General features: G+C 67.8%; 56 protein-coding genes and 2 tRNA genes (2 of these 58 only partly in view). 31 read left to right on the forward strand and 27 right to left on the reverse strand.

Annotation, left to right across the window (positions count from 1 at the left end; translation table 11 throughout):
- The 3 genes from gltB to pyk form a co-directional block, all read left to right on the forward strand.
- Positions 1–2,417: the 3' portion of a glutamate synthase large subunit gene (gene gltB / locus AB4Y75_RS06655; RefSeq protein WP_441435056.1), read on the forward strand. 2,200 nt of this gene lie to the left of the window's left edge; the window shows 2,417 of its 4,617 coding nt (coding positions 2,201–4,617); its start codon lies beyond the left edge, outside the window; its stop codon occupies positions 2,415–2,417.
- On the forward strand, positions 2,410–3,867 hold the full coding sequence (locus tag AB4Y75_RS06660) for a glutamate synthase subunit beta (RefSeq protein WP_441435057.1): 1,458 nt from the start codon (positions 2,410–2,412) through the stop codon (positions 3,865–3,867). Before gltB ends, AB4Y75_RS06660 begins: the two co-directional genes overlap by 8 nt.
- A 71-nt stretch (positions 3,868–3,938) precedes the next feature.
- Positions 3,939–5,432, forward strand: coding sequence for a pyruvate kinase (pyk, locus tag AB4Y75_RS06665; RefSeq protein ID WP_441435058.1), 1,494 nt, complete (start codon positions 3,939–3,941; stop codon positions 5,430–5,432).
- A 282-nt stretch (positions 5,433–5,714) separates the two neighbouring features.
- Here pyk and AB4Y75_RS06670 read toward each other — a convergent pair whose 3' ends face one another.
- Positions 5,715–6,329 carry an ANTAR domain-containing response regulator gene (locus tag AB4Y75_RS06670; protein ID WP_441435059.1) on the reverse strand — a complete coding sequence of 205 codons (615 nt, stop codon included), beginning with the start codon at positions 6,327–6,329 and terminating at the stop codon, positions 5,715–5,717.
- Positions 6,330–6,486: 157 nt separating this feature from the next.
- Between AB4Y75_RS06670 and AB4Y75_RS06675 the strand changes: the two genes are divergently transcribed.
- Positions 6,487–6,568 (forward strand) — tRNA-Leu (locus AB4Y75_RS06675).
- A gap of 189 nt (positions 6,569–6,757) precedes the next feature.
- Here AB4Y75_RS06675 and AB4Y75_RS06680 read toward each other — a convergent pair.
- From AB4Y75_RS06680 to AB4Y75_RS06690, 3 genes are all read right to left on the reverse strand, one after another.
- On the reverse strand, positions 6,758–7,186 hold the full coding sequence (locus AB4Y75_RS06680) for a hypothetical protein (RefSeq protein ID WP_441435060.1): 429 nt from the start codon (positions 7,184–7,186) through the stop codon (positions 6,758–6,760).
- Positions 7,187–7,270: 84 nt separating this feature from the next.
- Positions 7,271–7,951, reverse strand: a complete 681-nt coding sequence (locus tag AB4Y75_RS06685; RefSeq protein WP_441435061.1) for a hypothetical protein — start codon at positions 7,949–7,951, stop codon at positions 7,271–7,273.
- 283 nt (positions 7,952–8,234) lie between these two features.
- Positions 8,235–8,756 carry an AAA family ATPase gene (locus AB4Y75_RS06690; RefSeq protein ID WP_441435062.1) on the reverse strand — a complete coding sequence of 174 codons (522 nt, stop codon included), beginning with the start codon at positions 8,754–8,756 and terminating at the stop codon, positions 8,235–8,237.
- A 179-nt stretch (positions 8,757–8,935) separates the two neighbouring features.
- Here AB4Y75_RS06690 and AB4Y75_RS06695 point away from each other — a divergent pair, with 179 nt between their 5' ends.
- A complete protein-coding gene (locus tag AB4Y75_RS06695; RefSeq protein WP_441435063.1) occupies positions 8,936–10,201 on the forward strand; it encodes a lipase family protein in 1,266 nt (421 codons plus the stop codon).
- A gap of 24 nt (positions 10,202–10,225) precedes the next feature.
- Here AB4Y75_RS06695 and AB4Y75_RS06700 read toward each other — a convergent pair whose 3' ends face one another.
- From AB4Y75_RS06700 to AB4Y75_RS06730, 7 genes are read right to left on the reverse strand one after another with little or no spacing between them, the layout of a single operon-like run.
- Positions 10,226–10,450 carry a hypothetical protein gene (locus AB4Y75_RS06700; RefSeq protein WP_441435064.1) on the reverse strand — a complete coding sequence of 75 codons (225 nt, stop codon included), beginning with the start codon at positions 10,448–10,450 and terminating at the stop codon, positions 10,226–10,228.
- Positions 10,451–10,480: 30 nt separating this feature from the next.
- Positions 10,481–11,386: a prenyltransferase gene (locus AB4Y75_RS06705; protein WP_441435065.1), complete on the reverse strand. Its 906-nt coding sequence runs from the start codon at positions 11,384–11,386 to the stop codon at positions 10,481–10,483.
- Entirely contained in the window at positions 11,370–11,720 is a 351-nt protein-coding gene (locus AB4Y75_RS06710) for a lycopene cyclase domain-containing protein (RefSeq protein WP_441435066.1), read from the reverse strand. The genes AB4Y75_RS06705 and AB4Y75_RS06710 overlap by 17 nt, the downstream gene beginning before the upstream one ends.
- A complete protein-coding gene (locus tag AB4Y75_RS06715; protein WP_441435067.1) occupies positions 11,717–12,043 on the reverse strand; it encodes a lycopene cyclase domain-containing protein in 327 nt (108 codons plus the stop codon). The genes AB4Y75_RS06710 and AB4Y75_RS06715 overlap by 4 nt, the downstream gene beginning before the upstream one ends.
- Positions 12,040–13,671: a phytoene desaturase family protein gene (crtI, locus tag AB4Y75_RS06720; protein ID WP_441435068.1), complete on the reverse strand. Its 1,632-nt coding sequence runs from the start codon at positions 13,669–13,671 to the stop codon at positions 12,040–12,042. Before crtI ends, AB4Y75_RS06715 begins: the two co-directional genes overlap by 4 nt.
- Positions 13,668–14,603 (reverse strand): phytoene/squalene synthase family protein, encoded by a 936-nt coding sequence (locus AB4Y75_RS06725; RefSeq protein WP_441435069.1) that lies wholly within the window; start codon positions 14,601–14,603, stop codon positions 13,668–13,670. The genes crtI and AB4Y75_RS06725 overlap by 4 nt, the downstream gene beginning before the upstream one ends.
- A gap of 11 nt (positions 14,604–14,614) precedes the next feature.
- Positions 14,615–15,742: a polyprenyl synthetase family protein gene (locus AB4Y75_RS06730; RefSeq protein WP_441435070.1), complete on the reverse strand. Its 1,128-nt coding sequence runs from the start codon at positions 15,740–15,742 to the stop codon at positions 14,615–14,617.
- 121 nt (positions 15,743–15,863) lie between these two features.
- On the opposite strand from AB4Y75_RS06730, the gene AB4Y75_RS06735 reads away from it, so the two are divergent.
- The 3 genes from AB4Y75_RS06735 to idi are packed head-to-tail and all read left to right on the forward strand — an operon-like array spanning position 15,864 to position 17,579.
- Positions 15,864–16,652: a tryptophan-rich sensory protein gene (locus AB4Y75_RS06735; protein ID WP_441435071.1), complete on the forward strand. Its 789-nt coding sequence runs from the start codon at positions 15,864–15,866 to the stop codon at positions 16,650–16,652.
- 4 nt (positions 16,653–16,656) lie between these two features.
- A complete protein-coding gene (locus AB4Y75_RS06740) occupies positions 16,657–17,043 on the forward strand; it encodes a hypothetical protein (protein WP_441435072.1) in 387 nt (128 codons plus the stop codon).
- Positions 17,040–17,579, forward strand: coding sequence for an isopentenyl-diphosphate Delta-isomerase (gene idi / locus AB4Y75_RS06745; RefSeq protein ID WP_441435073.1), 540 nt, complete (start codon positions 17,040–17,042; stop codon positions 17,577–17,579). Before AB4Y75_RS06740 ends, idi begins: the two co-directional genes overlap by 4 nt.
- Before the next feature lie 100 nt (positions 17,580–17,679).
- On the opposite strand, the gene AB4Y75_RS06750 is transcribed toward idi, so the two are convergent.
- The 6 genes from AB4Y75_RS06750 to AB4Y75_RS06775 form a co-directional block, all read right to left on the reverse strand.
- On the reverse strand, positions 17,680–18,447 hold the full coding sequence (locus tag AB4Y75_RS06750) for an ABC transporter permease (protein ID WP_441435074.1): 768 nt from the start codon (positions 18,445–18,447) through the stop codon (positions 17,680–17,682).
- The gene (locus AB4Y75_RS06755; protein ID WP_441435075.1) at positions 18,444–19,229 is read right to left on the reverse strand and encodes an ABC transporter ATP-binding protein; all 786 of its coding nucleotides are present in this window, start codon (positions 19,227–19,229) and stop codon (positions 18,444–18,446) included. The genes AB4Y75_RS06750 and AB4Y75_RS06755 overlap by 4 nt, the downstream gene beginning before the upstream one ends.
- Positions 19,226–19,597: a DUF1048 domain-containing protein gene (locus AB4Y75_RS06760; protein WP_441435076.1), complete on the reverse strand. Its 372-nt coding sequence runs from the start codon at positions 19,595–19,597 to the stop codon at positions 19,226–19,228. Before AB4Y75_RS06760 ends, AB4Y75_RS06755 begins: the two co-directional genes overlap by 4 nt.
- 2 nt (positions 19,598–19,599) lie before the next feature.
- Positions 19,600–19,938: a PadR family transcriptional regulator gene (locus AB4Y75_RS06765; protein WP_441435077.1), complete on the reverse strand. Its 339-nt coding sequence runs from the start codon at positions 19,936–19,938 to the stop codon at positions 19,600–19,602.
- 213 nt (positions 19,939–20,151) lie between these two features.
- The gene (locus AB4Y75_RS06770) at positions 20,152–20,871 is read right to left on the reverse strand and encodes a hypothetical protein (RefSeq protein WP_441435078.1); all 720 of its coding nucleotides are present in this window, start codon (positions 20,869–20,871) and stop codon (positions 20,152–20,154) included.
- Positions 20,872–21,081: 210 nt separating this feature from the next.
- Positions 21,082–22,377 (reverse strand): HelD family protein, encoded by a 1,296-nt coding sequence (locus AB4Y75_RS06775; RefSeq protein ID WP_441435079.1) that lies wholly within the window; start codon positions 22,375–22,377, stop codon positions 21,082–21,084.
- Between the two features lie 295 nt (positions 22,378–22,672).
- Between AB4Y75_RS06775 and AB4Y75_RS06780 the strand changes: the two genes are divergently transcribed.
- Complete coding sequence (locus AB4Y75_RS06780; RefSeq protein WP_441435080.1) at positions 22,673–24,382, forward strand: hypothetical protein; 1,710 nt, start codon at positions 22,673–22,675, stop codon at positions 24,380–24,382.
- A gap of 46 nt (positions 24,383–24,428) precedes the next feature.
- On the opposite strand, the gene AB4Y75_RS06785 is transcribed toward AB4Y75_RS06780, so the two are convergent.
- Positions 24,429–24,929, reverse strand: a complete 501-nt coding sequence (locus tag AB4Y75_RS06785) for an SRPBCC family protein (protein ID WP_441435081.1) — start codon at positions 24,927–24,929, stop codon at positions 24,429–24,431.
- Positions 24,930–25,001: 72 nt separating this feature from the next.
- Positions 25,002–25,085, reverse strand: a tRNA-Leu gene (locus tag AB4Y75_RS06790).
- Positions 25,086–25,298: 213 nt separating this feature from the next.
- Here AB4Y75_RS06790 and AB4Y75_RS06795 point away from each other — a divergent pair.
- Entirely contained in the window at positions 25,299–26,633 is a 1,335-nt protein-coding gene (locus tag AB4Y75_RS06795; protein WP_441435082.1) for a M20/M25/M40 family metallo-hydrolase, read from the forward strand.
- Positions 26,634–26,726: 93 nt separating this feature from the next.
- On the opposite strand, the gene AB4Y75_RS06800 is transcribed toward AB4Y75_RS06795, so the two are convergent.
- Positions 26,727–26,960 carry a DUF5703 family protein gene (locus AB4Y75_RS06800; RefSeq protein WP_441435083.1) on the reverse strand — a complete coding sequence of 78 codons (234 nt, stop codon included), beginning with the start codon at positions 26,958–26,960 and terminating at the stop codon, positions 26,727–26,729.
- 112 nt (positions 26,961–27,072) lie between these two features.
- Here AB4Y75_RS06800 and AB4Y75_RS06805 point away from each other — a divergent pair, with 112 nt between their 5' ends.
- Complete coding sequence (locus tag AB4Y75_RS06805) at positions 27,073–27,906, forward strand: undecaprenyl-diphosphate phosphatase (RefSeq protein WP_441435084.1); 834 nt, start codon at positions 27,073–27,075, stop codon at positions 27,904–27,906.
- Between the two features lie 17 nt (positions 27,907–27,923).
- The gene (mshC, locus tag AB4Y75_RS06810; RefSeq protein WP_441435085.1) at positions 27,924–29,201 is read left to right on the forward strand and encodes a cysteine--1-D-myo-inosityl 2-amino-2-deoxy-alpha-D-glucopyranoside ligase; all 1,278 of its coding nucleotides are present in this window, start codon (positions 27,924–27,926) and stop codon (positions 29,199–29,201) included.
- Positions 29,202–29,313: 112 nt separating this feature from the next.
- Here the strand turns inward: mshC and AB4Y75_RS06815 are convergent, their stop codons facing one another.
- The gene (locus tag AB4Y75_RS06815; protein WP_441435086.1) at positions 29,314–30,225 is read right to left on the reverse strand and encodes a PAC2 family protein; all 912 of its coding nucleotides are present in this window, start codon (positions 30,223–30,225) and stop codon (positions 29,314–29,316) included.
- 87 nt (positions 30,226–30,312) lie between these two features.
- Between AB4Y75_RS06815 and AB4Y75_RS06820 the strand changes: the two genes are divergently transcribed.
- The 18 genes from AB4Y75_RS06820 to AB4Y75_RS06905 all read left to right on the forward strand — a co-directional run bounded on the left by AB4Y75_RS06820 (position 30,313) and on the right by AB4Y75_RS06905 (position 51,209).
- Positions 30,313–31,077 carry an HAD family hydrolase gene (locus AB4Y75_RS06820; RefSeq protein WP_441435087.1) on the forward strand — a complete coding sequence of 255 codons (765 nt, stop codon included), beginning with the start codon at positions 30,313–30,315 and terminating at the stop codon, positions 31,075–31,077.
- Positions 31,074–32,213, forward strand: a complete 1,140-nt coding sequence (locus AB4Y75_RS06825; protein ID WP_441435088.1) for a site-2 protease family protein — start codon at positions 31,074–31,076, stop codon at positions 32,211–32,213. Before AB4Y75_RS06820 ends, AB4Y75_RS06825 begins: the two co-directional genes overlap by 4 nt.
- Positions 32,214–32,290: 77 nt before the next feature.
- Positions 32,291–33,334, forward strand: a complete 1,044-nt coding sequence (locus tag AB4Y75_RS06830; RefSeq protein WP_441435089.1) for a tRNA (adenine-N1)-methyltransferase — start codon at positions 32,291–32,293, stop codon at positions 33,332–33,334.
- Between the two features lie 115 nt (positions 33,335–33,449).
- A complete protein-coding gene (arc, locus tag AB4Y75_RS06835) occupies positions 33,450–35,207 on the forward strand; it encodes a proteasome ATPase (protein WP_441435090.1) in 1,758 nt (585 codons plus the stop codon).
- A gap of 47 nt (positions 35,208–35,254) precedes the next feature.
- A complete protein-coding gene (dop, locus tag AB4Y75_RS06840) occupies positions 35,255–36,877 on the forward strand; it encodes a depupylase/deamidase Dop (protein ID WP_441435273.1) in 1,623 nt (540 codons plus the stop codon).
- Positions 36,878–36,944: 67 nt separating this feature from the next.
- Positions 36,945–37,148 (forward strand): ubiquitin-like protein Pup, encoded by a 204-nt coding sequence (locus AB4Y75_RS06845; protein ID WP_441435091.1) that lies wholly within the window; start codon positions 36,945–36,947, stop codon positions 37,146–37,148.
- A gap of 3 nt (positions 37,149–37,151) precedes the next feature.
- The gene (gene prcB, locus AB4Y75_RS06850; protein WP_441435092.1) at positions 37,152–37,961 is read left to right on the forward strand and encodes a proteasome subunit beta; all 810 of its coding nucleotides are present in this window, start codon (positions 37,152–37,154) and stop codon (positions 37,959–37,961) included.
- 1 nt (position 37,962) lies between these two features.
- The gene (gene prcA / locus AB4Y75_RS06855) at positions 37,963–38,751 is read left to right on the forward strand and encodes a proteasome subunit alpha (protein ID WP_441435093.1); all 789 of its coding nucleotides are present in this window, start codon (positions 37,963–37,965) and stop codon (positions 38,749–38,751) included.
- A gap of 111 nt (positions 38,752–38,862) precedes the next feature.
- Positions 38,863–40,227, forward strand: coding sequence for a Pup--protein ligase (gene pafA / locus AB4Y75_RS06860; protein ID WP_441435094.1), 1,365 nt, complete (start codon positions 38,863–38,865; stop codon positions 40,225–40,227).
- Between the two features lie 153 nt (positions 40,228–40,380).
- Positions 40,381–41,289 (forward strand): FKBP-type peptidyl-prolyl cis-trans isomerase, encoded by a 909-nt coding sequence (locus AB4Y75_RS06865; RefSeq protein ID WP_441435095.1) that lies wholly within the window; start codon positions 40,381–40,383, stop codon positions 41,287–41,289.
- A 38-nt stretch (positions 41,290–41,327) separates the two neighbouring features.
- Positions 41,328–41,723, forward strand: coding sequence for an FKBP-type peptidyl-prolyl cis-trans isomerase (locus AB4Y75_RS06870; RefSeq protein ID WP_441435096.1), 396 nt, complete (start codon positions 41,328–41,330; stop codon positions 41,721–41,723).
- Between the two features lie 96 nt (positions 41,724–41,819).
- The gene (locus AB4Y75_RS06875) at positions 41,820–43,823 is read left to right on the forward strand and encodes a helix-turn-helix transcriptional regulator (RefSeq protein WP_441435097.1); all 2,004 of its coding nucleotides are present in this window, start codon (positions 41,820–41,822) and stop codon (positions 43,821–43,823) included.
- Positions 43,823–44,176 carry a hypothetical protein gene (locus AB4Y75_RS06880; protein WP_441435098.1) on the forward strand — a complete coding sequence of 118 codons (354 nt, stop codon included), beginning with the start codon at positions 43,823–43,825 and terminating at the stop codon, positions 44,174–44,176. The genes AB4Y75_RS06875 and AB4Y75_RS06880 overlap by 1 nt, the downstream gene beginning before the upstream one ends.
- Positions 44,177–44,196: 20 nt before the next feature.
- Positions 44,197–44,460: a Sec-independent protein translocase subunit TatA gene (gene tatA, locus AB4Y75_RS06885; RefSeq protein ID WP_441435099.1), complete on the forward strand. Its 264-nt coding sequence runs from the start codon at positions 44,197–44,199 to the stop codon at positions 44,458–44,460.
- Between the two features lie 48 nt (positions 44,461–44,508).
- Complete coding sequence (tatC, locus tag AB4Y75_RS06890; protein WP_441435274.1) at positions 44,509–45,303, forward strand: twin-arginine translocase subunit TatC; 795 nt, start codon at positions 44,509–44,511, stop codon at positions 45,301–45,303.
- A 121-nt stretch (positions 45,304–45,424) separates the two neighbouring features.
- On the forward strand, positions 45,425–48,256 hold the full coding sequence (locus AB4Y75_RS06895; protein ID WP_441435100.1) for a DEAD/DEAH box helicase: 2,832 nt from the start codon (positions 45,425–45,427) through the stop codon (positions 48,254–48,256).
- A gap of 37 nt (positions 48,257–48,293) precedes the next feature.
- Positions 48,294–49,940, forward strand: a complete 1,647-nt coding sequence (locus AB4Y75_RS06900) for an amidohydrolase (RefSeq protein ID WP_441435101.1) — start codon at positions 48,294–48,296, stop codon at positions 49,938–49,940.
- Between the two features lie 534 nt (positions 49,941–50,474).
- Complete coding sequence (locus AB4Y75_RS06905) at positions 50,475–51,209, forward strand: polyprenol monophosphomannose synthase (protein ID WP_441435102.1); 735 nt, start codon at positions 50,475–50,477, stop codon at positions 51,207–51,209.
- A gap of 96 nt (positions 51,210–51,305) precedes the next feature.
- Here AB4Y75_RS06905 and AB4Y75_RS06910 read toward each other — a convergent pair whose 3' ends face one another.
- The 5 genes from AB4Y75_RS06910 to AB4Y75_RS06930 all read right to left on the reverse strand — a co-directional run bounded on the left by AB4Y75_RS06910 (position 51,306) and on the right by AB4Y75_RS06930 (position 55,024).
- Positions 51,306–51,650 carry an RNA polymerase-binding protein RbpA gene (locus AB4Y75_RS06910; protein ID WP_066212477.1) on the reverse strand — a complete coding sequence of 115 codons (345 nt, stop codon included), beginning with the start codon at positions 51,648–51,650 and terminating at the stop codon, positions 51,306–51,308.
- A 240-nt stretch (positions 51,651–51,890) separates the two neighbouring features.
- The gene (locus tag AB4Y75_RS06915) at positions 51,891–52,820 is read right to left on the reverse strand and encodes an SPFH domain-containing protein (RefSeq protein ID WP_441435103.1); all 930 of its coding nucleotides are present in this window, start codon (positions 52,818–52,820) and stop codon (positions 51,891–51,893) included.
- A 54-nt stretch (positions 52,821–52,874) separates the two neighbouring features.
- Positions 52,875–53,336 (reverse strand): NfeD family protein, encoded by a 462-nt coding sequence (locus AB4Y75_RS06920; RefSeq protein WP_441435104.1) that lies wholly within the window; start codon positions 53,334–53,336, stop codon positions 52,875–52,877.
- A 159-nt stretch (positions 53,337–53,495) separates the two neighbouring features.
- Positions 53,496–54,377 carry a putative RNA methyltransferase gene (locus tag AB4Y75_RS06925; protein WP_441435105.1) on the reverse strand — a complete coding sequence of 294 codons (882 nt, stop codon included), beginning with the start codon at positions 54,375–54,377 and terminating at the stop codon, positions 53,496–53,498.
- Positions 54,378–54,379: 2 nt separating this feature from the next.
- Positions 54,380–55,024 carry a peptide deformylase gene (locus AB4Y75_RS06930; protein WP_441435106.1) on the reverse strand — a complete coding sequence of 215 codons (645 nt, stop codon included), beginning with the start codon at positions 55,022–55,024 and terminating at the stop codon, positions 54,380–54,382.
- Between the two features lie 70 nt (positions 55,025–55,094).
- Here AB4Y75_RS06930 and AB4Y75_RS06935 point away from each other — a divergent pair, with 70 nt between their 5' ends.
- A complete protein-coding gene (locus AB4Y75_RS06935; RefSeq protein WP_441435107.1) occupies positions 55,095–55,493 on the forward strand; it encodes a nuclear transport factor 2 family protein in 399 nt (132 codons plus the stop codon).
- A 42-nt stretch (positions 55,494–55,535) separates the two neighbouring features.
- Here AB4Y75_RS06935 and AB4Y75_RS06940 read toward each other — a convergent pair whose 3' ends face one another.
- On the reverse strand, positions 55,536–55,723 hold the final stretch of the coding sequence (locus AB4Y75_RS06940) for a LysR family transcriptional regulator (RefSeq protein ID WP_441435108.1). It continues 718 nt past the right edge of the window; the window shows 188 of its 906 coding nt (coding positions 719–906); its start codon lies off the right edge, out of view; its stop codon occupies positions 55,536–55,538.

Below are 55,723 nucleotides of genomic sequence, written 5' to 3' on the forward strand. Positions count from 1 at the left end.
TCAAGGGCCTCGGCAAGGGCGTCCTGAAGATCATGTCCAAGATGGGCATCTCCACCGTGGCCTCGTACTGCGGCGCCCAGACCTTCGAGGCCCTGGGGCTTTCGCAGGACCTGGTGGATGAATTCTTCTCCGGCACCCACTCGCAGCTGGGCGGCGTGGGCCTGGACGTGATCGCCCAGGAAGTCCTCACCCGGCACCGCTTCGCGTACCCGGAAGAGGGCATCGAGCTCCCGCACAGCCCGCTCAACGGTGGCGGCGAGTACCAGTGGCGCCGTGACGGCGAACCCCACCTGTTCAACCCGGAGACGGTCTTCCGCCTGCAGCACGCCACGCGTGAGCGCCGCTACGACATCTTCAAGGAGTACACGCGCGGCATCGATGACCAGTCGGGCAAGCTCATGACGCTCCGCGGCCTCCTCAAGTTCAAGGAGGGCCTGCGGCCGTCCGTGCCCCTCGAGGAGGTCGAATCGGTCTCCTCGATCGTGAAGCGCTTCTCCACGGGCGCCATGAGCTATGGCTCCATCTCCAAGGAGGCGCACGAGACGCTCGCGATCGCCATGAACCGGCTGGGCGCCAAGTCCAACACCGGTGAGGGCGGCGAGGACGTCGACCGTCTGCTGGATCCGGAGCGCCGCTCCGCCATCAAGCAGATCGCCTCCGGCCGCTTCGGCGTCACCAGCCTGTACCTCAGCAACGCCGATGACATCCAGATCAAGATGGCTCAGGGCGCCAAGCCGGGCGAGGGCGGACAGCTCATGGCCCAGAAGGTGTACCCGTGGGTGGCCCGCACGCGTCACTCGACGCCCGGTGTGGGACTCATCTCCCCGCCACCGCACCACGACATCTACTCGATCGAGGACCTGGCGCAGCTGATCTACGACGCCAAGCGCTCGAACCCGTCCGCCCGCGTCCACGTGAAGCTGGTCTCCGAGGTCGGTATCGGCACCGTGGCGTCCGGCGTGACCAAGGCGAAGGCCGACGTCGTGCTGGTGTCCGGGCACGACGGCGGCACCGGCGCCTCGCCGCTCAACTCGCTCAAGCACGCGGGTGTGCCCTGGGAGCTCGGCCTGGCCGAGACCCAGCAGACCCTCATGCTGAACAACCTGCGTGACCGTGTGGTGGTCCAGGTGGACGGCCAGCTCAAGACCGGGCGTGACGTGGTCATCGCGGCGCTCCTGGGCGCCGAGGAATACGGCTTCGCCACGGCTCCTCTCGTGGTCTCCGGCTGCATCATGATGCGCGTCTGCCACCTGGACACCTGTCCGGTGGGCGTCGCGACTCAGAACCCGGAGCTGCGGTCCCGCTTCACGGGCAAGCCGGAGTTCGTGGTGAACTTCTTCGAGTTCCTGGCCGAGGAGGTGCGCGAGATCCTCGCCGAGCTCGGTTTCCGGACGCTCGACGAGGCGATCGGGCACTCCGAGTACCTGGACAAGGAGGCCGCCATCACGCATTGGAAGGCTTCCGGACTGGACCTCGATCCGATCCTGAACGGTCTGGACTTCGACGAGGACGCCCCGCTGCGCAACACCACGGGTCAGAATCACGAGCTGGACCAGCACTTCGACCAGCAGCTCATCCGCCTCTCGGCCGATGCCCTGGAGCGCCGCGAGCCCGTCAAGATCACGCTCGGCGTGGTCAACACGGACCGCTCGGTCGGCACCATGCTGGGTCACGTCGTCACCAAGACGTTCGGTGTGGACACGCTGGCTCCGGACACGATCGACATCACCCTCACGGGCACCGCCGGTCAGTCGCTGGGCGCCTTCCTGCCGGCCGGCATCACGCTGCGGCTCGACGGCGACTCGAACGACTACGTCGGCAAGGGCCTCTCCGGTGGACGCATCATCGTCCGTCCGGACCGCCAGAACGTGTTCCCGGCGGAGCGGAACGTGATCGCGGGCAACGTGATCGGCTACGGCGCCACGAGCGGCGAGATCTACTTGCGCGGGCAGGTCGGCGAACGCTTCCTGGTCCGCAACTCGGGCGCCACCGCGGTGGTCGAGGGCATCGGCGATCACGGCTGCGAGTACATGACCGGTGGTCAGACGCTGATCCTCGGCCGCACCGGCCGCAACTTCGGCGCCGGCATGTCCGGCGGAACGGCCTACGTGCTGGACCTCCGCCCGGAGAAGGTCAACAAGGACGCGCTGGAGAACGGCGAACTCAAGCTCCTGGAGCTGGACGCCGAGGACCGTGACATCGTGCACGGCCTGCTCAAGCGCCACGCGGAGGAGACCGGATCCCAGCTGGCCGCACGCCTGCTGGAGAACTTTGACGACACGGCCGCACGGGTGACGAAGGTCCTGCCCCGCGACTACGCGGCCGTACTGCAGACTCGACTGGACGCCCTCGAAGAGGGTCTCGACCCGGATGGCGAAGAGGTCTGGTCCCGTATTTTGGAGGTAACCGGTGGCTGATCCCCGTGGCTTTTTGAAGGTCCGCGAACGCGAGACCCAGCCTCGCCGCCCCGTTCCGGTCCGCATCATGGACTGGAAGGAAGTGTATGAGGCCCAGGAGAAGGGTGTCCTGAAGAGCCAGGCCGGCCGCTGCATGGACTGCGGCGTGCCGTTCTGTCACCAGGGCTGCCCGCTGGGCAACCTGATCCCGGAGTGGAATGACCTCGTGTGGCGGGACCGTGGCCAGGAGGCCATCGAGCGCCTGCACGCCACCAACAACTTCCCGGAGTTCACCGGCAGGCTGTGCCCGGCTCCGTGTGAGTCGTCCTGTGTGCTGGGCATCAACCAGCCCGCGGTGACCATCAAGCAGGTGGAGGTCTCCATCATCGATCAGGCGTTCGAGGAGGGCTGGGTCACGCCCCTGCCGCCCACCCGCCTGACCGGCAAGACGGTGGCCGTGGTCGGGTCCGGCCCGGCGGGCCTGGCCGTCGCTCAGCAGCTCACCCGTGTGGGCCACACCGTGGCCGTCTACGAGCGGGACGACAAGATCGGCGGTCTGCTCCGCTACGGCATCCCGGACTTCAAGATGGAGAAGGAGCACCTGGACCGCCGTCTGGAGCAGATGAAGGCCGAGGGCACCCGGTTCCGTCCGGGCGTCAACGTGGGTGTCGACGTCACGTGGGAGCAGCTGCGCCGTCGCTACGACGCCGTCGTCGTGACCACCGGCGCCACCGTGCCCCGCGATCTTCCGATCCCGGGCCGCGAGCTGTCCGGCGTCCACTACGCCATGGACTACCTGGTGCCCTCCAACCGCGTGGTGGCGGGGGAGCAGCCGGAGAACCACATCGACGCCCGCGGCAAGCACGTGGTCATCCTCGGTGGTGGCGACACCGGCGCCGACTGCATCGGCACCGCCCACCGCCAGCAGGCCGCATCGGTGACCACGCTGGCGATCGGCAAGCAGCCGCCGGCGGAGCGTCCGTCTCACCAGCCGTGGCCGCTGTTCCCCACCTTGTTCGAGGTGGCCAGTGCTCATGAAGAGGGCGGTGAGCGCACCTACCTGGCGTCCACCGTCGAGTTCGTGGGCGAGGATGGCCGCCTCACCGGCATCAAGGTCGCGGAGACCGAATTCGTGGACGGCAAGCGCCTGCCCAAGGCCGGCACCGAACGGATCATCCCGGCCGACCTGGTCTTCCTCGCTCTCGGATTCACCGGCGCCGAGCCGGCCGGGATCACCGAGCAGATCAAGGCGGAGTTCGACGGCCGCGGCAATGTCAGCCGCGACGCCGAGTACATGACCAACACGGAAGGCGTCTTCGTTGCCGGCGACGCCGGCCGTGGTCAGTCACTGATCGTGTGGGCCATCGCCGAGGGCCGTGCGTGCGCGGCCGCGGTGGACCGCTTCCTCACCGGGAGCACCATCCTCCCGGCCCCGGTGGCACCCACCGATCGAGCCATCTCGCTGCTTTAGGCCCAAAGGCCTGCACGAGATTTTCAGCAGAAGTCAACCTTCCGTAAAAAGCGATGAACTAGGTTAGGTATATGAGACGCGCAAAGATTGTGGCCACTTTCGGCCCCGCCCTGGGCACCTATGAGAAGGCCCTCGAGGTCATCCAGGCGGGCATGAACGTGGCCCGCCTGAACATGAGCCACGGCGATCACTCCATGCACGATGTGAACTACGAGAACATCCGCAAGGCTTCGTCGATGCTCGGGGTGGCCGTGGGCATCATGGCCGACCTTCAGGGTCCCAAGATCCGCCTGGGCAAGTTCGTCAACGACGAGAAGCACTACCTGGAGGTGGGGGACCAGTTCACCATCACCACGGAGAACGTGCCCGGCACCAAGGAGATCTGCTCCACCACGCTCAAGAGCCTCACCGAGGACGTGCGTCCGGGTGACACCCTCCTGATCGACGACGGCAAGGTCGCCCTGCGCGCCGTGAGCGTCGACGAGGTCAAGGTGGTCGCCGAGGTGACCGTGCCCGGCTTCGTGTCCAACAACAAGGGCATCAACCTGCCCGGCGTCGCCGTCAACGTTCCCGCGCTGAGCGAGAAGGATGAGACGGATCTCCGCTGGGCGCTGCAGCGCGGCGTCGACATGATCGCTCTGTCCTTCGTGCGTGACGCCACGGACATCACCCGCGTGCACGAGATCATGGATGAGGAAGGCCGGAAGATCCCGGTCATCGCCAAGATCGAGAAGCCGCAGGCCGTCGATCAGCTGCACGACATCGTGGACGCGTTCGACGCGATCATGGTCGCCCGTGGCGACCTCGGTGTCGAGCTGCCGCTCGAAGAGGTGCCGGTCGTCCAGAAGAAGGCCATCGCCGAAGCCCGCCGCTGGGCCAAGCCGGTCATCGTCGCCACCCAGGTGCTCGAGTCCATGATCGAGAACCCGCGCCCCACCCGTGCCGAGGCCTCCGACTGCGCCAACGCCGTGCTGGATGGCGCCGACGCCGTCATGCTCTCCGGTGAGACGAGCGTGGGCAAGTACGCGATCGAGACGGTCAAGACCATGGCCCGGATCATCGAGTACACGGAGGAGAAGGCGCTGGACCTGGTTCCCGCCCTCGGCTCCAAGCCGAAGACCCGTGGTGGCGCCATCACGCTGGCCGCCGTGGAGATCGCCGACCAGCTCGACGCCAAGTACATCTGCACCTTCACCCAGTCCGGTGACTCGGCACGCCGCCTGTCCCGCCTGCGCCCGAAGAAGCCGATCTTCGCGTTCACCCCGGTGGACCAGGTCCGCAACTTCCTGGCCCTCACCTGGGGCATCCAGCCCATCCAGGTGCCCATGGTGAACCACACGGACGCCATGACGGCCCAGGTGGACACCTTCCTGACCGATCTGGAACTGGTCCAGGACGACGACCTCGTGGTCATCGCCGCCGGTTCGCCTCCCGGACAGGCCGGCTCCACCAACTCGATCAAGGTCCACAAGGTGGGCGACCTGGCCGACACGGGCCGTGCCGGTCAGGAGGGCCGTCGGGAGCCCATCGGCCCCTGGCCCGCCAAGAAGAAGAAAAAGAAGTAGCGTCTCGCTGAGTTCCCCGAGGGGGCGGTCCGGAAGGGCCGCCCCCTCGGGCGTTCCCGGGTCCGTGCGCCGAGTACGCTATCGAGAGCCCGAGTACGCGACGACTGGTAGCGGAATCGGCCCCTCGACAGCGTACTCAGCAAGGGGAGAGCAGCGCACGGGGGAGAACGGCACGCGGGGGAGAACGGCGAAGTGTGGAGACGACGAATCGCCGCTGCGCGTCGGCGGCGCACCCGGTGGGGGTGCGCCGCCGCCGTCGTCGTCGGTCGGCTGAGCGGGAGCTCAGTTCACCTGGTTGATGATGGTCTCCGCGACCTCGCGCATGCTGAGGCGGCGGTCCATGGAGGTCTTCTGGATCCAGCGGAAGGCCTCGGGCTCGGAGAGGCCCATCTTGGTGGTGAGGAGGCTCTTGGCGCGCTCCACGAGCTTGCGGGTGGCGAACTGCTCCTTGAGGTCCCCCACCTCCTTCTCGAGGGCCTTGATCTCCTCATGGCGGGACAGGGCGATCTCGATCGCCGGGATCAGGTCGGCCGGGGTGAAGGGCTTGACCACGTACGCCATGGCGCCCGCCTCGCGGGCACGCTCCACGAGTTCCTTCTGGCTGAAGGCGGTCAGGAGCACCACGGGGGCGATCCGGGCCTTCGCGATCTGCTCGGCGGCGCTGATGCCGTCCATGACGGGCATCTTGACGTCCATGATGACCAGATCCGGCTTGTGCTCTTCGGCGAGCTCGACGGCGCGCTGGCCGTTGTCGGCTTCGGCGACGACGTCGTAGCCTTCACCGCGGAGGATCTCGATGATGTCGAGGCGGATGAGGGTCTCATCCTCGGCGACGACGATGCGCTTGGCCGGGCCGGTGGTGATTTCAGTGGTGTCCTGGGCAGGGGATTCGCTCACAGGGTCTCCTTTAACGAGGGGAACGGGGACAACAGTGTCAGGTCTATGGCGCCGTTGCCAGTGGCCCTGATGGGCAATTTGACGCTCTTAGCCTATCGCCATGTAGAGTTATCACGCGTATGCGGCCCGCGTGATGTTGCGGACCGCTTCGGTGCTCGCCCGAGTGGCGGAATTGGCAGACGCGCCGCACTCAAAATGCGGTATCGAAAGGTGTGTGGGTTCGAGTCCCACCTCGGGCACCGAATATGCCGTATGCGAACCCTGGACAACGTCCATGGGCCTGCGGCGAGCGATACATGATGAACGATAAGAGCCTCGTCCTCCGGGACGGGGCTCTTACTCGTCACTGGAATGTTGTGTCCGGCGACGCCGAGATCCCGGCCGCGCGATGGGCGCGTGGCCGGGTTCTCAACGGCGAACTCCCTGAATCAGCACCGTCCGATGATGGAGGTGACATTCGGTCCGGTGTAGACGTAGCGATCGGTGACCCAGCGGGATCCACCGGCGGTGTACACCTTCAACCAGATGTTGTCGCCGTCAACCCACTCGCCGTAGGTCCAGCAGTCGAATTCGTAGACCTGACCTGCGCGGAGGGTGTAGCTGGCGTAAGAGTATCCACTGCCGGGGCCCGTCCTGACGTTCAGGGTGGTGTCGGTGTAGACCTGCGCGCATTTCGATGCCCGGTCGCTATAGGAGACCGCTCCGCCATAGCCGTTATGGGGGAACGAAGAGCACAGCTTGATGGTGCTGGAGAGTTTGGGGACTGCCGCCTGGGCGGGTGCAGCTGCCGCGGCAGCTGTGAGTGCAGCGCCCAGCATGATCGCTGCGGCCGACTTCTTCCAGAGGGTTTTCATCATGGAATCTCCTTGATCGGTGAGTGTTATGCGAATGATGGAAAGCTGTTGCCGGATGGTGCTGAGGAACTGGATGTTCAGGCCGTCCTACTGGACTTTCCCGATCCGGGTGGCGAAGTCGGCCCAGGTCGCGTCGGCCTGACTCTCCATGAATTCCCGCATCCAGTTCTCGACAGATGCCCAGTTGAGAGCCGGACCGGTGGCATGGACATTGAGGAAGGTCCGGGAGGCGCCGGATCGGATGCGGAAGTTCATCACGGCCCCCTTCATGACACCTTCAGTGCCGATGAAGGAGACGCCGTTCGTGCGGACTTGGATGACCTTGAAGTGTCCGGGTGCGGGCGCATCCGAATGCAGGGCGACGGGGTCGGACATGGTCGATTTGGGCGAACCGAGGTGGAAGGTGGATCCGCACGTGAGATTGTTCATCGCCCGGTTCAGGTTGTTGTTCACGCGGAGCTGATACGTCGTCCCATTGGTGTTGGTCACCGTCTGGTAGGTGACGTGGGAATAGTTATGCAGAGGAAAGACCGAACCGAGCTGGGTCTTCGTCTTGGCCCAGATATTGTCTCCGACCTTCAGGCCATAGGGGTCATTCTGGAGAAGTCGGCTCCACCCTGCGCTGGAGACCGGGATGTTCTTCTCCATGTTGTAGCCGTAGCCTGAGCCCCCATTCTGGTAGGAACCACACAGCGTCGTTCCCTCGTACTTGTCGGCGTCCGGCGTAGTCCCGGCGTGAGCTGACGAGATCGGTCCGACTGCCAGCATCCCTACGGAGACCGCAATGGCCGCGAGAGATCTTCTTTTGAACATTCTTCCCCCAAGATGTCATGCTGCGACTGGTCGCAGTCGAATCGGCGTCACAACGATCAGCACCGTTTGGGCTGGCCATGGGCGGTCAAGCTGCCTCGGACGACGCGTCCAGACTATCCGGGAGTGAAGCGCACCGGTAGGTTTAATCCATGAATTGTTTTAACCTGGCGGGGTGAAAAAGAAAGTGCCGCCCCGGCGAAAGGCCCGCTTGCGGGGCTGGTGAGGCGGCCTGGTGACGCTATCCGGCCGCCTCGACGACCCGCCGCGCTGCCTCAGCCGGGGTGAGGTGAGTGGTGTCGATCATCTCCGCAACACCCGGGAGCCACGTGCTCGCGGCCAGGGCGTAGGGCTCCAGATGCTTCAGCCTGAACGGTGAATCGGGTCCGAGGATCGTGTCCCCGTCGATGCGTTCCCGGAGTGTTTCCGGGTCCGCGTGAAGGACGACTTGCCGCACCGGGATGCCATGCCCGGCCAGGCCGGTGCTGATCTCGCGCCAGTATTCCTCGACCAGCACGGTCATCGGGATGATCAGGGTTCCACCGGTGTAATCGAGCACCTGACGGGCCGTCTCCACCACGAGAGTTCTCCACGGCGGCCAGTGCTGGAAGTTATCGGTCTCCGGCAACCCGGGGGAGAGGTCCATGAGCGTCTCGCCGACCTTCTCGGCGTCGAACACCCGCGAGCCGGGAATGAGCCGCTGCACCAGCGGCGCCGTCGTCGTTTTGCCGGACCCGTGGGTGCCATTGATCCATACGATCATGAGACCCCATGCTAGCGGGCCGGAGCTGGGCGCTCCGCGAGCGCGTCAGTGAGGCCTCGTCAACGGCAAGTGAAATTTCGGTCTCACTCTTGACCGACAAGTTACCGCCCAGTAGGTTTCAAGTTATCACCGCGCCTTAACCCGGTTCACGGATTCGTGGGCCAGACATTCACGGAACAATGACGTCCCGAAAGGCCACCATGACATCGCTGACCCGCCGCGTCACCACAGCGGCCGCCGTCTCTCTGCTGACCATCCTGTCGCTACTGCCGGGCGCGCCGGCTCAGGCAGCACCTCTGACCGATCTTGGCGACGCGACCCGGCCGGCGTTCTACCAAGCGCCGACTCAACTGCCGGCCCAGAACGGAGCCGTGATCAAGGCCGAACCGGCGCCCTTCCATCTTGATCCTCTCAATCTGCGCGGGACCCTCATCTCGTCTCAGCGGATCATGTACAAGACCACCAACCGAACCGGGACTCCGGTGGGCGTCACCGGCACGGTGATCACCCCCAAGACCGCATGGTCCGGTCCCGGCAAGCGACCGCTGATCTCCTTCGCCGTCGGCACGCAGGGTCTTGCGGACCAGTGCGCGCCCTCTCGTCTTCTCGCCTTCGCGGCGGAGTACGAAGAGGTGTTCGTCGGCACGCTGCTGAGCCGGGGTTACGCTGTGGCGATCACGGACTATGAGGGCCTGGGCACCGCGGGGATCCACACCTACATGGACCGTGTCTCCCAGGCGCGCGCGGTACTGGACATGGCCCGGGCGGCCATCGCTCTTCCCGGCACCGGCCTGAGCGCGCAGTCTCCGATCGGCGTCGACGGGTATTCGCAAGGGGGAGGGGCGGCTGCTGCCGCAGCGGAAATCGCCCCGTCCTATGCGCCGGAACTCCAGATCAAGGGAGTGTCCGCCGGGGCCGTCCCGGCGGATCTCACGGCGGTCGGAACCTCGCTGGACGGCGGCCTGTATGCGGAGTTCATGCTCTTCGCCCTGGACGGGCTGTTCAGTTCGTACGGCGTCGACCCGGCGGCCTTCCTCAACGCTGCCGGACAGGCGAAAGCAGTCCAGGTCTCCGACCACTGTGTCTGGAACCTGCCACAGAACAGCTACGTGAAGATGTCCAACCTGTCCTCGACGGGGCAGTCCTTCACGCAGCTCGCTCAGCAGGCGCCCATCTCGACCATGCTGGCGGACCAGCTGATCGGCCGCGCGCGTCCCGGGGCACCTGTGCTCATCACGCACTCGGTCGCGGATGATGTGATCCCGTACCGCGTGGGCAAGGGGCTGGCTCAGCGCTGGTGCGCCGGTGGGGCAACCGTGAACTTCGTTCCCACCCCGGTGCCGACCCATGTCGGCGGTGCGGCACCGCACTTCGCGGCGACGCTGGCGTTCTTCGAGGCCCGGTTCCGAGGACTGCCGGCGACGAACAACTGCTGGACGCTCTGACGACCTGAAGCGGTCCGCCCCGGGTCAGGAAGCATCCGGGGCGGACCGCCGTCGGGCGATCTCGTCCTGGGCGGCGACTCTCATCTGCCGGAAAAGCCGTCGTGCTTTAGGCGCCCGGCCAGGACCCGGCGCGTCGGCCTCATCTTCTTTCCCGTCCGCCCACTTCCGCATGACCTCCAGTCGCGCCTCGTCGGCCGACCTCAGATCGCGTTCGAAGTCAGGCAGGGATTTCCACCAGAGTGTTGCCATGGACAGAGTTTACGGCGGGCACGCCGTCCCTCAGATCCCCAGGCTGAGCCCGATCATCGTGAGCGTCACCGCGAATCCGGTCAGGTAATTGAGCCACAGGAACCGTCGCCAGCCGGGCCGGGTCCGTCCCGATGTCTCGTCGCGCACGCCCAGGTAGGGGGCGACATTGAGCAGGTACGGGATCACGAGCAGTCCGGTCCAGCGGGCAGGGCCTCCGGTCATCAGCAGCACGAGACCCGCGGCGGCATAACAGATCACCACGAACGCGAGGGTCACACGGCTGCCCAGCAGAGTCCCGATCGAATCGATCCTCGCCTCGCGATCCGGGAGGATGTCCTGGATCGCTCCGAAGGCGTGGCTCGCCATGCCCCACAGGAAGAAGGCTGCGAGCACGCTCACGCCGACAGCGGCGTCGTCGGGCGTCACGACGGCCGAGCCGCCCGGCGCCCACCCCGCGAGCACCAGACCGTACAGCGCGGGGGAGACGAAGTGCGTGCTGGACGTGATCGAATCCAGGACCGGGCGCTCTTTGAAGCGCAGGCCGGGAACGCTGTACGCCGCGACGGCGAACAGGGAGAGAGCGAGCACCAGCCAGCTCGCCGGACCACCCCCGAGGACCAGGGCGATGACGAACGGCACGCAAGAGCCCCACGCCAGCCACAGCACAGCCCGGTGCAGCGAAGGATCCAGCACCGCCCCCTCCACGCCGCCCTTCCGGGGGTTGCGGAGATCTGATTCGTAGTCGAAGACGTCGTTCGTGCCGTACATCGCCGCGTTGTACGGGATGAGGAAGAACAGCGTCCCGACCACGAACCTCCAGTCCACCGTCCCGGCGGTCAGGACGTACGCTGCGGCGAAGGGGAAGGCGGTGTTCGGCCAGGAGATCGGGCGCGAGGCCACGAAGACCTTCCGCAGCAGATCAGCGGTCAGTGTCATGGTTTCGCCGCCTTTCGCGCCCACGGAGCAGCATCCAGAGGGCCGGGAGCATCAGGGACGCCGCCACCGGATAGGCGAAATCCTCCAGAGGAACCCTGCCGAGGAACACGCCACTCAGGCTGTCCGGGTCGTAGGAGAACAGGCCGACGGCGATCATCACGTTGTCGAACACCGCGGTGAGCACCAGGAGCCCGACGGCGGCCAGCAGCACTGCGGCCCAGCTCACCCGGGCCTCGGGGTGCCGTCCCTCGCGCCGCCGGGCGACGATCGTCACGCCCGCGGTCACGGCGCAGCAGACGCCCAGGAACACGGCGTCCAGGGTCAGGTAGCTCATGACCCCTCCCTCTTCCGCCGACGTTCGAGGATCCGTTCGGCCATGGCGAACAGCACGAGCGCCGTGTAGCAGAGGAAGGCGAGGAAGACCGGCTCCTCCAGGGGAAGCTCCGGTGCCAGCAGGATCCCGGTCATGTGCGACGAATCGCCGTGCCGGAAGATGCCCAGCTGGATCGCCGCCAGGTCCCAGACGAGGAAGAACGCGGTGCCCAGCAGCACCACCAGCGTGGCCGACCTCGGGGCGCGCCACAGGACCAGATGCCACCGCCGGTCGAGCACTGCCATGCCGGCGGCGCTCGCAAGCAGCGCGATCAGATAGCTCACGTAGCCTCCAGGGGAGTGACCTGCTCCGGCGCCGGCGAGGCCGGGCCGGCGCTCCGTTCGCCGCGCACCCGCTTGAGCACGAGTTCCGCGCTGATCAGGCACATCGGCAATCCGATCCCCGGCCGCACTGAAGCACCCGCATAGTGCAGGCCCTGGACCTTCCGGCTGACATTGCCAGGCCGGAAGAACGCACTCTGCCGCAGGGTGTGGGCGAGGCCGAGCGCTCCGCCGCGCCAGGCATTGAAATCCGCCTCGAAATCCGCCGGGCCCATGGTGCGGCGCACCACGATCCTGGACGCCAGATCGGGAACGTCCGCCCAGTCCGCGATCTGCGCCACGGCATGATCCACAGCGGCTTCGACCGCTGCGGCGCCCCCGCCGTCCACACCGCCCCGGCCCCATTCCGGCCGCGCGGGAGACGGGATGAGCACGAACAGGCTCTCATCCCCCGTGGGTGCGACTCCGGGATCACTCGCGCTGGTCTTGCTGACGTAGATGGAGGTGGTCTCCGGCAGATCGTCCGGGCGCGCCCGCGAACGCCGAGATCCGGTCTGGCTGATCCAGTCGAAGTCCGTGCTCCAGTCCCTGCTGAAGAACAGATTGTGGTGGCTCAGCTCCGGCAGCCCGCCCCGGACCCCGAGGCAGGCGATGACCGCGCCCGGTCCCGGATCGCGCCGCCGCCACGTCCGTTCCGGGTGGGTGCGGAGGGACTCGGGCAGGAGCGCATTCTCCAGATGGTGCAGATCGGCCGCCCCCACCACGAGGTCCGCCTCGTGACGGTGGGTGGCGCCGCCGTCGTCGGTCCATTCGATGCCTGCGACCGCGGCCCCGCCCGGACCGTGCGAGGTGAGGATGCGTTTCACCCGGGCCGAGGTGACGATCCGGGCCCCCTCCGAAACGGTCAGCCGGGCCATCGCGTCGATGAACGCCGCGAAGCCGCCCTGCGGATAGAGCACGCCCTGCTCCAGATCCAGGTGGCTCATGAGCTGGTACAGCGCTGGGGCCTTGTACGGCGTGGTGCCCAGGAACACGGCCGGGTACCCGAGGATCTGCTGCTGCCGGTGGTCGCGGAATCTCCGTGCGGTGACGCGGGCGAGGCTCTGGCCGAGCGCAGCCAATAGTCGCCGGACCCGACGGAGGATCTCTGGGTGCGTCAGGAACCGGGCCGAGGAGAAGTCGTCGTACAGGAAGTACCGCATCGCTGTGTCGTGCAGGTCCGCGGCCTCACGGAGGTAGCTCGTCAGGTTCGCCCCGCTGCCGGGATCGAGTTCATCGAACAGCGCCGCAGCGTGCGCCGAGCCGACCGGGACGTCCCGTGGAACCGCATCACCCTCGAAGAACGTCCGGTATCCAGGGTCCAGCCGGGTCAGCGTCAGTTCACGCTCCGCCGAGGTGCCCATCAGCTGGAACCAATGATCGATGACCTCCGGCATGAGATACCAGGAGGGACCGGTGTCGAAACTGAATCCGCCCCGGGTCCAACGGCCTGCACGACCGCCGACGCCGGGCTGCTGCTCGAACACCGTCACCTCGTGGCCGTCCCGGGCGAGCAGCCCGGCCGTCGCCAGTCCGGACGCCCCCGCTCCGATCACCGCGATCCGCCGGCGCTCACCTCCCACGGCGCTCATGCCGCGAGACCTCGTCCGGCAGCCCGCGCCGGGCCCAGCCCGAGAAGGACCGCACCCGCCAGTCGGGCCTTCTCCCGCCCCGGCACCCGGACGCGGTGCCGGGCCACCACCTCGGCAGGAGTGGCGGCCAGCCGGTCCGTCAACGCGTCGAACAGGGCATAGGCCAGCTCCACGGCCTTGCGGCACGACGCCGGCAATCGCCTCACGCCGGGCAGCGCGGCACGCAGATCGGCCCGGATCCCCTCGACCAGCACACGCTTCCGTTCCTCGCTGAGCCTGCCGTCCGGGACGCCGGGGAAGTACCCTCGGCCGAGCTCCTCGGTGTCCTCGGCGAGATCGCGCAGGAAATTGACCTTCTGGAACGCCGCTCCCAACCGGCGGGCCGGCTCGGCGAGTTCAGTCCATGTGACCCCGGCGGGCTGGTCAGCCTCGGCGCTGAGGAACACCCGCAGGCACATGAGCCCGACCACCTCGGCCGAGCCGTGGATGTACGTCTCCACGGAGTCGGCCGTGTGGGGCGCGGCGCTGCAGTCCCGGCGCATCGAGGCGAAGAATGGCTTCACCAGTCCTGCCTCGATCCCGGTCGCCCGGGCCGTCACCGCGAAGGCGTGCACCACGGGGTTGGCGCTGTATCCCCGGTCCAGCGCGGACAAGGTCTCACGTTCCAGGCCGTCGAGGCATGCGAGCACCTCATCCTCGCTGAACCCCGCGTGGGCCGCCGCACCATCCACCACTTCATCGGCGAGCCGCACCAGGGCGTAGACGTCGGCGATGCGCTGCCGGACCGGTTGCGGTAAAAGCCTGCACGCCAGGGAGAACGACGTCGAATAGCGGCGGATGATGACGACGGAACCTGCGCTCGCGGCCGAGGAGTAGCGCTCCAGGGGGCTGGGCGCCGGACCTCCGTGGCGTGATCCGGATCTGGACTTCACGGACAGGAGCATCAGTTCTCCCGGTGCAGGACGTGGTTGCAGATGCGGGTCAGGTCGGTCCGCAGCTGCGGGGGCAGCCCGGCGTCCGCAGCGTCCTGGAGCGCCTCGGTGACGAGTTCATGGGCCAGGGCCAGGGCCGAGTCATCCGCGCCTGCCTGGTGCAGCGCGGTCTTGAGTGCTTCGACGTCGTCGTCCGTGTAGGGGACGGTGTGCAGCTGAGAGGAGACCCGGGGGTCGCGCCGGCCGATCGCGGTCAGGGTGGTCATCTTGCCGCCTCGCAGGTCCGAAGTCACCGACTTGCCCGTCTGACCGGGGTCGCCGAAGGTCCCCAGCACGTCATCGATGACCTGGTACGCGATGCCGATCTTCTCCCCGAGCAGTTCGAGTGCAGCAGCCTCCGCGGGTGGCGCGCCCGCCAGCAGCGCCCCGGCGGCGAGTGGCGCGGCGAAGGAGTAGACCGCCGTCTTCTGGCGTTCCATTTCGAGGACGTCGCCCAGGGAGATGCCGGCCTCCCCGGGGATCAGGATGTCCTCCAGCTCTCCGCTGGCGGCATCGGCCACCGCCCGGTCCAGCAGTTCCTCGATCCGACGGCGCACGGATTCGGGGCACCGCAGCCCGCGGACCGTGCGGAAGGCCGCCGCCAGCAGCATGTCTCCGGCGACGATGGCCACGGAGCGGCCCAGCTGCCGGGCCTCATCCTCGGGCGCTCCGCGCTCGATGGCACTCCTGCCGTAGATTCCCGCGATGTTGGACCGGCCCCGACGGGTGAGGTCCCCGTCGATCACGTCGTCATGGATCATGAGGGCCGCGTGGAGGAGTTCGAAGGCCGCGCCGAGAACGGCGCACTCCTCGTCGTTCGTCCCACCGAACGCCGCGTGGCTGGTCCAGACGAGCTGGGGCCGCAGGCGCTTGCCGCCTTCGAAGGAGTCGGCGATGTGACGCCACAGCCCACGCGTCTGCGGGGAGTTGGTGGAGTCGATCGAACCGGTGATGATGTCCACGATCATCTCGTCCACCAGCCGGGATGTCTGAGGCCATCCCGCGTCGGCGCCGGCAGCCCGGGCCGAAGACCGGGAGGGGCTGTTCGCTGGGAGGTGATGCTCCGGCGCTTTCCACGCCACGTTGGTCGCACTGCTCATGTCCGCTCCTTGACTCAGCCGGCGAGATTGCCTCGCTCCTAGAACATCTTGCTTCTTGTATATCTCGATGATCTACAAATATGGTTGTCTAGGAACGCTCGATTGTCCAGAGGAGGGCATCATGTCGATGGCAATGCAGTCCCCGCGCTCGGGTGCCGGCGCCGCCGTGGCCACGTTCGCGGCGGCGCTCCTCGCGTTGGTCCTCGCGGCCGGAGGGTCCGGGGCGTTCGGGCTGACTCCGGTCGCCTCCGCCGCCGGAGGATACCTCTCCAGCACTGCGACGCCGCTGGCTCCTGCCAACGCCGCGTTCGGCATCTGGAGCGTGATCTATCTGGGACTGCTGGCCTACGCGGTCTGGCAGCTCGGACCCCGTGCCCGCGCCGACTCCCTGCAGCGTCGGATCAGGCCGTGGGCCGCCGCGTCCATGCTGCTCAACGCCGCCTGGCTCTGGGCGGCGCAGCTCGGCAGCCTGCCGGCCACGCTCGTGGTCATGCTTCTCCTGCTCGCCGTGCTGTGCCGCCTTCTCGTTCTCGCCGGCGGTGTCACGCCCGGCCTGAGCATGGAGTGGGTGCTGAGTGCCGGAGTCTTCGGGCTGTATCTCGGCTGGATCTGCGTCGCCACGGTGGCGAACGTGGCAGCGGTCCTCGCCTGGGCCGGCATCGTCTGGCCCGAACTCCCGGCGTCCGTGGTGGTGCTCACCGTGGTGGTGGCGATCGGGCTGGCGCTGGCCCGCCGCGGTGCATGGACGCCGCTCGTGTCGATGGTCTGGGGGATCGTCTGGATCGCCGTCGCGAGATGGCAGGGGCCGCGGTACTCCGCCGGGGTGGCCCTCGTGGCGCTCATCGCCGCCCTCGTGGTGATGCTGGGGGCCACGCTTCCCCTCTCCCGGCGCCGGACGGCCGGGGGATAGCACGATGCTGACGGAGACCAGGGAATGGCGCTGCGCTTCCAGCGCCCACGACGTGTGGCGTGCTGTCGAGGCTTACGGCTCGTCCGGCATCGCCGCTCCGGCAGGCAGGCGTGGAGCGTTCTGGTGCATCGAAGCCAGGGACGAGGGAAGGTCCCTCCTTCTGCGCGCCGGGAACCTGCGGCAGGGGCGCCTCTGGCTGGAACTGTCCGTGGCCGGATCCGCCCACGAGAGCGTCTGCCGCCAGCGGGTGATCTTCCTCCCACGCGGCGGCCCTGCGGCCCGGTTCCACTGGGCTCGGCTGCTGCCGTTCCGCCGGAGCGTGCACCGCGGCATCGGTGAGCGTCTGTGCCGGACCCGCACCCACGGTGTTCTCCACGAGAGGCTTTCATGAACGACTCAGGCTACGACACTTCCCTCGTCCAACTGGTCTCAGACCAGGGGGAGCCCTTGGGAGTGGCTCCCAAGGCGACGGTCCATACCACGACGACGCCCCTCCACCTGGCCTTCTCCTGTCACCTTGTCGATGAGCGGGGGAGGGTCCTGCTGACCAGGCGGAGCCTGTCCAAGGCGGCGTGGCCGGGAGTCTGGACCAACTCCTTCTGTGGCCATCCGGCGCCGGGCGAGCCGATGGAGGCGGCCGTGAGACGCCGCGGCCGGGAGGAACTGGGGATCGACATCACGGAGCTGCGCTGTGTGCTGCCGGATTTCAGGTATCGCGCGGTGGACTCCAGTGGCGTGGTGGAGCAGGAGATCTGTCCGGTCTTCTTCGCCCGGGCGGCGGGGGACCCCACCCCGTCGGCGGACGAGGTCGACTCCTGGGCCTGGGCGTTTCCGGAACAGGTGGACCACGCCATCACCGCCGTGCCGTTCGTCTTCAGCCCGTGGCTGGTCCTGCAGCACGCGGAGCTTGGCCGTGGACTCTGGTGACCCCGGGCCCCCGGGCCCGCGCGCGATCCGCTGCGAGCGCGGCGAAACGCCCCGACCGGGAGGGATTCCCGGGCGGAGCGTTCCGCATCACTCGTGACGGTCAACTGATCTTCTTCCGGTAGGCGGCGATCGCGAACACGTACCCGACGATCAGGATGCCGACGCACCAGGCGAGAGCCACCCAGATCTCGCCGCCCACCGGCTGCCCGGCGAACAGGGCCTGGATGGTGTTCACGATCGAGGTGACCGGCTGATTCTCGGCGAACCAGCGCACCGGACCGGGCATGGTCGCCGTGGGCACGAAGGCGGAGCTGATGAACGGCAGGAAGATGAGCGGGTAGGAGAACGCGCTGGCGCCGTCGGTCGTCTTCGCGCTGAGGCCGGCGATGACGGCGAGCCAGGTGAGCGCGAGGGTGAAGAGCAGCAGGATGCCGATGACCCCGAGCCAGGCCAGCACGCTCGCCCCGGTGCGGAATCCCATCAGGAACCCGACGCCGAAGATGATGACCAGGGTGATGCCGTTCGCGACCATCGACGTGAGGACGTGAGCCCACAGGACACTGGACCGGGCGATCGGCATCGAGTGGAATCGTTCGAAGATTCCGCTCTGGAGGTCGGTGAACAGCCGGAACGCGGTGTAGGCGATGCCCGAGGCGATGGCGATCAGCAGGATGCCGGGCAGCAGGTAGTTGACGTAGTTCTCCGTCCCCGTGCTCTGCTTGAGCGCGCCGCCGAAGACGTAGACGAAGAGCAGCATCAGGGCGATCGGCGTGACCGCGGTGGTGATGATGGTGTCCGCGCTGCGGAAGATGTGCCGCAGGGAGCGGCCGGTGAGTGTCGCGGTGTCTGCGAGCGCGTGGGTGCTCATGACGCTTCCTCCTTCTGGGCTGTGCGTGACTGCTGGGGGCCGATGAGCCGGAGGAAGATCTCCTCGAGCGTCGGCTGCTTCTCGACGTATTCGACCGTGGCCGCCGGCAGGAGCCGCTTGAGCTCCGCGAGGGTGCCGTTGGCGATGATGCGGCCTTCGTGCAGGATGGCGATGCGGTCGGCCAGCTGTTCCGCTTCGTCGAGATACTGTGTGGTCAGCAGGACCGTGGTGCCGGTGGCCGCGAGCCCCTTCACCACCTCCCAGACTTCGAGGCGCGCCTCGGGGTCGAGCCCGGTGGTCGGCTCGTCCAGGTAGATCACCTCGGGCTGGCCCACCAGGCTCATGGCGATGTCGAGGCGTCGCCGCATTCCTCCCGAGTAGCCGCCCGCCTTTCGGCCACCGGCTTCGGTGAGGCGGAAGGCGGCCAGCAGTTCGTCGGCGACGGCGCCGGGATCCGGCACGTGGCGGAGCTTGGCGACCAGCACCAGGTTCTCCCACCCGGTGAGGATCTCGTCCACGGCGGCGAACTGTCCGGTGAGACTGATGACTTCCCTGACGCTCAGAGGTTCGCGGGCGACGTCGTGCCCCAGGACGGTGGCGGTGCCGCCGTCGGCCTGAAGCAGGGTCGAGAGGATCCGGATCATGGTGGTCTTGCCGGCGCCGTTGGATCCGAGGAGTGCGAAGATGCTGCCACGTGCCACCTCGAAGTCGACGCCCCGGAGGACCGGAAGGTCCTTGTACGATTTCTCGATCCCCGTGACGGTGATGGCCGGCGCGCTCATGGCTGGTCCTCCCGGCTCTTCGCATCGTCCACGGCCTTGATGAGGCGTGCCCGTTCCTTGTCGATCCACTGCGCGCCACCGTAGGACTGGGCGTAGTTCTCGGCGAACTCCACGGGATCATCACCGACGATCGAGCTGATGGGGGTGCCGTCCAGCGCGGCCCGCTCCCAGAGATCGGCGAGGTCCAGGAACATCTGGACCAGGGTGTCTCCGTCCGTGATCCCGCCGTAGTACATGGAGTACCGGTGCTGGGCGTTCGCCACCTCCCGGTATGGCTCGGGGAGTGCGTCCAGACGGGCCTTCGCCTGCTTGTACTGCTTCTTCTGTTCGAGCGATCCGGTGAGCGCTTCGATCCATTTTGCGGCCATGATCAGTTCTCCTTGTTTCCGGTCTTGTTCAGCTGTTCGATGTGCTGTGCGAGGAAGGTCCAGGTCTTCCAGAACTCCTCGAGCTCCTGCGAGCCGTGAGCGTTGAGGGTGTACACCTTGCGGGGCGGTCCCTTCTCGCTCGGCACCTTCTGGACGTCCACGAGCTTCTTCTGCTCGAGCCGGACCAGCAGGGCGTAAATGGTGCCTTCCGCGATGTCTGCGAAGCCCCGGTCCCGCAGCCGTGCGGTGATGTCATATCCGTAGGCCGGCTGCTCGGCCAGGAGTGCGAGGACGATGCCCTCCAGAGTGCCCTTGAGCATCTCGGTCATCTGCTTGCCCATCGGTTCCTCCTTTCACTACTCAGTAATGCTTGGTACCACTAGAAAGTATCACTGACTACCGGTACCTAGCAAGACTGAATAGCAAAGAATTTTCCGGCGTCACCGCGCCGCCCCGGCGGAAGAGCCGGGCGAGTGCCGCCGGGTGCGGCGTCCGGCACGGAAAGAAACGGCTGATCATGGCCCTCGACGGCGGGGGCAGCAGGGTGTCGCGTGTCAGCGGCTGAGGATCACCAGCTCCCGGGTCGCCCTGGTCATGGCCACGTAGCGGTCCACCGCACCTTCAACGCCGGGCCCGAAGCCGTCGGGATCCAGGAGCACCACCAGATCGAACTCCAGGCCCTTCGCCTCCGCGGCCGTCAGGCGGCTCACTCGGGGATCGGCCGGCGCGGCGCTGCTGGACTCCAGGAGGACGGGCCCGATGACGCACGCGATGCCCTCGGGGTTCGACGTCAGCCAGTCCCTCAGCACGGTGTCCAGCTCATCCGGGGTGCCGCGACGGACCGGAAGGCCGCTGCTGCGGACCGAGGTGGGGACGTTGGCATCCGGCAGCGCCGAACGGATCGCGGGGGCGGCCTCCGCCATGACCTCTTCCGGCGTCCGGTAGTTGATGCCGAGGGTGGCCACGCGCGCGTCGGGAATGCCGATCCTCTGGAGCCGTTCGGTCCAGCTCTCCTGGAATCCGTGCCGTGCCTGGACGCGGTCCCCGACGATCGTGAGGCTCCCGGACGGGCACCGCGCCAGGATCATCCGCCATTCGGCGTCGCTGAGCTCCTGGGCCTCGTCCACGATCACATGCCCGAACGGCCCCGCAAGAGCATCCGGAGACGGCGCGGCGAGGATGCCTTCGTCGCCCAGGCTCTCCTGAAGATCCGCGCCTTTCAGCATCGACATCACCAGCATCTCCGAGTCGTCGGACGCGATCAGGTCCTCCACGACCCGATCCATCAATGCCCGTTCCGAGGCCTGCTCCGCGCGTTGCCTGCGAGCGCGCCGGGCCGCATCCGGGTCGCCCAGCCGGAGCCGTGCCGCGTCGAGCAGGGGAAGGTCCTCCGTGGTCCATGCCCGGGGGTCGGTGCGCTGCAGGAGACGGACCTGTTCCGGGGTGAGCCAGGGTGCGCAGAAGGAGAGGTACGCGGGAACGCGCTAGAGATCGCTCACCAGCACCGCGGGGTCCATCAGAGGCCATGCGCGGTTGAACGCGGCCGTGAGTTCGGCGTTCCGCGCCAGAGCCGAGCGGAGGGCGGGAGGATCCACCTCGCCGTCGTCGGCGGAGGAGACCAGGAGGGCGAGCAGCTCGTCCCAGACCTCGCCGCGCGCCTCGTTGTGAGGCGTGCCCGAGGCGGGCGCGGCGAAGGCCTCCGCCCAGTCCTCGGGACGCACCAGGACATCCAGATACGGGGTCTCCACCAGCAGCTCGCGGGTCGGCGGCTCCTCGTAGAACCGGACGGCTTTCTCGATCGCCCGCACCATGTCAGCCGTGGATTTGAGCCGGGCCGTCTCCGGATCGCGTTCGGTGCGGGCTGAGGCGCCTTCCGGCACCAGATCCCGGACGGTGCACGCCTGCACGCCTTCCTCTCCCAGGCCCGGCAGCACATCCGCCACATAGGAGAGATAGTGGCGGTGCGGTCCGACCAGCAGAACGCCGCCTCGGCCGCGGCTCAGACGGGGATCCGCATACAGGAGGTAGGCCGCCCGGTGCAGTGCCACCACGGTCTTCCCGGTGCCGGGTCCGCCGTCGACCACGAGCGCACCCCGTGAGGAGGCGCGGATGATCGCGTCCTGATCAGCCTGGATGGTGCCGAGGACGTCGCGCATGCGCGGAGTGCGGCTGTGCCCGAGGCTCGCGATGAAAGCGGACAGATCGCCGAGCGACGCACTGCCCTGCACCCCCTCGGCGGCGAAGGCCTCATCCCAGTAGTCGGTCACGTGGCCTCCGCTCCAGCGGTAACGACGACGGCTCACCAGCCCTTGCGGATGCGCGTGCGTCGCGCTGGAGAACGGTTCCGCGGCGGGGGCGCGCCAGTCGACCAGGAGGCGGTCGCCGTCGGCGTCCGTGAGGCCCAGCCGCCCGATGTAGACCGGCTCGGGAGTGCCCTCGGCGATGAACCGGCCCAGGCACAGATCCAGCCCGTACCGTTCGAGGGCGCGCAGGCGTCCGGTGAGCCGCCGGATCTCGGCGTCCCGGTCCACGGCCTGCTGTCCCGAGCGGCCTGGGGCGCGACGTGCGGCATCGAGCCGCGCGGTCAGCTCGGCACGGGTGCGGTCCAGATTCTCGGCGATCGCCGCGAAGTGCCGTTCATCCCCGGCGATCAGGGTGGGATCGGCCTTGGCGGCGAGGCGTTCCGGTAGCCGGAAGACGCCGGCGGCAGGGGACGATCCGGAGGTGAAGGGGGTGGCGTCGTCGGGCTCGGGGTGGACGGACGGGGTGCTGGCTGCCACGGAGGCGTCTCCTCGTGTCGTGTCGGTGAACCCCCTACTGTGCAGCAATCCGGGGGGCCTTGCCGCAAGCCCCCTGGTGCGCTATAGATTGAGAATGAGGGGAAGTGTCTCGTCCCCTCCACCCGAGCGGCGTCCCCTTCGATCCGGCGCGTCGCCTGCGCCCTTTCCTGCTCGCCCTTTCCTTCTCCGCCGTCCGGACGGAAGATGAGTCATGTGGAGTCGACGGAAGCGGCCATGCGATCCACCTGAGCCCCCGGTCGCCGGGCCACCCGGGGTGGAGGCTCCGGATCATGTGGTGCTGTTCGTGCATGGCATGGGCCGCGCACTCAAGGGAGGCACGCTTCAGGAGTGGGCGCAGCCGCTCATGCTCAGCCTGCATGACCTCGCCCTGGAGTGCGACGGCGCCGAAGACCATCCGCCGCTCATCATCACTCAGGCCACCGCGGTCGGCGACGCGCCGGAAGCCCGGGTGAAGGTGCTCAAGGGGTGCTCCGCTGCGGGCCACGCGGAGTATCTGAACGTCCTGATGACCGAGGCGTCCTGGGGGAAGGATTTCGAACCGGCGACCGTGGGCGCCACGTTCTGGTGGGCCGTCAGTCAGGCCTGGACCGTGTACAAGCGCTGCCTGCGGCTCGTGTGGTGGACCTTCCGCCCGGCCGCCCACGAGCGGATCCTGCCCGCCAGGATGCTCAACTGGTTACTGCTGATTCCGTTCATCGCGGCGGTGGCGGTCGGTGGCGCGCTCCTCATCGCGGGGATCCTGGCGCTGGGACTGGTCCTGATGATCCTGGCGAAGGTCCCGGTCCTGGGACGTTTCGTCAGCCGGCTCCTCGCCCTGTTCGCGGATTTCCTCGGAGACCCCCAGGTCTGGAAGCGCAAGCAGATGCAGGCCGCTGCGATGCGCCAGCGGATCAGGGAGACGCTGGCCCCCTGGAACGGCGACGCCGGGGTGCCCATCACGGTCGTGGCCCATAGCCAGGGTGCCGCGATCGTCGGTCAAGTGCTCTTCCAGCGAAGCGATCATCCGGTCAGGGCCACCAATTTCGTCAGTGTGGGCAGCGGCATCGATCTTCTCGGCTATGCGGAGTGGGGCGGCACCGACGGCAGTGACCCGGTCCAGGACTGGCTCGACGTGCCCTGCCGGCCGAGGTGGATCAATGTCTGGGGCAAGATGGACTTCGTGCCGGCCGGTCCCATCTCACGTGCCATGGACGGCCGCTCGGCCATCTTCCGCAAGATCTTCGACCGGGCGAGTGCCGGTGACGGTGGATCGGGTCCGGAGGAACATCCTGTCTACAACCGATCGGCACTGGTCTACGACCATGTGGTCTACTCTCGCAACCGCATCGAACTCATCGATCCGCTGGCCCGGCTCCTTCTGACCACCCCGCCGCAGGCGCCGGTGTGGCCGGCGGCGGGGGAGCCGGTCCCGCCCGTGCTCACGGGTCTGCCCGATGACCCGCGGCTCCGGCCGCACCGCGTCATGGTGAAGAGCCTCGGAGTCACCCGCCTGGCGTCACTCGTCGCGGCGTTGCTGTGCGCTCCCACGGTGATGTCCTGGCTGGCCTCCCGGACCACGGTGAGGAACGCGGCCCGGTGCGAGGCCGACCCCGTCTCCTGGCTGACCTGGCTCTGCGGTGGAGCGCCGTACGACTGGGCGGACTCCGAGGACTGGGCCGTGCTGTCCTTGTCCGCGTTCGCCTTGGCCGCGGTGCTGATCTGGGTGCTCAACGGCATGATCTGGAACAGTCTCCACGGACTGCTTGAGCGGCGCCGGAAGAAGTCGCGGACCCGCTCCAGCGATCCGGACAAGAAGCTGCCGCCCAACCCCTGGTGGCAACTGGGACTTTACCTGCTCAGTGCGCTGGTCCTGACCTTCGGGCTGCCCTGGCTCATGATCGGACAGGACCTGACCGGCGGGAACGTGTTACTGGTGGCGCCTGTGCTGCTGTATCCGTTCGCCTTCCTGCGGACCGGCATCACGGCGCTCGCCGCGAGAGTGTGAGCCGAAGGGCAGGGGACCTTAGCCGGGCGACGGCTGTTCCGGGGACTCAGCCCTCGTCGAGCGCCTTCGCCAGACCCTGCTCGCCCTTTCGCATGGTGTGGGCGTGAGCGGCGACGAAGACCGGCGCGGCCACAGGGGCCAGGAGGTTCATCCAGCGACGGGTCGGGCGGACCGTCCACCGGATGTCCATCGTGGTGGGACCCTCGGGACCTTCGGGGGTGAGCACGATCCCGCCTCGCCCCTCCAGATCCCCACCGGCGTCGAAGGCGAGTTCCCGCGGCGGAACCGAGAGCGTGGGGTGGATGCTGACGGTGAGCGAGTAACCGAGCGGGGTATGGAACCTCAGGAAGGCGGTGATCCCCGTCAGCCCATCGGCACCCGGAGCGTCGGACGGGCCGGTCCTGACGAGGGGAGCGGCCACGGTGCAGCCGGGCCACCACACCGGTTCGCCCGGACGGAGGTCCAGGTCGGTGAGAACGTCCCAGACCTTCCCGGCCGGCGCGGGCAGATGCCAGGTGGACCGGAGGTCGAAGAGACGCGGCGTCATGGGGCCATTCTGGCAGGGGACGCCCGGAAAACACTGAAGGCTCCCGGTCTGGGACCGGGAGCCTTCGCTTTGTGCGCGGAGGGGGACTTGAACCCCCACGCCCTATTCGGGCACTAGCACCTCAAGCTAGCGCGTCTGCCATTCCGCCACCCGCGCATCTGGGTGATCCGGCCGTCTGGACCGCGTTTCCGCTGTTCAGGCCGCCGGGGCAACGAGAAATACTCTACACGCATTTCCCTGAAACGCGAAATCCGGGCTGAGCTGGGACTTCGTCAGGTTTCGGGGCGTTAACGGTCGAACGCCCACCTCAGGAGGGGCGGCACTAGGCTGGGAGAGATCAGTTCGGCAGCGGCGCGGAAAGGCGAAACGATGAGCACCCAGGAATCCGTCACCCCCTCCCAGGGGACGTCTCCGGCCGAAGCGGAAGTGGTGGACATCTGCCGCGAACTCATCCGCTTCGACACCACCAACTTCGGGGACAACAACGGTCCCGGAGAACGGAAGGCCGCGGAGTACGTGGCCGGCCTCATGGCCGAAGTGGGTCTGGAGCCGGAGATCTTCGAATCCGCGCCCGGCAGAGCGAGTGTCGTGACGCGGATGGAGGGCCAGGACCCCAGCGCGAGTGCCCTGGTGGTGCACGGCCACCTCGACGTCGTGCCGGCACTGCGCGAGCAGTGGAGCGTCGATCCCTTTGCGGCCGAGGTCAAGGACGGCATGATCTGGGGCCGCGGCGCCGTGGACATGAAGGACATGGACGCCATGATCCTGGCGACCCTGCGGGACTTCGCACGGCGCGGCATCAAGCCGAAGCGGGATCTGGTGTTCGCCTTCTTCGCGGACGAGGAGGCCGGCGGTGACTACGGGGCACGCTATGCGGTGAGCAAGCGTCCCGAACTCTTCGACGGCGCCACGGAGGCCATTTCGGAGGTGGGCGGTTTCTCGTCCACCATCGGCGGCAAGCGCGCCTACCTTCTGCAGACCGCGGAGAAGGGCCTCTCCTGGCTCCGGCTCGTGGCGCACGGCCGGGCCGGACACGGTTCGCAGATCAACACGGACAACGCCGTCACGCGGCTGGCCGCCGCCGTCGCGCGTATCGGACAGCACGAGTGGCCCATCGAACTCACCCCCACCACACGGCAGTTCCTGGACGGCGTGACCGAGCTGACCGGGGTCGAGTTCGATCCGGACAATCCGGAGATCATCCTCAAGGAACTGGGCACCGTGGCACGGTTCGTGGGCGCGACGCTGCAGAACACGTCCAACCCGACGCTGCTCAGTGGTGGGTACAAGCACAATGTCATCCCCGAGACGGCGGAGGCGCTGGTGGACTGCCGCACCCTGCCCGGCCAGCAGGAGCAGGTCTTCGAGACCATCCGTCAGCTGGCAGGCGAAGGGATCGAACTCAGCTACGTGAACAAGGACGTGTCCTTGGAGGTTCCTTTCGCGGGCAACCTCGTGGACGCCATGGTCGACTCCCTCCAGCGGCACGACCCGGAGGCCACCGTGCTTCCGTACACGCTCTCCGGCGGGACCGACAACAAGTCCCTGGCCCAGCTCGGCATCACGGGCTACGGCTTCGCGCCGTTGCAGCTGCCCGAGGAACTCGACTTCACGGGGATGTTCCACGGGGTGGACGAGCGGGTGCCGCTCGAGTCGCTCCGCTTCGGCACCCGGGTCCTCTCGGATCTGCTGGAACGCTACTGATCCGCTGAATCCCACCTGACGGCCGGCCCCGGTGGGCGGCGCCCCGCCTGCGGCACGGTGCCCCCGCCGGGGCCGGCTGTGCGTGTGAGCCCGTCAGATCGTCCGCGCGACGTTCATGACCCTGCGCCGCATCCAGTAGCGCCGATGCCCGCCCAGGTAGAGGACGGAGCGGTGAAGTTCCCATTTGCCGTATTCGCTGTGTTCCAGCACCCGTCGTCGCGCCTCGGGCAGCGACTCGTCGCGTTCGACACTGATGACCATGTACTCGTAATTCCGGTCCTGGTACAGACGTTGTTCCACGGACCGCGGCAGAATCTGTTCCTTCATGTGAGATGTCTACCACTCCTGCCCCGGAAAATCCTGCCCCATGACGTAACTCGCCGGAGAGGCCGAGACGGCCTCCGCAGGGGCCCGCAGGCCATGACGTAAGGTCGTCTACATGAATTGGATCGAAGCCATACTTCTCGGCCTGGTACAGGGCCTGACCGAGTTCCTCCCCATTTCATCCAGCGCACATCTGCGCATCCTGGGGGAGTTCCTGCCGAATGCCTCCGATCCCGGGGCGGCCTTCACCGCCATCACCCAGCTCGGCACGGAAACGGCCGTCCTGCTCTTCTTCTGGAAGGACATCGTCCGGATCGTCAAGGCCTGGTTCGGCTCCCTGCGCGGCAGCGTGCCCCGGGACGATCCGGATGCCCGCATGGGCTGGCTCGTGATCCTGGGCAGCATCCCGATCGTCGTCCTCGGCATCCTGCTGCAGGACTACATCGAGAGCACTTTCCGCTCCCTCTGGATCGTGGCCACCACGCTGATCGTGTTCGGCATGATCCTGGCCGTGGCGGACGTCTTCGGCAAGCAGGACCGTCAGCTCAAGGATCTGACGGTCAAGCACGGCGTCCTCTACGGATTCGCGCAGGCCCTCGCCCTCATCCCGGGCGTCTCCCGCTCCGGCGGCACCATCACGGCCGGCCTCTTCATGGGCTACACCCGCGAGGCGGCGGCCCGGTACTCGTTCCTCCTGGCGATCCCCGCCGTCTTCGGCTCCGGTTTCTACCAGCTCTTCAAGGTGCTCAAAGGCTCCGAGGCGGCCGGACCGTATGGCCTGGGGGAGACCGCCCTCGCCACGCTCATCGCCTTCGCCGTCGGCTATGTGATCATCGGCTGGTTCCTCAAGTTCATCTCCAGCCGCGGCTACCAGGCGTTCGTCTGGTACCGCATCGGACTCGGCGCCGCGCTCTACCTGCTGCTCGGATTCGGGGTCATCCCCGCCTGAGCGATAGGCTGAAAGGCGTGAAATCGTGGAAGACGCGCCCCGTACCTGAACTGCCCGGAACCATGCCGCCGCTCAGGATCTACGACACCTCGCGCGGAGCCTTCGCCACCATCCAGCCGCAGGCCGAACAGTCGATGTACGTCTGCGGGATCACCCCCTATGACGCGACCCACATGGGTCATGCGGCGACATATCTGGCCTTCGATCTGCTCAATCGCGCCTGGCGCGATGCGGGCAGCCAGGTGGATTACGTCCAGAACGTCACGGACGTGGACGATCCGCTCCTCGAGCGGGCCACGGCCACCGGCCAGGACTGGCGTGAGCTGGCCGTCGATCAGACCGCGCTGTTCCATGAGGACATGGAAGCCCTCAACGTCGTCGCACCCGCGCACTATGTCGGCGCGGTCGAGGCGATCCCGTGGATCGTCCCCGAGATCGAGCGCCTCGTGGCCTCGGGCCTGGCCTACCGGGTTCCGGGCGCCGAGGGCGAGCCGGACGGGGACGTCTACTACGACGTCGCCGCGGCCGACGCCGAGGGTCAGCATGTCGAGGCGTGGGAACTGGGCGCCGTGTCCGGGCTGAGCGAAGAGGAGATGCTTCCCCTCTTCGCCGAGCGCGGCGGCGATCCGGACCGCCCCGGCAAGCGCAACCGCCTCGACCCGCTGCTGTGGCGCGTGGCCCGTGACGGTGAACCCTGCTGGGAAGGCGGCTCGCTCGGCCGCGGCCGTCCCGGCTGGCACATCGAATGCACCGTGATCGCGCAGCGCTTCCTGCCGTCCCCGTTCACCATCCAGGCGGGCGGATCGGACCTCATCTTCCCGCACCACGAGATGGGCGCCGGCCACTGGTACTCCCTCACCGGGGAGCCCATGGCCCGGCACTACGCCCACACCGGCATGGTGGGCCTCGACGGCGAGAAGATGAGCAAGTCACGCGGCAATCTGGTGCTGGTCTCCGCTCTGCGCCGCCAGGGCGTGGAGCCTGCGGCCATTCGCAGTGCGGTCCTGGCGAACCACTACCGCACCGACTGGTTCTGGACCGATGAGCTCCTGCACGAGGCGGAACGGCGGGTCGCCCGGTGGCGCGAAGCCCTCGACCATGCGCCGGAAGCTTCCGCGGGTCCTCTGCTGGCGACACTGCGCGAGCGTCTGGCCGACGATCTCGATGCGCCCGGCGCCCTGAAAGCCCTGGATGCCTGGGCTGACGCCGCACTCAGTGCCGGTGGTCCGGCCAGCGTGAATGACGCCAGCCTGGTCGCCGACTCCGTGAACGCGCTGCTCGGCGTGGAGCTCTGAGAACGGAGCCACGGCGCACCGTGATGAGCGGGCCTTGAACGACGACGACGACGGCGGGTTACCGCCGTCGTCGTCTGCGTTCCGGAGTGCTGCCGCTCAGGAGTGCTGCCGCTCAGGACGGGTCGGCGTGCGGGTGGCCGTTGCCCTTGCCGCGACGCCGCAGATACCGTTCGAACTCCCGTGCGATGGACTCGCCCGAGGCCTCGGGCAGTTCGGCGGTGTCCGTGGCCTCCTCCAGCTGGCGCACGTACCCTGCGATGTCCGGATCCTCGGACGACAGCTCGTTGACCCCGCGTTCCCACGCTTCAGCGTCCTCCACGAGATCGCCCGGATCGAGCGGGATCTGGAGAAGCTCTTCGATGCGGTGCAGCAGCGCGAGCTGAGCCTTCGGGGAAGGGGACTGGGCCACGTAGTGCGGCACGGTCGCCCAGAGCGAGATCGCGGGTAGGCCCGCCAGCCGGGCCAGGTCGCCGAGCACGCCGACGATGCCGGTAGGGCCCTGATACGTGGACGGCTCGAGATTCAGGCGTTCCTGCAGTGCCCTGTCATCCGTCGTCACCGTCACGGGAAGGGGCCGGGTGTGGGGCACGTCGGCCAGGAGCGCACCCAGCAGGACCACGCGATCCACGCCGAGTTCCTCGGCCTGCGCCAGGATCTCGGCCGTGAACGCCCGCCAGCGGTAGGACGGCTCGACACCGCTGACCAGGATGGCGTCCACCGGGACACCCGGGATGCTGGCCTGGTGGATCCGGGTTCCGGGCCATCGCAGACGCCGTTCCCCGGAGCCCGTGGTGCGGACCGTGGGCCGGGTGAACTGGAAGTCGTAATAGTCGTCCGGCTCCAGGACCGAGACTTTCCGGGCGTGCCAGGCCTTGCTCAGGAACTTGATGGTGTCGCTCGCAGCCTCACCGGCGTCATTCCACCCTTCGAAGGCCGCAATGAGAACCGTGCTGCGCTTCCTGCCCTGGTGCAGGGGAAGGAAGGCCTCGTCCTGCAGACCCTCGGGGTCGTCGAAGTTCTCCATGGGCTCTACCCTACGACGGACTCCGCCCGGCTCAAGAGGTGGGACATGCGGACGTTCCCGCACATCACAGCCCCGTAGACTGGGCCCATGTTGTCTCCAGCACCTCTGCCTCCCGGTGACCGCCGTCCTGAACCCGCCCTGCGGGCCGTGCTGTGGGACATGGACGGAACCCTGGTGGACACCGAGCCGTACTGGATCGCGGCGGAACATGAACTCGTGGAGAGCTTCGGCGGCACGTGGAGCCACGCCCAGGCGGTGCAGCTGGTGGGCCAGGCCCTGGACCGCAGCGCCCGGATCCTGCAGGCCGCCGGCGTGCGTCTGCCCGAACGTCAGATCATCTCCACGCTGTCCACCCGCGTCATGGAACGCATTGAAGAAGCGGTTCCGTGGCGTCCCGGCGCGCAGGAGATGTTGGATTCGCTGACGGCGAACGGCGTGCGCTGCGCCCTGGTCACCATGAGCGAGCGTCCGCTCGCGAGCCTGGTGGTGGAGAAGCTGCCCCACAAGTACTTCGAATTCCTGGTCACGGGTGACGACGTCACCCGTGGCAAGCCCGACCCCGAGGCCTATCTCCAGGCCATGGCGACCATGCAGGCCACGGAGTCCGCCCTGAGCGTGGAGAACTTCGTCGCGCTGGAGGACTCCGTGCCGGGCGTCGGTGCGGGCCTGGCGTCCGGAGCCGTCACGATCGGCATTCCGCACACCGTTCCCCTGCCGGAGTTCTCCGGACGTTTCACGCGCTGGGACACGCTGGTCCAGAAGGACCATTCCGCCGTGCAGCGTGCCCTGCACGGGCACTGGGTGGGGGCGGACACGGGGTTCGATCCCGAAGACGGGATGGTCACTGCGTGAGTGCTGTGGCAAGCCGGGACGGGCTGCGGCTCGGCCGACTCTGGGGCGTCCCCATCTACCTCGCCTACTCCTGGTTCATCATCGCCGCGTTCACCGTGCTGACGGTCGGACCGATGCTGGCCGGCTCGGGTCAGAGTGTCTGGGCCTACATCGCGGCCTTCGCTTACGCGGTGCTGTTGCTCCTGTCCGTCCTGGTGCATGAGCTGGCTCACGCGCTCACCGCGATGATCTTCGGCTGGAAGTCGGAGAAGATCGTGCTGAACCTCTGGGGCGGCCACACGCAGTTCACCGAGTTCGACGCGACGCCGTGGCGGTCCGTCCTGGTGGCGTTCGCCGGACCGGCGGCCAACTTCGTCCTGGCGGGCCTCGGCTGGACCGTCGCGGCGTTCGTCCATCCCGAAGGGGTGGGGGACTTCCTGCTGTGGATCTTCCCCTGGACCAACTTCGTGATCGCCCTCTTCAACATCCTGCCCGGGCTGCCCCTCGACGGCGGACGCCTCGTGGAGACCGTCGTCTGGAAGAGCACCGGGAACCGGGACAAAGGCACCATCGCTGCGGGCTGGGCCGGCCGGATCATCGTCATCCTGATCGTGCTCTACTTCATCGTCCGGCCGTACCTGCTCGGAGAGGGTCTCGACTTCAAGTTCGCCGTCGTCACCGCGCTGGTGGCCGGGTTCCTCTGGATGGGGGCCGGCGAGGCCATCCGGGTGGCGCGCATGCGCGGCAGGCTTCCGGCCATCCGCGCCGTCCAGCTGGCCGAACCGGCGGTGGGTGTTCCGCGGGACCTCCCGGTGGCGCAGCTCTTCACCATCGCCCGGCCGGGCACCTCCTTCGTGGTCATCGCCCCGGATGGCAGCCCGCAGGCCGTCGTCGACCCGGCCGCCATCTCCGCAGTGCCCGCCGACCTCCTGCCGACGACGCCGGTCACGGCCGTGAGCGTGCCGCTCGCCCCGGGCGCCTACGTCCCGGAGCACGCCGGAGGGAAGGAACTGATCGACTACCTCTCGGCGCTGGACGGCGACCGCTACGCCGTCGTCGATCAGCAGGGCCGTGTGACCGGCCTCCTGCGCCAGGCCACCGTCGTGGCCGCGATCACGGGACGCCCGGAAGGCCCCGGCCACCGCGGCACCCGCTGACGGGTACAGTTGATTCCCGGACATTTCGCCCAAGCCCCACGCGCGTCCGACGCGGCGCACAGGAGAAGGAACACGCCATGAGCAACCAGGAAACCCCCCAGGCCATCCCCGCGGAAGGCCGCCAGGCGGTGGGCGCCGCTCGACGCCGTGGGCCGTTCCGGGTGGGGGAGCGGGTCCAGCTCACCGATGAGAAGGGGCGGATGAACACCATCACCCTGGAACGGGGCGGCGCGTTCCACACACACCGTGGCTTCCTCAACCACGACGACCTCATCGGCCAGCCGGACGGCAGCGTGGCCGTGAACAACATCGGCCAGCAGTACCAGGCCCTGCGCCCGCTCCTCAGCGACTTCGTCCTCTCGATGCCCCGTGGCGCCGCGGTGGTCTATCCCAAGGACGCCGGTCAGATCGTCACCATGGCGGACATCTTCCCGGGCGCACGCGTGGTCGAGGCCGGCGTCGGCTCCGGCGCGCTGTCCATCTCGCTGCTCCGTGCGGTGGGCGACAACGGCTACCTCCACTCGTTCGAACGCCGCGAGGAGTTCGCCGACATCGCCCGTGGCAACGTCGAGACGATCTTCGGCGGCCCCCACCCCGCGTGGCAGATCAGCCTGGGGGACTTCCAGGACGAGGTCGTCAAGGCCGAAGCCCCCGGCAGCGTGGACCGCGTGGTCCTGGACATGCTCGCCCCGTGGGAGTGCCTCGACGCCGTCGCCACGGTGCTGGCGCCGGGCGGCGTCTGGATCAATTACGTCGCGACCGCGACCCAGCTGTCCCGCACGGCCGAGGCCATCCGGGCCGACGGCCGTTTCACCGAGCCCGACGCCTGGGAGTCGATGGTCCGCGGCTGGCACCTCGAGGGCCTGGCCGTGCGCCCGAACCACCGCATGGTGGGCCACACCGGTTTCCTCCTGGTCACCCGCCGTCTCGCGGACGGCGTCGACGGTCTGGCCCTGAAGAAGCGCGCCAAGACCGAGTTCACCGAAGAGGACATGAACGCCTGGACGCCGGCGAGCGTCGGGGAGCGCCCGTACTCGGACCGCAAGCTCCGCCGCGCGGCCCGCGACGCCATGGCCGGCACCCAGGTGGAGGATCCCGAGGAGCCGGCGTCCGGGGAGTAATCCCAGGTCGGAGGCCTGAACAGTCACATCGTGGGCACCTGAGCGCGATCCCGGGCGGAACGCGCTAGTGTCGAAGGTGACGGCACAAGGACTTTCCACGAGAGGGCTGGCCACCATGAGTGAGGACACGCTGGGCACGAACGGCGACGCCGGGAACGAGGCCCGGAACAACGCGGCGCATCTGAGCATCGCCGAACGGCAGATCAACGTGCTGCGGGACAAGCTCCGCAATGTGGACCGTCAGCTGTCCTCCGCCACGCAGAACAACTCCCGCCTGGTCGGGATGCTGGAGACCGCCAAGACGGAGATCCAGCGGCTCAAGGCCGCGCTGGAGCAGGAAGGCCAGCCGCCGTACAGCTTCGCCACGATCGCTCAGCTCAATCACCGCCGGGAGCCCGCCCCCGGCGCCAGCGCCAACGCCTCCGTGGAGGAGTCGGTGGACGTCTTCAACGGCGGCCGGAAGATGCGCGTGGGCATCAGCCCACTGGTCAACATCAACCAGCTGGCAGTAGGCCAGGAGGTCCTGCTGAACGAGGCCCTCGTGGTGATCGCGGGACTCGGCTTCGAGCAGGCCGGCGAGGTCGTCACCGTCAAGGAGCTGATCGGCCACGACCGCGTCCTGGTGGTGGGCCGCACGGACGATGAGCGGGTCATCCGGCTCTCCGGGCCGCTGCGCCACCGCGGTGTCCGCGTCGGCGACGCGGTCTCCGTGGACGGCCGCACCGGTTTCGCCCTGGAGAAGGTCGACCGGAGCGAGGTCGAGACCCTGGTCCTGGAGGACGTCCCGGACATCAGCTACGAGGACATCGGCGGCCTGGGACCCCAGATCGAGCAGATCCGCGACGCCGTCGAACTGCCCTTCCTCCACCCGGGCCTGTACCGCGAACACGGGCTCAAGGCGCCCAAGGGCATCCTGCTCTACGGCCCCCCGGGCTGCGGCAAGACCCTGATCGCCAAGGCCGTGGCCAACTCCCTCGCGGCCCGAGCCGCTGAGCGTTCCGGCGCCGCCGAGCTGAAGAGCTACTTCCTGAACATCAAGGGCCCGGAGCTGCTGGACAAGTACGTCGGCGAGACCGAACGGCACATCCGCCTGATCTTCGCCCGCGCCCGGGAGAAGGCCAGCGACGGCAGCCCCGTGGTGGTCTTCTTCGACGAGATGGACTCGCTGTTCCGCACTCGCGGCACCGGCGTCTCCTCGGATGTGGAGACCACGATCGTCCCTCAGCTGCTCAGCGAGATCGACGGCGTGGAGCGCCTGGACAACGTGATCGTGATCGGCGCCTCCAACCGTGAGGACATGATCGACCCGGCCATCCTGCGCCCCGGACGCCTTGATGTGAAGGTCAAGATCCAGCGTCCCGACGCGGAGGCGGCCGCGGACATCTTCGCGAAGTACATCACCACCGATCTGCCGCTTCACCCGCAGGACGTCGCCGAGCACGGCGGCGATCACGCCGCCACGGTCCGCGGGATGATCGAGCGCACGGTGGAGTCCATGTACTCGACCGACAAGTCCAACGAGTACCTCGAGGTCACCTATGCCAACGGTGACAGCGAGATCCTCTACTTCAAGGACTTCAACTCCGGCGCCGTGATCCAGAACGTGGTGGACCGCGCCAAGAAGTACGCCATCAAGGACTTGCTCACGAGCGGCGAGAAGGGCCTGCGGATCGACCATCTCCTGCGTGCCGTGACGGATGAGTTCCGTGAGCACGAGGACATGCCGAACACCACCAATCCGGACGACTGGGCCCGCATCTCCGGCAAGAAGGGCGAGCGGATCACCTACATCCGGACCATCGTGCAGGGGAAGGGCGGGCAGGAGCCCGGGAAGAGCCTGGAGACCGCCACCAACACGGGACAGTACCTGTGAGCGCTTCCGGGCTGCCCGGAGCCGGCGACGGCGGTGTGATCCGTGTGATGGGCTCGGAGACCGAGTACGGGATCCATGCGCCGCAGGCCCCATCGGCGAACGCCACGGTGCTCTCCGCCCGGGTGATCGACGCCTACGCACGGCTGACCTCGGCACGGCAATCCGCCGCCGGGACCGATTCCGGGGCTGGGAACCGCCGGACGGCCGCAGGCTGGGACTACAGCGACGAGGAACCCCTGCATGACGCGCGGGGCTGGTCGATGCCCCGCGCCCACGCGCACCCGAGCCAGCTCACCGACGTCGAACCCGTCCTGGACGCGACGGCCGTCGCCCTGGCCCACGGCCGGGCCGAGCTGGACTACTCGGACGTCGAATCGGGCGAGCAGCCCCTCATGAACATGGTGCTGGGCAATGGGGCGCGTTTCTATGTGGACCACGCTCATCCGGAGTATTCGAGTCCCGAGGTGACCAACCCGCGGGACGCGGTCATCTGGGATGCCGCCGGCGACCTGGTGGCCCTCGAGGCGATCCGCTCGCTGGACGCGGAGGACGGCTCCGGGCCGGTCAACCTGTACAAGAACAACACGGACAACAAGGCGGTCTCCTACGGCAGCCACGAGAACTACCTCATGCCGCGCGCTGTTCCGTTCTCCTCCATCGCCGAAGGCCTCATCCCGTTCTTCCTCAGCCGTCAGGTGCTGTGCGGCGCGGGCCGGCTCGGCATGGGCCAGGACGGCCGTGGCAGCGGCTATCAGATCAGCCAGCGGGCCGACTTCTTCGAAGCCGAGGTGGGCCTCGAGACCACGATCCGCCGCCCGATCGTCAACACCCGTGACGAGCCGCATGCGACGGCGGACAAGTACCGCAGGCTGCACGTGATCATCGGGGACGCGAACCTCTCCGAGTATGCGAACTACCTCAAATTCGGCACCACGTCCCTGGTGCTCGGTCTCATCGAGGCGGGCAGGGTCCCCCGGCTCCAGGTGTTCGAGCCCGTGGCCGCGCTGCAGCAGATCAGCCACGACACCACGCTGGCACAGCAGGTGCGGCTGATCGACGGGCGGCGGATGACCGCCGTCGAGCTCCAGTGGCTGTACTACGAGGCGGCACGGGCCTTCGCGGAGGAGAGCGGCGCCGGCCATCCCACCCAGGGTGACGGCCACACCCACGCCCTGCTGACGGCCTGGGAGGAGACGCTCGGCTGGGTGGAGCGGGGCGATGAGCGCGCCGCGAACCGCGTCGAATGGCTCGCCAAGCTGCGGCTCCTGGAGGGCTACCGGGACCGCGGAGGCCTGGCCTGGGATGACGCGAGGCTCGGGCTGATCGACCTCCAGTGGTCGGACATCCGCCCCGAGAAGGGCCTGTACCACCGCCTGGTGAAGCACGGGCGCATGGACAAGCTGGTGGACGACCGTGAGATCGCGGCGGCCGCGGCGGCGCCTCCCACGGACACCCGGGCGTACTTCCGGGGCATGTGCCTGAGCCGCTACCCCCGGGCCGTCACGGGCGCCAGCTGGGACTCGGTGATCTTCCGTCTGCCCGGACAGAGCAGGGCGACGCGGATCCCGACCCGAGAGCCGCTGCGCGGAACACAGGCCCTCACGGGGCCGCTTTTCGAGCATCATCAGGACGCCGGGGAATTCCTCCGGGCGCTCCTGCCGGAACAGTGAGCTGAGCTGCTGCAAGCCCGCCTCTGAAGTGGCAGGATGGCAGTAGAGGACAATCCGAGGAGGAATCATGGCAGGCCAGGAACAGATCAACCCGAGCTCTCGCGGCGAGGAGCAGATCGAGGAGACGGACACGCCCGTACCGGCCGCTCCCGCGGCCCAGGCCAGCGAGGCGACCCAGGGAGTCGACGACCTGCTCGATGAGATCGACGGCGTGCTGGAGAAGAACGCCGAGGAGTTCGTCCGTGGCTTCGTCCAGAAGGGCGGCCAGTAGGCCGTGTCCAGCGACGCCGCCCGCCTGCCCGCTGAGGCCAGTGCCTCCTTCCTGGAGCACCTGACGGCCACCAGGCCGGAGTTGCTGCCGTTCGGCTCGACGGCGGTGCAGGGCGCGGCGAGCCTGCAGGTGCCCCACGCGACCACGATCGTGGCGCTTCAGACGGCCGGCGGTGTCCTGATGGCAGGGGACCGGCGCGCGACCATGGGCAATCTGATCGCCTCCCGCACCATGGAGAAGGTGTTCGCGGCCGACGAGAGTTCCTTGCTGGGTATCGCGGGAACAGCCGGTCTCGCCGTGGACATCGTCAAGCTCTTCCAGGTGGAGCTCGAGCACTACGAGAAGATCGAGGGCACGCCCCTCAGCCTGGAAGGACGCGCCAACCGCCTCGCCGCCATGGTGCGCGGCAACCTCGGCATGGCCCAGCAGGGCCTGGCGGTGGTGCCGCTCTACGCCGGATTCGAACCCGCGCTGGCGTCCGGGAGGATCTACTCCTATGACGTGACGGGCGGCCGGTACGAGGAGCACGAACACCACAGCGTGGGCTCGGGTTCGACGTTCGCCCGGGGCGCGCTGAAGAAACTCTGGAAGCCCGGGCTGGAGGAGGCGGCAGCCGTACGGGTCGCGGTCGAGGCCCTGTATGACGCGGCCGACGACGATTCGGCCACGGGCGGACCCGATCTGGTGCGCCAGCTGTGGCCGGTGGTCTACGTGGCCGATTCCGACGGAAGCCGGCGGGTGGCGGACGACGTCGTGAAGGGCATCGCCGCACAGGTCCTGTCGGATCGCACCGCCCAGGGACGGGAGGCCTGAGATGTCACAGCAGTTCTACGTCTCGCCGGAACAGATCATGAAGGACCGGGCGGACTTCGCCCGGAAGGGCATCGCCCGGGGCCGTTCGGTGGTGGTCCTCTCGTGCGCCGCCGGAATCGCGTTGGTCGCGGAGAACACCTCCAACTCCCTGCATAAGATCGGGGAGATCTACGACCGGATCGCCTTCGCTGCGGTGGGCAAGTACAACGAGTTCGAGAGCCTGCGGCAAGCCGGCGTCCGTTACGCCGACGTCCGCGGCTATTCCTACGACCGGAGTGACGTCACGGCTCGTGGCCTGGCGAGCGTGTACGCCCAGAGCCTCGGCTCCGTGTTCACCGCCGAACAGAAACCGTTCGAGGTGGAACTGGCCGTCGCCGAAGTGGGAGCGACGCAGGCGGGAGATCACATCTTCCGTCTCACCTTCGACGGCTCCATCACGGACGAACGCAGCTTCGTGGCCATGGGCGGCCGCAGTGACCGGGTGACCGAGGTTCTCCGGTCCGGGTGGCGGGCCGATCTGACCTTGGGTGAAGCCCTGAGGCTGGCCACGCGGGCCCTGGCGGCCGCGACGGCAGCCCCGGAAGCCGTCGTCGGCCCGGGCGGGACCGCGGTGACCGAGCCCGACGGCGTCGCGGCCCGCGCGCCCGATCATCCGGAGGCTCCGGCGCCGGTGGCCGCGGTGGGTCTGGAGGTCGCGGTCCTGGACCGGGAACCCGGCAGCTGGCGATCCCGGCGCAGGGCGTTCCGGCGCCTGCGGCAGGACGCGCTGCAGCGTCTCCTGGAGGAATGACCCCAGGGGAGCAGTGGACAGGACCCGACGGCGGGGTCTTGGCCGGCGTCGCCGGTGAGAGCGCGCGCCCGTGATGGTGCATGTTGGTGTGAACAGAATGGAAAGGGCGGCATGGACCGGCGGATTTTTGGCATCGAGACGGAGTTCGGCATCTCCTATGTCGGCAGCAACACCCGCCGGCTGGCTCCCGAGGAGGCGGCACGCTATCTGTTCCGCAAAGTGGTGAGCTGGGGACGCTCCTCCAATGTGTTCCTGGCCAATGGCTCCCGCCTTTATCTCGACGTCGGGTCCCACCCGGAGTACGCCACGGCCGAATGCGATTCGCTGCCGCAGCTCATCGCCCATGACAAGGCCGGTGAGCTGATCCTGGAGGAGCTCTGCCAGGAGGCCGAGGAACGCCTGACCGCCGATGGGTTCGAAGGCAGGATCTTCCTCTTCAAGAACAACACCGACTCCGCCGGCAACTCCTACGGCAGCCATGAGAACTACCTGATTCCACGCAAGGGGGAGTTCAACCGCCTGGCGGACGTGCTCATCCCGTTCCTGGTCACCCGGCAGCTCCTGGTGGGCGCCGGGAAGATCATCAACACCCCGCAAGGCGCGCTGTACGCGTTCTCCCAGCGAGCCGACCACATCTGGGAAGGCGTGTCCTCGGCCACCACCCGGTCCCGCCCGATCATCAACACCCGCGACGAGCCCCACGCCGACGCCGAGCATTTCCGGCGCCTTCATGTGATCGTGGGCGATTCGAGCATGTCGGAGACCACGACGCTGCTGAAGGCGGGCTCCGTGGATCTGGTCCTCCGGGCTCTGGAGGCCGGCGCCATGATGCGGGACATGCGGATGGAGAACCCCATCAGGAGCATCCGGGAGATCTCCCGGGATCTCAGCGGTCAGGTGCTGGTCAAGCTCGCGACCGGGCGGCAGCTCACGGCCCTCCAGATCCAGGAGGAGTACCTGCAGTGGGTCACCGACTTCGTGGAACGTGAGGGTGAGCACCACGAACACGTCGGCCAGATCCTGGACCTGTGGAAGCGGACGCTCCAGGCGGTCAGGTCCGGCGACTACGGCGGCATCGACACCGAAATCGACTGGGCCATCAAGAAGAAGCTCATGGACCGTTACGCACTGCGTCACGGGCTCGGCCTCGACTCTCCGCGCCTGGCTCAGATCGATCTGACCTATCACGACATCTCCCGTCAGAGGGGCCTGTTCTACCTGACGGAGCAGCGCGGTCTGGCGCGCCGGGTGGTCACCGACGCACAGAGCCGTGAGGCGGGCACTGTCGCACCGCAGACCACCCGGGCGCGGCTCCGCGGGGAATTCGTCCGGCGGGCTCAGGAGCTCGGACGTGACTACACCGTGGACTGGGTCCACCTCAAGCTCAACGACCGGGCGCATCAGACGGTGATCTGCAAAGACCCCTTCGCGGCGCAGGACGAGCGGGTGGATGCGCTGATCGCGAGCATGGGCTGACGCCCTGGCGTGCGTTGAGCTCCGACGCGAGTGCTCGACGTCGGCCTTGACCTGACGCTGTCGGGTGACTTCACAGCCTGCTCCGTTACGATGGTGGGCGTGCCTTTCCCCGGAGGGGCGCGGACCCCCTGATTTCTAGTGGAAAGACGACCATTGCGACGTATTCTCGCGGCATTCGTCCCCGCCGTCCTCTTGCTGACGGCCTGCGGCAACACCTCGGAGCCCAGCAGCCAGCCGGCCGGCGACACCTCCAAGCTCAGCACGGTGAAGATCAACGACCAGGGCGCAGGCAAGGCCCCTCGCGTGGAGTTCGCCAAGCCCCTGTCCGTCACGGAGACCACCATCAAGGTGCTCCGCGAGGGCAACGGCGAGCGGATCAAGGAGAACCAGAAGGCGGAGGTCGGCTATCTCGCCTACAACGGCCAGGACGGTTCCCAGCTGGCGGACACCTATCTTTCCAACCACGAGTCCCTTCCGCTCAACGACGCGCTGAAGAAGGGCAATGAGCCCCTCTACAAGGCGATTCTCGGCGTGAAGCAGGGCTCGGACCTCGCCATCGCCATGCCCGGCCAGGGCGGTCAGGGCCCCACCCAGCTCCTGGTCCTGCACGTCTTCAGTGCCACGGACATCCCGCCGGTGCTCTCCAAGCCGGAAGGTGACGCCGTCACCCCGCCGGCGGGCCTGCCGAAGGTCACGGTGAACGACAAGCAGGAGGCGACGATCGACGTCAAGGGCGTCGCGGCTCCCAAGCAGCTCATCGCCCAGGACCTCATCAAGGGCAAGGGCGCCACCGTCAAGAGCAGCGACACCATCGTGGCCAACTACACGGGTGTTCGTCTGGCCGACGGCAAGGTCTTCGACTCGAGCTTCAAGACCGGCAAGCCGGCCACCTTCCCGCTGACGGGCGTCATCCCGGGCTGGACCAAGGGCCTGACGGGCAAGACCGTGGGTTCCCGCGTCCTGCTCGTCATCCCGGCCGCGGACGCGTACGGCGCCAAGGCCGCTCAGGGCCGCCCCTCGGGCGATCTGGTCTTCGTCGTGGACATCCTCGGCGTCCAGTAAACTCCCACCAACCACTCGAAAGCTGAAGAGGAGTATCCATGTCATTCGGTCAGCGTGACTACGACCGCACCAAGCCGGAGATCGAATTCCCGGAAGGTGAGGTTCCCACGGAGCTCCGCATCGTCGACCTCATCGAGGGCGACGGCGCGGAAGCGACGCCCGGTTCCACCGTCTCGACCCACTATGTCGGCGTCGCCTGGTCCACCGGCGAGGAGTTCGACTCCTCCTGGGGCCGTGGCGCACCGCTCGACTTCCGTGTCGGCGTCGGCCAGGTCATCCAGGGCTGGGACCAGGGTCTGCTGGGCATGAAGGTCGGCGGCCGCCGTCGTCTGGAGATCCCGTCCGAACTGGCGTACGGCTCCCGTGGCGCCGGTGGAGCGATCGCTCCCAACGAGTCCCTCATCTTCGTGGTGGACCTCGTCGGGGTGCGCTGAGCCATCCGCTCACAGCCGTCAGGCGATCCAAGGGCCGCTTCCTCCGGGAGGCGGCTCTTGGCGCATGCCGGGGCCGGTCTTTAGTACGCTGAACTGGTGTCCGCCCGAAAGACTGAACGAATCCTCAATCTGCTGATCGCGTTGCTGTCCAGCCCCCGCGGCCACACCAGGGCCTACCTGGAATCCACCGTGTACGCGTACTGCCGCGCAGAGGGGATGAACGACGCCGCGATCGAACGCATGTTCGAGCGGGACAAGGCCGAACTGCGGGACATGGGTGTCCCGCTGGAGGTCGTGGAGGACGAGACGTTCGATGTCGACGACTCCGCCGGGGCCCGCTATCGCGTGAACCCGGGGGAGTACCTCCTGCCCGTCCTGCATCTGACGGCCGAGGAACGCCTGCTGCTCCAGCTCGCCGCGCAGCTCTGGGAGCAGGCGAGTCTGCGGTCTGCGGGCAGTGCGGCGCTCCGCAAGCTGTCCGACGGCCAGGAGCCCGACGACGGCGCGCCCTCGCCCGTGCTGCCCCGCGTCACCACGGGTGGCGCCGCCCTGGAGGCGCTCCACCGGGCACTGGCCGGTCGCCATCCGGTCCGGTTCGGTTACCGGGCGGCCGGCGCGGCCGAGGCCACCACCCGGCGGCTTGAGCCGTACGGGCTCGGCAACCGCTCCGGCCAGTGGTACGTGGTCGGCCATGACCTGGACCGTGGCGCGCAGCGGACGTTCCGCCTGAGCCGCATCACCACGGCCGTCGAGGTCGATGCCCGAAAGCGGTACGCTCCACCGCAGGACTTCTCGATCGCCGCCGCCCTCGATTCGATGGAGGCATACCCGGAGCAGCGGGCCGTGGTCAGGCTGCCGCACGGTGGGGGAGCGCAGTGGCGGGCCCGGGCCACGCACGTCGACGGGGATCACGCCACTCTCAGTTATCAGGACGAGTCGGCCTTCCTGGACGAACTCGCCGCCGTGGCACCCACGGTGCAGCTGGTGGAGCCCGCCCGGTTGCGGGACGCCGTGGTCTCGCGGCTCCAGGCCGCGGTCACGGCACTGTCCCGGCCGGCCGAAGTCACCGAGTTCCGGTCCCCGCCGGTGAAGCGCGGGCCGAAGTCCTCGTCCGAGACAACGGTCCGCCGTCTGCTGGGGATGATCCCGTTCCTGGTCCGCCACGGCGGCATCCTCAAATCGGAGCTGGCGGCCGAGTTCGGCATCACCGGGCGCCAATTGGACGATGACCTCGAACGCATCATGATGGTCGGCCGGCCAGAGGGCTATCACAACGACCTCATGGACATCGTGGACGACGGCCAGCGGGTGTGGATCAACAACGCCCTGGACCTGGCTCAGCCGATCCGTTTCTCCCCGGAGGAGGCCTGGACGCTTCTGGTGGGCCTGGACGCCCTCTCAGAGCTTGGCATCGGCGGTGACGCCGACGCCATCGAGTCGCTGCGTCTCCGCCTGGCGGGCGCCGCGGGGGACTCGCTGGCCCTCGCCGAAGCGATCAAGGTCCGCATGGCGCCTTCCGGAAACCTGGGCCGGCACCTGGCTCAGCTCCGCGCGGCACTGGAACGCGGCGTCCGGGTCCGCATCGAGTACGTGGTTCCGAGCCGGGACGAGCTGACCGAGAGGCTCATCGACCCCCGCAGGCTCCGCTCCGTGGATCAGCAGTGGTACCTGGACGCCTGGTGCCACCGGGCGGGGGCCGCCCGGAACTTCCGGCTGGACCGGATCGCCTCCCTCGAGATCACCGAGGAGACCGTGGACCCCTCGCTGTGGGACGGAGCCGTGGATGAGGTGCCGTTCAGCGTCCGCGATCAGGCTCCTCGCGTGCTCGTGATCTTCTCCGAGGAGTCGCGATGGCTGGCGGCCCGGTACAACGCGCTGCGCACGGCGGCCCTCGACGGCGGGGACGTGCTGGCGGAGCTCGCCGTCGCGTCGCCTTCCTGGCTGGCCGGCCTGGTGGCCCAGACCGGGGGCACGGTGCGCGTGGTGGGGCCGGAGCCCGTGGTGGACCAGGTGCGCGAGTGGCTGGCACGGAGCCTGGATTCCTACGGGGCCGCGTCACTCAGAGGGTATTCCCAGCTGGAGAACGGTAGGCTGGAGTGATGCCGTGGTGGTTCTGGATTCTTCTCTGGGTGGCGATCCTCGCCCTCAGCGTTCTGATGTTCGTGGTGCTCGGAATCAAGCTTTTCCGGCAGTTCACCGCCATGATGCGTCAGCTGGACTCCGCGGCGGATATGCTGTCCGGGTTGGACTCGGACAGTACGCGTTCTCCGCTTCCGGAGCACCGGCTGGAAGTCCTGGGCATCCACGCCGATCCGGCGGAGATGCGGGCCCGCTATGAGGCGGGGAAATCCGAGCGCCGTGAACTTCGGCGGCAACGTCGTGTGGTCCGTCGTGCAGCGGCCCACCGGGCACAGAAGCTGCGCGATGTGGGCCTTGAGCGCCCTATGATTTAAGAAAGAGAAAGGACCCCGACATGGGACGACTTTTTGATGGCCCCTGGCCTATCGTCATCATCATCATCGTGGCATTGCTGCTGTTCGCAGCCCCCAAGCTTCCTCAGATGGCGCGCAGCCTCGGACAGTCCATGCGCATCATGAAGTCCGAAGTCAAGCAGATGAAGGATGACAGCCCCTCCAAGGCCAAGTCCGAGGAGCCCGTCGAGGGCAAGGTCGTGCAGCACCCGGACAGCGCCACCAAGGACAACGGCGAGCAGACTCCGCCGTCCGGCAACGCCTAAGGCGAGGTGGCACTCAGCAAGGGCCCTCGGAGGAATCCCGAGGGCCGCATGGCCCTCCTCGATCACTTCAAGGAACTGAAGAACCGGCTCTTCAAGAGCCTGATCGCCCTCGCCGTCACCACGGTGATCGGCTGGTTCCTGTATCCGCCCGTGATCGCCTCCCTGTCCGCTCCTCTCGAGCAGATCGCGCACGAGATGCATCGGAACGCGTCGATGAACTTCGCATCGATCGCGTCCCCGTTCGAGTTCCAGTTGCGGATCGCCATCCAGATCGGCCTGGTCATCTCCAGCCCGGTGTGGATCTACCAGATCTGGGCGTTCGTCACGCCCGGTCTGACCCGCAAGGAACGCAAGTTCACCCTGGGCTTCATGGCGGCGGCCATTCCGCTGTTCCTGGTGGGCGTCTACGTAGCCTGGTCGGTGATCCCGAACGTGGTCCGTGCTCTGCTGCACTTCACGCCTGACAACGCCTCCAACCTCATCAGCGCGGACGACTACCTGACCTTCGCCACGCACACCATGCTCTTCCTCGGGCTGGCGTTCCTGGTGCCGGTGATCCTGGTGGGCGTCAACCTGCTGGGCGTCATCAGCGGCAAGAGCATTCTCAAGGCCTGGCGGATCACGGTGTTCGCCGTGTTCGTCCTGGCGGCCATCGCGGCCCCCGGAGCGGACGCCATCTCCATGTTCATGCTGGCCATGCCGCTGCTGGCCTTGTTCTTCCTGGCCATCGGCATCTGTCTGATCAACGACAAGCGCCGGGCCCGCCGGGAGAGCAAGCACGCGGAGGAGACGGACGCCTCCGCCGACGTCGCCACTCCGACGGAGGAGCTCGGCAATCTCTGAGCCACTCTTCAGGCACTCTTCACAGGACCGGCCCCTCGGGCCGGTCCTGTTGTTTAAGGCGAAGTGCCCAGGCGGTCGTGGCCCGGCGAAGTCTTCGGCGGAATGCCGATACCCTTGAGTAATGCCTCAAATGAGTGAGCCCCTGACTCCCGCCGAAAAGTATGCCGCGGCCAAAGCCAGGAACAGCGAGAGCAGCAGCGCACTCCGGGCATTCCGGCAGACCCTGTCCTTCGACCTCGATGACTTCCAGGTGGACGCCTGCCGCGCCCTGGAAGAGGGCCGCGGGGTCCTGCTCGCCGCACCGACCGGGGCCGGAAAGACCATCCTGGGGGAGTTCGCCGTCTTCTGTGCCCTGCGCCAGGGGCGGAAGGCGTTCTACACGACACCCATCAAGGCTCTGAGCAATCAGAAATTCAGCGAGCTCGCCGAGAAGTACGGAGCCGATCAAGTGGGCCTGCTCACCGGCGACACGAGCATCAACCCGCAGGCGCCCGTGGTCGTCATGACCACCGAGGTCCTGCGGAACATGCTGTACGCGGATTCGGATGCGCTCACCGGGCTCGCCTACGTGGTCATGGATGAGGTCCACTACCTCGCCGATCGCTTCCGCGGTGCGGTATGGGAGGAAGTGATCATCCACCTGCCGCGCGACGTCCAGCTGGTCTCGCTCAGCGCCACCGTCTCCAATGCCGAGGAGTTCGGAGCATGGCTGGCCGCGGTGCGCGGTGACACCGCCATCGTGGTGTCCGAACACCGCCCGGTGCCTCTCTGGCAGCACGTGATGGCCGGGCGTCAGGTGCTCGATCTCTTCGCCGAGGTGGACGGTGCCGGTTCTGAGGACGACGACGCCCCTCCCGCGCCGCTGGAGGTCAATCCGGAACTGCTCAAGATGGTCCGTGGCAGCTCCGGGCGGAGGGGCCCGCAATCGGTCCGTGGCAGGAAGCGGCATGATCGCGCCCACGGACGCACCGAGTCCCGTCCGCCCGTGCCGCGGGTTTCCCGGCCGGCGGCGATCCAGGCCCTGGAATCACGCGGCCTTCTGCCGGCGATCTACTTCATCTTCTCCCGGGCGGCCTGTGACGCCGCGGTGCAGCAGTGCGCCGCGGCGGATCTCTGGCTGACCACGGAGCGGGAACGGCAGATCATCGCCTCCCGCGTGGAGGAGGCCAGCCGGGACATCCCCGGAGAGGACCTGGACGTCCTCGGCTTCTGGGCGTGGCGGGACGGCCTGCTGCGCGGGATCGCCTCGCACCATGCCGGCCTGCTGCCGGCCTTCAAAGAGACCGTCGAGGATCTGTTCGCGGAGGGTCTGGTGCGGGTCGTCTTCGCCACGGAGACTCTCGCGCTCGGCGTCAACATGCCGGCACGCGCGGTCGTGCTGGAGAAGCTGGACAAGTTCAACGGCGAATCCCGGGTGAGTATCACCGCAGGGGAGTACACGCAGCTGACCGGGCGCGCCGGACGGCGGGGGATCGACGTCGAAGGCCACGCCGTCGTGCTGTGGCACGAGGGGATCGACCCGCAGGCGGTGGCCGGACTGGCCTCCAAGCGCACTTATCCGTTGAACTCGAGCTTCAGGCCCGGCTACAACATGTCCATCAACCTGCTCGCCCAGTTCGGGCGTGGCCGGTCACGGGAGATCCTGGAATCCTCCTTCGCCCAGTTCCAGGCCGACCGGTCCGTGGTGGACCTCGCCCGCCAGGTGCGCAGCCGTGAGGAGTCGCTGGAAGGCTACGCGGAGGCGATGCGCTGTCACCTCGGGGACTTCGAGGAGTATGCCCGCCTGCGCCAGGAGCTGTCCGGACTGGAGGGCAAGGCGGCCAAGGAGAACAAGCGGGCCGCCCGCGGCTGGATGGTCACCTCACTCACCAAGCTCATGCCCGGCGACGTCATCCACCTGGACGGGGAGCGGATCCAGGGCTACGCCGTCGTGCTGAATGCGGACACCAACGCGCACGAGCCGCGCCCCGCCGTCCTGACCAACGATCATCAGCTCCGTCGGATCGGGCTGGGCGATCTGCAAGGTCCGGTGGAGCCTCTGTTCCAGGTGCGGATCGGGAAGAGCTTCAACGCCAAGAGCCCGAAGGACCGTCGTGCGCTGGGTTCCGTCATGCGCCACGAGCTGTACAAGCGGGGGATCCTGGAGGGCAAAGCGAGCCCGAACGGTTCCAGGTCGCGCCGTAAGGCCGAAGGCAGCCGGGACACCGAGGCGCGGATCCTGCAGCTCCGGAAGGCCCTCGCCGCGCACCCGTGCCACGGCTGCCACGACCGGGAGAACCACGCGCGCTGGGGCGAGCGCTGGTGGCGCCTCCGCTCCGAGACGGACGCGCTCGTGGCCCAGATCCAGGGACGGACCAACACCATCGCCCGCACCTTCGACCGGCTCTGCGGCCTCCTGGAGGAATTCGGGTACCTGGAAACCCAGGACGGCCATGAGCAGATCACCGGCGCCGGAAAGCGGCTCCGGCGGATCTACGGCGACCGCGATCTGCTCATCGCCCAGGCTCTGCGCGAAGGTGCCTTCGACGACCTGGATGCCGCGGAGATGGCGGCCTTCGTCACGGTGCTCCTCTACCAGTCCAAGCGCGACGACGGCACCATCCCGCCGCGCATGCCGAGCATCTCCCTGGAGAGCGCGGTGGAGATCGTGGTCCGGGAGTGGGAGAGGCTCTCGGAAGCGGAGAAGCGGCACAAGCTCCCCCTGACGGCGGAGCCCGAGCTGCAGCTCATCTGGCCGATGTACAAGTGGGCCAAGGGCCGGCGTCTCCAGGATGTCCTGGCCGGCAGCGATCTCGCCGCAGGTGACTTCGTCCGCTGGGTCCGTCAGGTCATCGATCTGCTCGATCAGATCGCCGGGGTTCCCGAGCTGGACCCGCGGATCAAGCGCATCTGCCGCGAAGCGATCACCCGGGTACGCCGCGGCGTGGTGTCCTATTCATCCCTGAGCGAGTGAGCCAGGGTCTGAGGAAACAGGAAGTGTGAGGTCAGCAATGAATGACGGACGGTCCGGAACCGCATCAGGGCTCAGGCTGTATGTCAACGGCAGCGTGTATTCGGCGGCGGACCCGTTCGCCACGGCCATGCTGGTTGACGGCGACACGGTCGCCTGGATCGGCTCGGAGCAGGCCGCCCAGTCCCTGCGGGATGACCGCATGGAACTGATCGACCTCCGTGGGGCACTGGTGGCTCCCGGTTTCGTGGACTCCCATGTGCACCTGACGGAGACCGGGCTGGCCCTCGCCTCCCTGGACCTCAGTGCGGTCCGCACGGCGCAGGAGCTTCTGGATGCCGTCTCCGCCTTCGCCTCCACTCTGAGCCGGGGCGAGACCCTGTTCGGCCACTCCTGGGACGAGTCGCGATGGGCGGATTCCGCCCTTCCCACCTTGGACGAACTGGACCGGGCGTCCGGCGACCGCCCCCTGTACCTCACCCGCATCGATGTCCACTCGGCGCTGGTCAATCGCGCGGCGCTTGCCGTTGCCGGGGACCTCACGGGACTGCGCGGGAACTCCGGCGGGCCCGTCCTGAGTCTCGAGGCGCATGCCGCCGTACGCCAGGCCGTGCGCCGGTTCAGCCCCGCGCAGCGCGAAGAGTTCCAGAAGGTGGCCCTGAACACGGCCGCACGGCGGGGATATGTGGCCCTCGCCGAGATGTCAGGTCCGGCCATCGCCGGAATGGACGATCTCCGGAGCGCGGTGGCCTGGAACGGCGTTCCCGGCGCAGGCCCACGGATCCTGCCGTACTGGGGGCAGGCCGTGGAGAACGTCGAGGAGGCGCGTTCGCTCCTGCAAGAACTGGACGTTCCGGTTCTGGGCCTGGCCGGTGACCTGAACATCGACGGCTCGCTGGGGTCCCGCACGGCCCTGCTCCGCGCGGACTACTCGGACGCTCCCGGCGCCTCCGGGTCCCAGTACCTCACCGCCGAGGCCGCAGCCGAACATCTCATCGCCTGCACCGAACTCGGATTGCAGGGCGGCTTCCATGCCATCGGCGACGCGGCCCTGGATGTCGTGATCGCGGCGCTCGACCGCACCTCGGCCCGGCTGGGGGAGTCCGCGGTGCGAAGGGCAGGGCATCGAGTGGAGCACGCCGAGATGCTCGACGAGGCCCACATCGCCGCTCTGGTGTCGCACTCGGTCAGCGTCAGCGCGCAGCCGGCCTTCGACGCCGCCTGGGGCGGACCCGACGGCATGTACGCGCAGCGTCTCGGGGCTCGCTGGGCTTCGATGAACCCCTTCGCGGACCTCTACCGGGCCGGCGTCCCCCTGGCCTTCGGCAGTGACGCGCCCGTGACGCCGCTGAGCCCCTGGGACAGCATCAAGGCCTGCCTGGATCACCACTCGGACGGGCAGGGGATCTCCGCCCGCGCCGCGTTCATCGGTCACACCCGTGCCGGCTGGAGAGCCGCCCGTGACGCGAACCCCCTGAACGGCCAGCTGGTGCCCGGAGCTCCGGCCAACTTCGCCGTCTGGGAGGTCGACAGCCTGATGGTCCAGGTTGCCGACGACCGTGTGGCGTCCTGGAGCACCGATCCCCGGGCCCGCACACCCCTGCTCCCGGCCCTGGATGGCGCCGAACCCCGGTGCCTGCAGACCGTTTCGGAGGGTGTGGAGCTGCACCGCTCCGAGGAACTCTGAGCGGAGGAGCCTCAGAAAAACCGGTTGATCGACCTGCTGCGAATCCCCTTCTGAACTGCGACGAAGCATGTCCGTGCAGTTCAAGGCCGGGGTTGACAGTCAGTCAATGGACCGTAGAGTTGTACTTCACGGGTGGTCATGAGGTCCCTCAGATCACCCAGCCTCATCGGCAGGACAGCTCAGGGACCCGGCCACGCCGGAGATCCCAGCGTCACGGTGGCGGCACGTCTGAACGGGCCTGGTGGTAGCAGAAAACAGTTGCAGCGGACATGTGTGTGCCGTCTGCGACTGGTCCTTCTCCGCCGGGCCCGTTCTTTTGTCGGCCGGACTTTTCGGACAGGCTTTCCGGCGAGGCTTTCCGGCGAGGCTTTCCGGCGAGGCTTTCCGGCCGCGCAGCCGGGCCGGTGTCCCCGGAAGCGCCGGATTGACCGGAGAGGTTCCGGCTTGTGACTTATAATGAGACTTTGCGCCCTGCTGGCACCCCGGTGACCCGAACGGCGCGGCCAGCTGTCCCGAGCAGAATGGAAAGCCTCTTTGCGCGTCCTGACCATCATCCCCACGTTCAATGAACTCGAGTCCCTCCCGAAGACGCTCGCTCGGGTGCGCGCAGGGGTTCCGGCCTCCGACGTCCTCGTGGTCGATGACAACAGCCCGGACGGCACGGGACGCCTGGCGGATCAGATCGCTGCCGAGGATTCTCAGGTCAAGGTGCTGCACCGCAAGGGCAAGGAAGGCCTGGGCGCCGCCTACATCGCCGGTTTCAAGTGGGGGCTCGGCGAGGGCTATGACGTCCTGGTGGAGCTCGACGCCGATGGTTCGCACCAGCCGGAGCAGCTCCCGGAGCTTCTGAAGGCCATCGAGGACGGCGCCGATCTGGCGATCGGCTCGCGCTGGGTGCCCGGCGGCGAAGTCGTGAACTGGCCGGCTCATCGCCAGCTCATCTCCCGGTGCGGTTCGTTCTACGCACGGACCATGCTCGGGCTCCCGATCCGGGACCTCACCGGCGGCTACAACGCGTTCCGCGCCTCGACGCTCCGGACCATCGATCTCGATCAGGTGGAGTCCAAGGGCTATGGCTTCCAGGTGGACCTGAAGTGGCGCACGGCCAAGGCCGGCCTTGTCATCAAGGAGATCCCCATCACCTTCGTCGAACGCGAGTTCGGCACCTCGAAGATGAGCGGCAACATCGTGGTGGAAGCCATGATCAACGTGACCAAGTGGGGTCTCAACGCCCGCTGGAACGCCCTCACGGGTGGCCGCAAGCGCTGAACCGCGGGGCGGATGCCCACCCGACGGCAACCGACATGACGGAAGGGCCGGAACCATCAGGTTCCGGCCCTTCCGTCATGTCATCGTCCAGCCGTGTCAGCTGGCGCGTGCTCCCCGGCGTTCGCGGAGGATCTTGAGGCGGTCCTCAAGGATCTGCTCCAGCTCGGGGATGGAACGGCGCTCCAGCAGCATGTCCCAGTGGGTACGGGCGGCCTTCTCATTGGCGTCGACCGGCTTCTCGCCGTCCACCAGAATCGCTTCCTTGCCGGTCTTGGACGTCCAGACCGGGGGGATCTCCGCTTCGGCGGCAAAGGTCACGAAAACCTGCTCACCATCAGCGCAGCGGTACTCCACGCGCTGGCGCGGCGCCGGCTCCACACCGGATTCGCTCTCCATGCTCTGTGCGCCAAGGCGCATGCCTCGCAGGCTGCGATCGCTCATTTCTTCTCCCTCACTGACCGGATTCCACTGCTGACCGGGTTCCACGGCACTCACCCCGGCTCGACGGCCTGGGAGGATACCCTGTCGAATGCAACGCTTCCGGAGCTGGACTTGTTCCCGCTCCGGGGCGCAACCACACCATTTTACGGCACAGGACGGCATCCGCGGGGCATATGCCGCCGGCCCCGTCGAAACGGGGCCGGCAGCGGGCCGACTGCGAACGCTCCGGAGTCCGATGTCTCAGTGGCGCGGCGCTCCGTCGGTGGAGTCGCCGGCGTCGGGCGCCACGTTGCCCAGCACGCCGCCGATGCCCTTGAGGGCTTCGCCGACTTCGCTCGGGATGATCCAGAGCTTGTTGGACGTGCCCTCGGCGAGCTTGGGAAGCGTCTGCAGGTACTGGTAGGCCAGGAGCTTCTGGTCCGGCCGTCCGGCGTGGATCGCGTCGAAGACCTTCTGGATGGCCTGGGCCTCGCCGTCGGCGCGGAGGATCGCGGCCTTCGCGTCGCCTTCGGCCCGGAGGATGGAGGACTGCCTCTCACCTTCGGCCGTCAGGATCTGGGACTGCTTGGTGCCTTCGGCCGTCAGAATGGCGGCGCGGCGGTCACGCTCGGCACGCATCTGCTTCTCCATCGAATCCTGGATGGAGAGGGGCGGATCGATGGCCTTGAGCTCCACGCGGGAGACGCGGATGCCCCAGCGGCCGGTGGCCTCGTCGAGGACGCCGCGCAGCTGGCCGTTGATCTGGTCGCGGCTGGTCAGAGCCTGCTCCAGGTTGAGGCCGCCGACCACGTTACGGAGCGTGGTGGTGGTGAGCTGCTCCACGGCCTGGATGTAGTTGGCGATCTCGTAAGTGGCCGCTCGGGCATCGGTGACCTGGAAGTACACGACGGTGTCGATGGAGACCACCAGGTTGTCCTCGGTGATGACCGGCTGCGGCGGGAAGGAGACCACCTGCTCGCGGAGGTCGAGGAGCGGCAGCAGCCGGTCCACGAAAGGGATCAGGATCGTCAGACCCGGGTTCAGCGTGCGCTGGTACTTCCCGAGCCTTTCCACCACGCCGGCACGGGCCTGGGGGACGATCCGGACCGAGCGGATCAGCACGATCAGGACGAAGATCACCAGGGCGATCAGGAGGAAGGACAGTACAGCAGGTAAGGGGTTGAAGCTCATCAGGTACCTTTCCTGGGTTGGCGGGGCGGGCAAGCGCCTTGCCCGCTGAAAAAGTCAGGTCGCGGCGGTGGGCTGTTCGAGAAGTCCGACGACGGCGTGTGCGCCGTCGATGCGGAGCACCTGGACGGTGGTGCCGGTCAGGAAGCTGGGGCCGTCGGTCCGCGCACTCCAGACGTCGCCCCCGATCTTGACGAGCCCTCCCTGCGGGCTTACGGTCTCCAGGACCAGGGCGGAGTCACCGATCAGGCGGTCGATATTGCTGAGCGAGTCCTTCGGGCCTTTTCGCAAGTGCTTGAGAGCGATCGGCCGGACGAAGAAGATCATGAGGAGCGACACGAGGCAGAACACCACCACTTGAAGCCAGAAGGGCGCACCGGCCAGGGCGACGAAAAGGGTCACCAGGGAGGATCCGGCCATCATGAGGAAGATCAGATCGAGGCTGAGGAGCTCGATCACTCCGAAGACCAGCAGCGTGACGAGCCAGAGGGCCCAGAGATTGTCGATGAGCCAGTCCATCGTGCCACCCCTTTGCTGTGGGCGAGGCTACCGCCTCCTTCGGCGACGACTCCCCACGATCGTTTCAACCATCCTAGTCATACCGCGTCCCGGGAATCCCCTCCTGACAGGGCCGGACATCGTGGTCTTGCCGAAACGGGGCGGCTCGGACCGGACGGTTCAGACCGGTCGCGGGCGGTAGGCGGAGAGGGTGAACCCGGCGGTGACGGGCGTGGACCGGCCCAGGGCCGAGGTGCGTTCCCTGAGTGCCTCGGGATCCAGGTGGTGCCCGGCGGGGCCCATGAGTGCCACCGCCGCGACGTCGTCGGGGGAGAGGTGCAGGGTGAATTCGAGGCTTCGGCGGTCCAGGAGTTCGAAGTCCTGGCCCATGCCGGCGTCGAGTCTCTCGGTCTTGCCCTCTTCAATGTCCAGCAGCCCGGCGACTTCGGCGATCTCCCGCAGATGGGACGGCAGTGGCGTGACGACGACGGCGACCCCGCCCGGCCGCAGGATGCGGCGGAACTCGGCGGGGTTGCGCGGAGCGAACACCACCAGCGCGGCGTCGGCACAGCCGTCGGCCAGGGGGAGAGGACGCCACACGTCCCAGACGAACACCGCGGCCTCGGGATTCAGACGGGCGGCGCGGCGGAGGGCGAACTTGGAGATGTCGAAGGCCACGGCCCGCGAAGCGGAAGCGTCGGCGGAGTGATCCGGGGAACTCAGGCGGGAGGTCACCTCGTGGAGGTAGTAGCCCGTGCCGGCGCCGGCGTCGACCACGACCGGATCCGCTTCAGCATCGGAGAGCGCATCCCGCACCATGCCCGCGAGGGCCTCGGCCAGAGGGGCGTAGTGTCCCCGTTCCAGGAACGCCGCCCGGGAGGCCGCCATGGCGGCACTGTCCGCGGTGAAGGACGTGCCTTTGCCGGTCAGGAAGTTGTAGTAGCCCTGCTTGGCGGCGTCGAAGCTGTGTCCCGCCGGGCACTGAAGGCGCGGTCCGGGGCCGGGCTGGAACGGCTCGCCGCAGTGAGGGCAGCGGAGGAGCGCCCTGACATCAGCGCGCACCGTCAGAACCCCAGGCCCTTGCGGGCGTTCTCGACTCCGGGGGCCGCCCAGTACTGCGCGTATTCCTGGTTGAAGGAGATCGAGCGGGTGACGGCCTTGTCGACGTAGAGCGTGCCGTTCAGGTGGTCCGTCTCATGCTGGACGATGCGTGCCTGCCAGCCGCTGAACTCCTCGCTCAAGGATTCTCCCTCCGGGGAGGTCCAGTCGAGGCGGACGCGCCGGTGCCGGGACACCACGCCCTGCAGACCGTGGACGGAGAGGCAACCCTCGTAGAACGGCACGGACTCTTCGCCCAGGCCCTGGTAGACGGGATTGATGATCGCGAAGTAGGGCAACGGTTCCCGCTCGCGTGCGGCGCCGATCTCCTCGGGGATGGGCCACTGGTCCTCGAGCACCGCGATCCGCAAGGGGATCCCCAATTGCGGCGCCGCGAGACCGACGCCGGGAGCGGCGTGCATGACGGCCCGCATGAGGGCCAGGAAGGCGTCCAGTTCCCCGGCGTCGAGCTGCCCGTTGAAGTCCTTGGCCTGCTGCCGGAGGACCGGATGGCCGGCCTGCACGATCGCGATCTCCTCCGGAGACTCCAGCAGATCGAGGACCAGGTCCCGGATCTCCGTATCACTCAGGGTGGGGGCAGGCGCGGACACGGTTCTCCTCGATCATCGGGTGCGCGGCTCTTCGGGCGGACCGCCTCGGCGCACGGCTAGGATGCAGTCTATGACAGCTGAGACTCCACGCCGGATCGTTCTCGACTATGTGCATGCCGTGGGCCGTCAGGCGCCGGTGGCGGAGCTGGGTGCGTTCCTGGCCCCCGATTTCCTCTTCCGGGAGTGGCCCAACGCCCTCTCGCCGCAGGAGGCCACCCGCGACCGGGATCAGACGCTGAGCGGCTTCGAGCAGGCGCATCTGGTGGTGGGCGAGCAGGAGTACACGGTGCAGCGGGTCCTGGCCGAGGGGGACGAGGTGGCCGTGGAGCTGTCCTGGACAGCCGTGGCCCGGATGGATCTGCCGTATTGGAACGAAGGCGACGTCATGAAGGCCCGTATCCTCTCCGTTTTCACGGTCCGAGACGGGCTCATCGCGGCACAGGACAGCTTCGACAGTTACGAGACCTGAGGGCGGAGCCCCGAGGGGCTGGAGCATCGACCCACCCGTAGGTCACGCCTCGGCCAGGGACCGCACCAGAGCGAGGAATTCCGCCGTCTCCCGTGAGAGGGGGGACCGGGACGGCCACACGGCCCGCAAGGTCCGGGCCAGCGCCAGTCCCGGCACACTCACCGCGACGAGCCGCCCCGTGAGCAGCTCCGGTCCGACGGCCATCCTGCTGACGATGCCCGGGCCCAGTC

It is taken from the genome of Arthrobacter sp. RAF14, from assembly GCF_052114185.1.
Taxonomy (GTDB): Bacteria; Actinomycetota; Actinomycetes; order Actinomycetales; family Micrococcaceae; genus Arthrobacter_E.

Bases quoted from the DNA above. Each gene is read 5' to 3' on its own strand.
- AB4Y75_RS06765 (WP_441435077.1), bottom strand. From the start codon at position 19,938: ATGGGCAAGCAGATGACCGAGATGCTCAAGGGCACTCTGGAGGGCATC.
- AB4Y75_RS06685 (WP_441435061.1), bottom strand. From the start codon at position 7,951: ATGCTGGCAGTCGGACCGATCTCGTCAGCTCACGCCGGGACTACGCCG.
- AB4Y75_RS06805 (WP_441435084.1), top strand. From the start codon at position 27,073: ATGAATTGGATCGAAGCCATACTTCTCGGCCTGGTACAGGGCCTGACC.
- AB4Y75_RS06735 (WP_441435071.1), top strand. From the start codon at position 15,864: ATGTCGATGGCAATGCAGTCCCCGCGCTCGGGTGCCGGCGCCGCCGTG.
- AB4Y75_RS06760 (WP_441435076.1), bottom strand. From the start codon at position 19,597: ATGGCCGCAAAATGGATCGAAGCGCTCACCGGATCGCTCGAACAGAAG.
- AB4Y75_RS06705 (WP_441435065.1), bottom strand. From the start codon at position 11,386: ATGACACTGACCGCTGATCTGCTGCGGAAGGTCTTCGTGGCCTCGCGC.
- prcA (WP_441435093.1), top strand. From the start codon at position 37,963: ATGTCACAGCAGTTCTACGTCTCGCCGGAACAGATCATGAAGGACCGG.
- AB4Y75_RS06795 (WP_441435082.1), top strand. From the start codon at position 25,299: ATGAGCACCCAGGAATCCGTCACCCCCTCCCAGGGGACGTCTCCGGCC.
- AB4Y75_RS06915 (WP_441435103.1), bottom strand. From the start codon at position 52,820: ATGAGCTTCAACCCCTTACCTGCTGTACTGTCCTTCCTCCTGATCGCC.
- AB4Y75_RS06880 (WP_441435098.1), top strand. From the start codon at position 43,823: ATGCCGTGGTGGTTCTGGATTCTTCTCTGGGTGGCGATCCTCGCCCTC.
- pyk (WP_441435058.1), top strand. From the start codon at position 3,939: ATGAGACGCGCAAAGATTGTGGCCACTTTCGGCCCCGCCCTGGGCACC.
- AB4Y75_RS06690 (WP_441435062.1), bottom strand. From the start codon at position 8,756: ATGATCGTATGGATCAATGGCACCCACGGGTCCGGCAAAACGACGACG.
- AB4Y75_RS06740 (WP_441435072.1), top strand. From the start codon at position 16,657: ATGCTGACGGAGACCAGGGAATGGCGCTGCGCTTCCAGCGCCCACGAC.
- dop (WP_441435273.1), top strand. From the start codon at position 35,255: ATGGGCTCGGAGACCGAGTACGGGATCCATGCGCCGCAGGCCCCATCG.
- AB4Y75_RS06870 (WP_441435096.1), top strand. From the start codon at position 41,328: ATGTCATTCGGTCAGCGTGACTACGACCGCACCAAGCCGGAGATCGAA.
- idi (WP_441435073.1), top strand. From the start codon at position 17,040: ATGAACGACTCAGGCTACGACACTTCCCTCGTCCAACTGGTCTCAGAC.
- AB4Y75_RS06785 (WP_441435081.1), bottom strand. From the start codon at position 24,929: ATGACGCCGCGTCTCTTCGACCTCCGGTCCACCTGGCATCTGCCCGCG.
- AB4Y75_RS06815 (WP_441435086.1), bottom strand. From the start codon at position 30,225: ATGGAGAACTTCGACGACCCCGAGGGTCTGCAGGACGAGGCCTTCCTT.
- AB4Y75_RS06910 (WP_066212477.1), bottom strand. From the start codon at position 51,650: ATGAGCGATCGCAGCCTGCGAGGCATGCGCCTTGGCGCACAGAGCATG.
- AB4Y75_RS06755 (WP_441435075.1), bottom strand. From the start codon at position 19,229: ATGAGCGCGCCGGCCATCACCGTCACGGGGATCGAGAAATCGTACAAG.
- AB4Y75_RS06750 (WP_441435074.1), bottom strand. From the start codon at position 18,447: ATGAGCACCCACGCGCTCGCAGACACCGCGACACTCACCGGCCGCTCC.
- AB4Y75_RS06730 (WP_441435070.1), bottom strand. From the start codon at position 15,742: ATGAGCAGTGCGACCAACGTGGCGTGGAAAGCGCCGGAGCATCACCTC.
- pafA (WP_441435094.1), top strand. From the start codon at position 38,863: ATGGACCGGCGGATTTTTGGCATCGAGACGGAGTTCGGCATCTCCTAT.
- tatC (WP_441435274.1), top strand. From the start codon at position 44,509: ATGGCCCTCCTCGATCACTTCAAGGAACTGAAGAACCGGCTCTTCAAG.
- arc (WP_441435090.1), top strand. From the start codon at position 33,450: ATGAGTGAGGACACGCTGGGCACGAACGGCGACGCCGGGAACGAGGCC.
- AB4Y75_RS06800 (WP_441435083.1), bottom strand. From the start codon at position 26,960: ATGAAGGAACAGATTCTGCCGCGGTCCGTGGAACAACGTCTGTACCAG.
- AB4Y75_RS06900 (WP_441435101.1), top strand. From the start codon at position 48,294: ATGAATGACGGACGGTCCGGAACCGCATCAGGGCTCAGGCTGTATGTC.
- AB4Y75_RS06700 (WP_441435064.1), bottom strand. From the start codon at position 10,450: ATGGCAACACTCTGGTGGAAATCCCTGCCTGACTTCGAACGCGATCTG.
- AB4Y75_RS06895 (WP_441435100.1), top strand. From the start codon at position 45,425: ATGCCTCAAATGAGTGAGCCCCTGACTCCCGCCGAAAAGTATGCCGCG.
- AB4Y75_RS06920 (WP_441435104.1), bottom strand. From the start codon at position 53,336: ATGGACTGGCTCATCGACAATCTCTGGGCCCTCTGGCTCGTCACGCTG.
- AB4Y75_RS06830 (WP_441435089.1), top strand. From the start codon at position 32,291: ATGAGCAACCAGGAAACCCCCCAGGCCATCCCCGCGGAAGGCCGCCAG.
- AB4Y75_RS06680 (WP_441435060.1), bottom strand. From the start codon at position 7,186: ATGATGAAAACCCTCTGGAAGAAGTCGGCCGCAGCGATCATGCTGGGC.
- AB4Y75_RS06845 (WP_441435091.1), top strand. From the start codon at position 36,945: ATGGCAGGCCAGGAACAGATCAACCCGAGCTCTCGCGGCGAGGAGCAG.
- crtI (WP_441435068.1), bottom strand. From the start codon at position 13,671: ATGAGCGCCGTGGGAGGTGAGCGCCGGCGGATCGCGGTGATCGGAGCG.
- tatA (WP_441435099.1), top strand. From the start codon at position 44,197: ATGGGACGACTTTTTGATGGCCCCTGGCCTATCGTCATCATCATCATC.
- AB4Y75_RS06710 (WP_441435066.1), bottom strand. From the start codon at position 11,720: ATGAGCTACCTGACCCTGGACGCCGTGTTCCTGGGCGTCTGCTGCGCC.
- AB4Y75_RS06820 (WP_441435087.1), top strand. From the start codon at position 30,313: ATGTTGTCTCCAGCACCTCTGCCTCCCGGTGACCGCCGTCCTGAACCC.
- AB4Y75_RS06935 (WP_441435107.1), top strand. From the start codon at position 55,095: ATGACAGCTGAGACTCCACGCCGGATCGTTCTCGACTATGTGCATGCC.
- AB4Y75_RS06695 (WP_441435063.1), top strand. From the start codon at position 8,936: ATGACGTCCCGAAAGGCCACCATGACATCGCTGACCCGCCGCGTCACC.